The organism is Streptomyces sp. NPDC006691 (assembly GCF_042869955.1).
Lineage (GTDB): Bacteria > Actinomycetota > Actinomycetes > Streptomycetales > Streptomycetaceae > Streptomyces.
The window spans coordinates 109,481-166,036 of record NZ_JBIAGW010000008.1 but is presented as its reverse complement, the minus strand read 5'-3'; the positions used below and the strand labels follow the sequence as shown (position 1 = coordinate 166,036).

The 56,556-nt window shown below is 71.0% G+C and carries 54 protein-coding genes and 2 pseudogenes (1 of these 56 running past the window's edge); 17 read left to right on the top strand and 39 right to left on the bottom strand.

What is annotated here, in order from left to right; translation table 11 throughout:
* From ACFYNP_RS20010 to ACFYNP_RS19995, 4 genes are all read right to left on the bottom strand, one after another.
* Positions 1-223: the start of a GuaB3 family IMP dehydrogenase-related protein gene (locus ACFYNP_RS20010; RefSeq protein ID WP_100578173.1), read on the bottom strand. The gene continues 902 nt to the left of window position 1, outside the view; the window shows 223 of its 1,125 coding nt (coding positions 1-223); it begins with the start codon at positions 221-223; the stop codon falls past the left edge of the window.
* A gap of 107 nt (positions 224-330) precedes the next feature.
* Positions 331-1,836 (bottom strand): IMP dehydrogenase, encoded by a 1,506-nt coding sequence (gene guaB / locus ACFYNP_RS20005; RefSeq protein WP_161247530.1) that lies wholly within the window; start codon positions 1,834-1,836, stop codon positions 331-333.
* Positions 1,837-1,989: 153 nt separating this feature from the next.
* Complete coding sequence (locus ACFYNP_RS20000) at positions 1,990-2,574, bottom strand: sigma-70 family RNA polymerase sigma factor (protein ID WP_100578171.1); 585 nt, start codon at positions 2,572-2,574, stop codon at positions 1,990-1,992.
* A gap of 254 nt (positions 2,575-2,828) precedes the next feature.
* Complete coding sequence (locus ACFYNP_RS19995) at positions 2,829-3,440, bottom strand: response regulator transcription factor (RefSeq protein ID WP_003948568.1); 612 nt, start codon at positions 3,438-3,440, stop codon at positions 2,829-2,831.
* Between the two features lie 427 nt (positions 3,441-3,867).
* On the opposite strand from ACFYNP_RS19995, the gene ACFYNP_RS19990 reads away from it, so the two are divergent.
* Positions 3,868-4,197: a WhiB family transcriptional regulator gene (locus tag ACFYNP_RS19990; protein WP_100578170.1), complete on the top strand. Its 330-nt coding sequence runs from the start codon at positions 3,868-3,870 to the stop codon at positions 4,195-4,197.
* Positions 4,198-4,334: 137 nt separating this feature from the next.
* Here ACFYNP_RS19990 and ACFYNP_RS19985 read toward each other — a convergent pair whose 3' ends face one another.
* A complete protein-coding gene (locus ACFYNP_RS19985) occupies positions 4,335-5,228 on the bottom strand; it encodes a LysR family transcriptional regulator (RefSeq protein ID WP_100578169.1) in 894 nt (297 codons plus the stop codon).
* Between the two features lie 80 nt (positions 5,229-5,308).
* Here ACFYNP_RS19985 and ACFYNP_RS19980 point away from each other — a divergent pair, with 80 nt between their 5' ends.
* Together ACFYNP_RS19980 and ACFYNP_RS19975 are read left to right on the top strand one after the other, a co-directional pair.
* Entirely contained in the window at positions 5,309-5,977 is a 669-nt protein-coding gene (locus ACFYNP_RS19980; RefSeq protein WP_388405720.1) for an MOSC domain-containing protein, read from the top strand.
* A 247-nt stretch (positions 5,978-6,224) separates the two neighbouring features.
* The gene (locus ACFYNP_RS19975) at positions 6,225-6,998 is read left to right on the top strand and encodes an SDR family NAD(P)-dependent oxidoreductase (protein WP_388405717.1); all 774 of its coding nucleotides are present in this window, start codon (positions 6,225-6,227) and stop codon (positions 6,996-6,998) included.
* Positions 6,999-7,101: 103 nt separating this feature from the next.
* Here the strand turns inward: ACFYNP_RS19975 and ACFYNP_RS19970 are convergent, their stop codons facing one another.
* Positions 7,102-8,961 (bottom strand): DUF2264 domain-containing protein, encoded by a 1,860-nt coding sequence (locus tag ACFYNP_RS19970; protein ID WP_388786814.1) that lies wholly within the window; start codon positions 8,959-8,961, stop codon positions 7,102-7,104.
* Between the two features lie 220 nt (positions 8,962-9,181).
* On the opposite strand from ACFYNP_RS19970, the gene ACFYNP_RS19965 reads away from it, so the two are divergent.
* The 5 genes from ACFYNP_RS19965 (at position 9,182) to ACFYNP_RS19945 (ending at position 14,933) form a co-directional block, all read left to right on the top strand.
* The gene (locus ACFYNP_RS19965) at positions 9,182-10,333 is read left to right on the top strand and encodes a substrate-binding domain-containing protein (RefSeq protein WP_388405713.1); all 1,152 of its coding nucleotides are present in this window, start codon (positions 9,182-9,184) and stop codon (positions 10,331-10,333) included.
* A 125-nt stretch (positions 10,334-10,458) separates the two neighbouring features.
* A complete protein-coding gene (locus ACFYNP_RS19960) occupies positions 10,459-11,787 on the top strand; it encodes an ABC transporter substrate-binding protein (RefSeq protein WP_388786811.1) in 1,329 nt (442 codons plus the stop codon).
* Positions 11,788-11,791: 4 nt separating this feature from the next.
* A complete protein-coding gene (locus ACFYNP_RS19955; RefSeq protein ID WP_388786808.1) occupies positions 11,792-12,856 on the top strand; it encodes a carbohydrate ABC transporter permease in 1,065 nt (354 codons plus the stop codon).
* Entirely contained in the window at positions 12,853-13,815 is a 963-nt protein-coding gene (locus ACFYNP_RS19950; RefSeq protein ID WP_388786806.1) for a carbohydrate ABC transporter permease, read from the top strand. The genes ACFYNP_RS19955 and ACFYNP_RS19950 overlap by 4 nt, the downstream gene beginning before the upstream one ends.
* Before the next feature lie 89 nt (positions 13,816-13,904).
* Positions 13,905-14,933: a hydroxyacid dehydrogenase gene (locus tag ACFYNP_RS19945; protein WP_388786803.1), complete on the top strand. Its 1,029-nt coding sequence runs from the start codon at positions 13,905-13,907 to the stop codon at positions 14,931-14,933.
* 117 nt (positions 14,934-15,050) lie between these two features.
* Here the strand turns inward: ACFYNP_RS19945 and groL are convergent, their stop codons facing one another.
* Positions 15,051-16,679: a chaperonin GroEL gene (gene groL, locus ACFYNP_RS19940; RefSeq protein WP_100578160.1), complete on the bottom strand. Its 1,629-nt coding sequence runs from the start codon at positions 16,677-16,679 to the stop codon at positions 15,051-15,053.
* Between the two features lie 136 nt (positions 16,680-16,815).
* On the bottom strand, positions 16,816-17,124 hold the full coding sequence (groES, locus tag ACFYNP_RS19935; RefSeq protein ID WP_053727656.1) for a co-chaperone GroES: 309 nt from the start codon (positions 17,122-17,124) through the stop codon (positions 16,816-16,818).
* Between the two features lie 232 nt (positions 17,125-17,356).
* On the opposite strand from groES, the gene ACFYNP_RS19930 reads away from it, so the two are divergent.
* From ACFYNP_RS19930 to ACFYNP_RS19915, 4 genes are read left to right on the top strand one after another with little or no spacing between them, the layout of a single operon-like run.
* Entirely contained in the window at positions 17,357-18,046 is a 690-nt protein-coding gene (locus ACFYNP_RS19930) for a response regulator transcription factor (RefSeq protein ID WP_388405700.1), read from the top strand.
* Positions 18,036-19,442 (top strand): sensor histidine kinase, encoded by a 1,407-nt coding sequence (locus ACFYNP_RS19925; RefSeq protein ID WP_388786801.1) that lies wholly within the window; start codon positions 18,036-18,038, stop codon positions 19,440-19,442. Before ACFYNP_RS19930 ends, ACFYNP_RS19925 begins: the two co-directional genes overlap by 11 nt.
* 57 nt (positions 19,443-19,499) lie before the next feature.
* Positions 19,500-20,735: an LCP family protein gene (locus tag ACFYNP_RS19920; RefSeq protein ID WP_388786798.1), complete on the top strand. Its 1,236-nt coding sequence runs from the start codon at positions 19,500-19,502 to the stop codon at positions 20,733-20,735.
* On the top strand, positions 20,723-22,144 hold the full coding sequence (locus tag ACFYNP_RS19915) for an FtsW/RodA/SpoVE family cell cycle protein (protein ID WP_388786795.1): 1,422 nt from the start codon (positions 20,723-20,725) through the stop codon (positions 22,142-22,144). The genes ACFYNP_RS19920 and ACFYNP_RS19915 overlap by 13 nt, the downstream gene beginning before the upstream one ends.
* Positions 22,145-22,319: 175 nt before the next feature.
* Here the strand turns inward: ACFYNP_RS19915 and ACFYNP_RS19910 are convergent, their stop codons facing one another.
* Entirely contained in the window at positions 22,320-23,225 is a 906-nt protein-coding gene (locus ACFYNP_RS19910; protein ID WP_388786792.1) for a polysaccharide deacetylase family protein, read from the bottom strand.
* Here ACFYNP_RS19910 and ACFYNP_RS19905 point away from each other — a divergent pair.
* On the top strand, positions 23,224-24,558 hold the full coding sequence (locus ACFYNP_RS19905) for a methyltransferase domain-containing protein (protein WP_388786789.1): 1,335 nt from the start codon (positions 23,224-23,226) through the stop codon (positions 24,556-24,558). The genes ACFYNP_RS19910 and ACFYNP_RS19905 overlap by 2 nt on opposite strands.
* A 301-nt stretch (positions 24,559-24,859) precedes the next feature.
* Here the strand turns inward: ACFYNP_RS19905 and ACFYNP_RS19900 are convergent, their stop codons facing one another.
* From ACFYNP_RS19900 to tsaB, 11 genes are all read right to left on the bottom strand, one after another.
* Positions 24,860-25,225, bottom strand: coding sequence for a hypothetical protein (locus ACFYNP_RS19900; protein ID WP_388786787.1), 366 nt, complete (start codon positions 25,223-25,225; stop codon positions 24,860-24,862).
* Between the two features lie 50 nt (positions 25,226-25,275).
* Positions 25,276-25,890, bottom strand: a complete 615-nt coding sequence (locus ACFYNP_RS19895; protein ID WP_388405681.1) for a hypothetical protein — start codon at positions 25,888-25,890, stop codon at positions 25,276-25,278.
* 302 nt (positions 25,891-26,192) lie between these two features.
* Positions 26,193-26,462 (bottom strand): DUF1905 domain-containing protein, encoded by a 270-nt coding sequence (locus ACFYNP_RS19890; protein WP_388406961.1) that lies wholly within the window; start codon positions 26,460-26,462, stop codon positions 26,193-26,195.
* A 16-nt stretch (positions 26,463-26,478) separates the two neighbouring features.
* Complete coding sequence (locus ACFYNP_RS19885) at positions 26,479-26,955, bottom strand: VOC family protein (protein ID WP_388786784.1); 477 nt, start codon at positions 26,953-26,955, stop codon at positions 26,479-26,481.
* Between the two features lie 222 nt (positions 26,956-27,177).
* Complete coding sequence (locus ACFYNP_RS19880) at positions 27,178-27,534, bottom strand: YciI family protein (protein WP_388405675.1); 357 nt, start codon at positions 27,532-27,534, stop codon at positions 27,178-27,180.
* A 231-nt stretch (positions 27,535-27,765) separates the two neighbouring features.
* Positions 27,766-29,946 carry an RNA polymerase recycling motor ATPase HelR gene (gene helR, locus ACFYNP_RS19875; RefSeq protein ID WP_388786781.1) on the bottom strand — a complete coding sequence of 727 codons (2,181 nt, stop codon included), beginning with the start codon at positions 29,944-29,946 and terminating at the stop codon, positions 27,766-27,768.
* A gap of 189 nt (positions 29,947-30,135) precedes the next feature.
* Entirely contained in the window at positions 30,136-30,987 is an 852-nt protein-coding gene (locus ACFYNP_RS19870; protein WP_388786778.1) for a polysaccharide deacetylase family protein, read from the bottom strand.
* A gap of 109 nt (positions 30,988-31,096) precedes the next feature.
* Positions 31,097-31,360 carry a hypothetical protein gene (locus tag ACFYNP_RS19865; RefSeq protein ID WP_388786776.1) on the bottom strand — a complete coding sequence of 88 codons (264 nt, stop codon included), beginning with the start codon at positions 31,358-31,360 and terminating at the stop codon, positions 31,097-31,099.
* Positions 31,357-32,475, bottom strand: coding sequence for a tRNA (adenosine(37)-N6)-threonylcarbamoyltransferase complex transferase subunit TsaD (gene tsaD / locus ACFYNP_RS19860; protein ID WP_388787020.1), 1,119 nt, complete (start codon positions 32,473-32,475; stop codon positions 31,357-31,359). The genes ACFYNP_RS19865 and tsaD overlap by 4 nt, the downstream gene beginning before the upstream one ends.
* Positions 32,472-32,945, bottom strand: coding sequence for a ribosomal protein S18-alanine N-acetyltransferase (gene rimI, locus ACFYNP_RS19855; RefSeq protein ID WP_382588869.1), 474 nt, complete (start codon positions 32,943-32,945; stop codon positions 32,472-32,474). The genes tsaD and rimI overlap by 4 nt, the downstream gene beginning before the upstream one ends.
* Before the next feature lie 20 nt (positions 32,946-32,965).
* On the bottom strand, positions 32,966-33,619 hold the full coding sequence (gene tsaB / locus ACFYNP_RS19850; RefSeq protein ID WP_100578147.1) for a tRNA (adenosine(37)-N6)-threonylcarbamoyltransferase complex dimerization subunit type 1 TsaB: 654 nt from the start codon (positions 33,617-33,619) through the stop codon (positions 32,966-32,968).
* Positions 33,620-33,764: 145 nt separating this feature from the next.
* Here tsaB and ACFYNP_RS19845 point away from each other — a divergent pair, with 145 nt between their 5' ends.
* Positions 33,765-34,313 carry a hypothetical protein gene (locus tag ACFYNP_RS19845; protein WP_388406956.1) on the top strand — a complete coding sequence of 183 codons (549 nt, stop codon included), beginning with the start codon at positions 33,765-33,767 and terminating at the stop codon, positions 34,311-34,313.
* Between the two features lie 98 nt (positions 34,314-34,411).
* Here ACFYNP_RS19845 and ACFYNP_RS19840 read toward each other — a convergent pair whose 3' ends face one another.
* From ACFYNP_RS19840 to ACFYNP_RS19780, 13 genes and pseudogenes are all read right to left on the bottom strand, one after another.
* Positions 34,412-34,588, bottom strand: a complete 177-nt coding sequence (locus tag ACFYNP_RS19840; RefSeq protein ID WP_388786773.1) for a hypothetical protein — start codon at positions 34,586-34,588, stop codon at positions 34,412-34,414.
* Between the two features lie 153 nt (positions 34,589-34,741).
* Positions 34,742-35,251 (bottom strand): tRNA (adenosine(37)-N6)-threonylcarbamoyltransferase complex ATPase subunit type 1 TsaE, encoded by a 510-nt coding sequence (gene tsaE, locus ACFYNP_RS19835; protein ID WP_388405659.1) that lies wholly within the window; start codon positions 35,249-35,251, stop codon positions 34,742-34,744.
* On the bottom strand, positions 35,220-36,455 hold the full coding sequence (locus tag ACFYNP_RS19830; RefSeq protein ID WP_388405656.1) for an alpha/beta fold hydrolase: 1,236 nt from the start codon (positions 36,453-36,455) through the stop codon (positions 35,220-35,222). Before ACFYNP_RS19830 ends, tsaE begins: the two co-directional genes overlap by 32 nt.
* 41 nt (positions 36,456-36,496) lie before the next feature.
* Entirely contained in the window at positions 36,497-37,654 is a 1,158-nt protein-coding gene (gene alr / locus ACFYNP_RS19825; protein ID WP_388787018.1) for an alanine racemase, read from the bottom strand.
* A gap of 108 nt (positions 37,655-37,762) precedes the next feature.
* On the bottom strand, positions 37,763-38,665 hold the full coding sequence (locus tag ACFYNP_RS19820) for a L,D-transpeptidase family protein (protein WP_388787015.1): 903 nt from the start codon (positions 38,663-38,665) through the stop codon (positions 37,763-37,765).
* Between the two features lie 168 nt (positions 38,666-38,833).
* Positions 38,834-40,267, bottom strand: coding sequence for an NAD(P)H-hydrate dehydratase (locus tag ACFYNP_RS19815; protein WP_388786771.1), 1,434 nt, complete (start codon positions 40,265-40,267; stop codon positions 38,834-38,836).
* Positions 40,268-41,047: 780 nt separating this feature from the next.
* The gene (locus tag ACFYNP_RS19810; protein ID WP_388405650.1) at positions 41,048-41,416 is read right to left on the bottom strand and encodes a holo-ACP synthase; all 369 of its coding nucleotides are present in this window, start codon (positions 41,414-41,416) and stop codon (positions 41,048-41,050) included.
* Positions 41,417-41,538: 122 nt separating this feature from the next.
* The gene (gene glmS, locus ACFYNP_RS19805; RefSeq protein WP_388405647.1) at positions 41,539-43,386 is read right to left on the bottom strand and encodes a glutamine--fructose-6-phosphate transaminase (isomerizing); all 1,848 of its coding nucleotides are present in this window, start codon (positions 43,384-43,386) and stop codon (positions 41,539-41,541) included.
* Positions 43,387-43,848: 462 nt separating this feature from the next.
* The gene (locus ACFYNP_RS19800; protein WP_388786768.1) at positions 43,849-44,280 is read right to left on the bottom strand and encodes a hypothetical protein; all 432 of its coding nucleotides are present in this window, start codon (positions 44,278-44,280) and stop codon (positions 43,849-43,851) included.
* A 109-nt stretch (positions 44,281-44,389) separates the two neighbouring features.
* Positions 44,390-44,848 carry an SMI1/KNR4 family protein gene (locus ACFYNP_RS19795; protein WP_388786765.1) on the bottom strand — a complete coding sequence of 153 codons (459 nt, stop codon included), beginning with the start codon at positions 44,846-44,848 and terminating at the stop codon, positions 44,390-44,392.
* Between the two features lie 560 nt (positions 44,849-45,408).
* Positions 45,409-45,831, bottom strand: a pseudogene (locus tag ACFYNP_RS19790) (NUDIX hydrolase).
* Between the two features lie 95 nt (positions 45,832-45,926).
* Positions 45,927-46,060 (bottom strand): annotated as a pseudogene (locus tag ACFYNP_RS19785) (XRE family transcriptional regulator); the annotation flags it as partial.
* A 5-nt stretch (positions 46,061-46,065) separates the two neighbouring features.
* Positions 46,066-46,452 (bottom strand): hypothetical protein, encoded by a 387-nt coding sequence (locus ACFYNP_RS19780; protein WP_388786762.1) that lies wholly within the window; start codon positions 46,450-46,452, stop codon positions 46,066-46,068.
* A gap of 1,371 nt (positions 46,453-47,823) precedes the next feature.
* Here ACFYNP_RS19780 and coaA point away from each other — a divergent pair.
* Positions 47,824-48,813 (top strand): type I pantothenate kinase, encoded by a 990-nt coding sequence (gene coaA / locus ACFYNP_RS19775; RefSeq protein ID WP_388405644.1) that lies wholly within the window; start codon positions 47,824-47,826, stop codon positions 48,811-48,813.
* A gap of 46 nt (positions 48,814-48,859) precedes the next feature.
* The gene (locus ACFYNP_RS19770) at positions 48,860-49,795 is read left to right on the top strand and encodes a DUF389 domain-containing protein (protein ID WP_388786759.1); all 936 of its coding nucleotides are present in this window, start codon (positions 48,860-48,862) and stop codon (positions 49,793-49,795) included.
* On the opposite strand, the gene glmM is transcribed toward ACFYNP_RS19770, so the two are convergent.
* The 4 genes from glmM to ACFYNP_RS19750 form a co-directional block, all read right to left on the bottom strand.
* A complete protein-coding gene (glmM, locus tag ACFYNP_RS19765) occupies positions 49,792-51,150 on the bottom strand; it encodes a phosphoglucosamine mutase (protein WP_388405639.1) in 1,359 nt (452 codons plus the stop codon). The genes ACFYNP_RS19770 and glmM overlap by 4 nt on opposite strands.
* A 122-nt stretch (positions 51,151-51,272) precedes the next feature.
* Complete coding sequence (gene rpsI, locus ACFYNP_RS19760) at positions 51,273-51,791, bottom strand: 30S ribosomal protein S9 (RefSeq protein WP_120721887.1); 519 nt, start codon at positions 51,789-51,791, stop codon at positions 51,273-51,275.
* A gap of 47 nt (positions 51,792-51,838) precedes the next feature.
* Positions 51,839-52,282, bottom strand: coding sequence for a 50S ribosomal protein L13 (rplM, locus tag ACFYNP_RS19755; protein WP_161245590.1), 444 nt, complete (start codon positions 52,280-52,282; stop codon positions 51,839-51,841).
* 271 nt (positions 52,283-52,553) lie between these two features.
* Entirely contained in the window at positions 52,554-54,176 is a 1,623-nt protein-coding gene (locus tag ACFYNP_RS19750) for an ABC-F family ATP-binding cassette domain-containing protein (RefSeq protein WP_388405635.1), read from the bottom strand.
* A 57-nt stretch (positions 54,177-54,233) separates the two neighbouring features.
* Here ACFYNP_RS19750 and ACFYNP_RS19745 point away from each other — a divergent pair, with 57 nt between their 5' ends.
* Positions 54,234-55,076, top strand: coding sequence for a hypothetical protein (locus ACFYNP_RS19745; RefSeq protein ID WP_388786756.1), 843 nt, complete (start codon positions 54,234-54,236; stop codon positions 55,074-55,076).
* Here the strand turns inward: ACFYNP_RS19745 and truA are convergent.
* Together truA and rplQ are read right to left on the bottom strand one after the other, a co-directional pair.
* Positions 55,047-55,919: a tRNA pseudouridine(38-40) synthase TruA gene (gene truA / locus ACFYNP_RS19740; protein WP_388786753.1), complete on the bottom strand. Its 873-nt coding sequence runs from the start codon at positions 55,917-55,919 to the stop codon at positions 55,047-55,049. The two genes, ACFYNP_RS19745 and truA, sit on opposite strands and share 30 nt — an antisense overlap.
* Before the next feature lie 85 nt (positions 55,920-56,004).
* Positions 56,005-56,493 (bottom strand): 50S ribosomal protein L17, encoded by a 489-nt coding sequence (gene rplQ, locus ACFYNP_RS19735; protein WP_388405627.1) that lies wholly within the window; start codon positions 56,491-56,493, stop codon positions 56,005-56,007.
* Between the last annotated feature and the right edge of the window lie 63 nt (positions 56,494-56,556).

Here is a 56,556-nt window from a genome sequence, read left to right as displayed (position 1 = left end):
CGCCGAGGCCGCCGAGCTCACCGATGCGGATCGCCGTCTGCGGCGACACCACGGAGTCCATGGGGGCGGCCAGGAAGGGCAGCTCGAAACGGTAGGCGTCGATCTGCCAGGCGATCGAGACCTCCTTCGGGTCCCGGGTACGCCGGCTCGGGACGATGGCGATGTCGTCGAACGCGTACGCCCTGCGGCCGCGCTTGCCGCGCCCGATCTCGATCTCAGTCACGTTGTGTGGGCCTTTCCCTCTACGTCTGCATGCTCCAGTATCCCCGACACACGGGCGAGGGGCGGCCCCGGGAACTCCGGGGCCGCCCCTCGCCGGGTGCTGCGGACTTACTTCCTGCTGTAGTTCGGCGCCTCGACGGTCATCTGGATGTCGTGCGGGTGGCTCTCCTTGAGGCCCGCCGAGGTGATCCGGACGAACTTGCCGTTCTCCTGGAGCTCGGGGACGGTACGGCCGCCGACGTAGAACATCGACTGGCGCAGACCGCCGACGAGCTGGTGCACGACCGCGGACAGCGGGCCGCGGTAGGGCACCTGGCCCTCGATGCCCTCCGGGATCAGCTTGTCGTCGGTGGACACGGTCTCCTGGAAGTACCGGTCCTTGGAGAACGAACGCTGGTCGCCGCGGGACTGCATCGCGCCGAGCGAGCCCATGCCGCGGTACGACTTGAACTGCTTGCCGTTGATGAAGAGCAGCTCGCCCGGGGACTCCTCGCAGCCGGCGAGCAGCGAGCCCAGCATCACCGTGTCGGCGCCCGCGACCAGGGCCTTGGCGATGTCGCCCGAGTACTGCAGGCCGCCGTCGCCGATGACCGGGACGCCCGCGGCCTTGGCGGCGAGCGAGGCCTCGTAGATCGCGGTGACCTGCGGGACGCCGATGCCGGCGACGACGCGGGTGGTGCAGATGGAGCCGGGGCCGACGCCGACCTTGATGCCGTCGACGCCCGAGTCGATGAGCGCCTGGGCGCCGTCGCGGGTGGCGATGTTGCCGCCGATGAGGTCGACGCCCGAGGAGTTCGACTTGATCTTGGCGACCATGTCGCCGACCAGGCGGGAGTGGCCGTGCGCGGTGTCCACGACGATGAAGTCGACTCCGGCGGCGATCAGCGCCTGGGCGCGCTCGTAGGCGTCACCCGCGACACCGACGGCCGCGCCGACGAGCAGCCGGCCGTCCTTGTCCTTGGCGGCGTTGGGGTACTTCTCCGCCTTGACGAAGTCCTTGACCGTGATGAGGCCCTTGAGGATGCCGGCGTCGTCGACGAGCGGCAGCTTCTCGATCTTGTGGCGGCGCAGCAGCTCCATGGCGTCCACACCGGAGATGCCGACCTTGCCGGTGACCAGCGGCATCGGCGTCATGACCTCGCGCACCTGGCGGCTGCGGTCCGACTCGAAGGCCATGTCGCGGTTGGTGACGATGCCGAGCAGCTTGCCCGCCGAGTCGGTCACCGGGACGCCGCTGATGCGGAACTTGGCGCACAGCTCGTCGGCCTCGCGCAGCGTCGCGTCCGGGTGCACCGTGATCGGGTCGGTGACCATGCCGGACTCGGAGCGCTTCACCAGGTCGACCTGGTTGGCCTGGTCCTCGATGGAGAGGTTGCGGTGCAGCACGCCCGCGCCGCCCTGCCGCGCCATCGCGATGGCCATGCGCGCCTCGGTGACCTTGTCCATCGCCGCGGACAGCAGCGGGACGTTCACCTTGACGTTCTTGGAGAGGTACGAGGAGGTGTCGATCTGGTCGGGCGCCATGTCGGACGAGCCCGGCAGGAGCAGGACGTCGTCGTATGTCAGCCCGAGCGTCGCGAACTTCTCGGGCACTCCGTCGACGTTTGCAGTCATGACACCTTCCCCAATGGCCTTGATCGGTGCGGATGTCCATGCTAACGGGCTGTGCGGGTGTCTCATTCCACGAGCAAGATCATCGAGATTCTTTGTACGTTCGCACGTGCTGGGCGCGCGATTGGCGGGCCCGGCACGCGCCTGTGCGCCCGCCTATTGCTCGGCGAGGGCGCGCAGCCTGCTCAGCGCGCGGTGCTGGGCGACCCGGACGGCGCCGGGCGACATGCCCAGCATCTGGCCGGTCTCCTCGGCGGTGAGGCCGACGGCGACCCGCAGTACGAGGAGCTCGCGCTGGTTCTCGGGAAGGTTGGCGAGGAGCTTCTTGGCCCACTCGGCGTCGCTGCTGAGCAGCGCGCGCTCCTCCGGGCCGAGCGAGTCGTCCGGCCGCTCGGGCATCTCGTCGGACGGCACGGCCGTCGAACCGGGATGGCGCATCGCGGCCCGCTGGAGGTCGGCGACCTTGTGCGAGGCGATGGCGAAGACGAAGGCCTCGAAGGGGCGCCCGGTGTCGCGGTAGCGCGGCAGCGCCATCAGTACGGCGACGCAGACCTCCTGGGCGAGGTCCTCCACGAAGTGGCGAGCATCACCCGGCAACCGGTTGAGCCGGGTGCGGCAGTAGCGCAGCGCGAGAGGGTGAACATGCGCGAGCAGATCGTGCGTCGCCTGCTCGTCGCCGTCGACGGCACGGTGGACGAGTGCACCGATGACCCCTTGGGCCGAAGCCTCGTCGTCGCGCATCGGTCCATGGTGCCCCGGCGTCGTCCCATCCGTGGCACCGCGTCCGTAGTTGTGCACCGAAGCGTTATGAGCGGGTGCGCCGGAACTCATCCCCTGCACCCCCCTCCCGCTCGACCGACCTGTCCCCGAGGAACTCCACACCTACAAGGATGCGGCATCGCGGCGGAAGCAACACCTACTGCTGCCGTTCGCGGGACGACCGGGCCCGTCCGCCCGGCGGCGGACGGGGCTCCGACCGGCTGTCTCACCTGCCGTCAGCGCACCAGGCCCCAGCGGAAACCGAGCGCCACGGCGTGCGCCCGGTCCGAGGCGCCGAGCTTCTTGAACAGCCGTCGGGCATGCGTCTTGACCGTGTCCTCGGAGAGGAACAGCTCCCGGCCGATCTCGGCGTTGGAGCGGCCGTGGCTCATGCCTTCGAGCACCTGGATCTCCCGCGCCGTGAGCGTGGGCGCCGCGCCCATCTCGGCCGACCGCAGCCTGCGCGGGGCGAGCCGCCAGGTCGGGTCGGCGAGCGCCTGGGTGACGGTCGCGCGCAGTTCGGCACGCGAGGCGTCCTTGTGCAGGTAGCCCCGGGCCCCGGCGGCGACCGCGAGCGCGACCCCGTCGAGATCCTCGGCGACCGTGAGCATGATGATCCGGGCGCCCGGATCGGCGGACAGCAGCCGACGGACGGTCTCCACGCCGCCCAGACCGGGCATGCGTACGTCCATCAGAATCAGGTCCGAGCGGTCGGCACCCCAGCGGCGGAGGACTTCCTCGCCGTTGGCCGCCGTCGTCACACGCTCGACGCCGGGCACGGTCGCAACCGCGCGGCGGAGCGCCTCGCGGGCAAGCGGGGAGTCGTCGCAGACGAGGACTGATGTCATGGCCGCCCTCCGCAGCTGATGCGCGTCACCTTGAGCCTCCAGGCTGGGTACATGTGTCACCTGAGCGATTGACGCTCTCGGACACCTGCCCGAGCGCTTGTCGTTTCAACCGCCTCCGCACTCTCAACGACGGTCACTCGAAAGAGTTACGGGTCGGGCGGGCACGTTCGGCACTCTACGTGAGGAACCGTGCACACAGCAGAGTGCCGCGAGCCGACCGGCCAACTTTTCGGGCTATGCCCCATTTAGCGGCTTTTCTTCCCTTTTGCTGGTGTCTGTGGCTAGATTCCCAATGAGTCATATTTACATCTACTTACACAGGAGATGTACCTTCGTCGGTACGTACGTATCGGATGTGCCCCCGCGCCCACCCGTCCCGTACCGGCCCTCCCATCCGCCTCAGCACGGTTTCAAGGGGACAAGAGCAATGGCAGATTTCTCCCGCCTTCCCGGACCGAACGCCGATCTGTGGGACTGGCAGCTCCTCGCGGCCTGCCGTGGCGTCGACAGTTCGCTCTTCTTCCACCCGGAGGGTGAGCGCGGCGCGGCACGGAGTGCGCGCGAGAGCTCGGCGAAAGAGGTGTGCATGCGCTGCCCGGTGCGTGCGCAGTGCGCGGCCCACGCCTTGGCGGTGCGCGAGCCCTACGGAGTGTGGGGCGGGCTCACCGAGGACGAGCGCGAAGAGCTCATGGGCCGGGCCCGCAACCGCCTGGTGTCCGCCGCCGCCCCGGCCGGCGGCGGCATGGGCCCCGCCTGAGGGGTTCCGGTCCGGACCGGACCAGAAGAAACGTTCCTGCGCCGTTTGGCCCAGGGCGCGGGCAGCGAGCGGCACGGTGCGGCCGCGCCCTGCGACTGTGGCCGCGGCCCCGGGCCGCGGACGTCCCGCGTTCGTGGCTAGTCGCGTGCGGCGGCCCTGGTCAGCTGGTCCAAGGTGGCCGCGACGGCCGGGACCCGGGCCAGGTCGGGCAGGGTGAGCGCGACGATCTCCCGCTCGACGGCGGGCTCGACGCCCACCGTGCGCGCACCCTTGGGCCGCACCGACTCGATGGCGAGCTCCGGCAGCACCGCGACGCCGAGCCCGGCGCCCACCAGGCCGATCACCGCGGGGTAGTCGTCGGTCGCGAAGTCGATGCGCGGGGTGAACCCGGACTCCTCGCAGACCTCCACCAGTTGGCGCCGGCAGCGCGGGCAGCCCGCGATCCAGGGCTCGTCCGCGAGGTCCTTGATGTCGACGGTCCCCGCCTCCGCCAGCGCGTGCCCCTCGGGCACCAGGCCGACCAGGCGGTCGACGAGCAGCGGGCGGACCACGAGGTCGTCCCACTCCGTGGCGTTCGAGCCGTACCGGAAGGCCAGCGCGATGTCGCAGTCGCCCTCGCGGAGCATCTCCACCGAGCGCGGCGGCTCGGCCTCGACGAGCGAGACCCGGGTGCCCGGGTGGGCCGCGCGCAGGGCCGCGAGGGCGGTCGGCACCAGGGTGGAGGAGCCGCTGGGGAAGGACACCAGTCGCACCCGGCCGGCCCGCAGCCCCGCGATCGCGGCGATCTCCTCCTCCGCGGCGGTGAGCCCGGCCAGGATTCCGGAGGCGTGCCGGACCAGCACCTCGCCGGCCTGGGTGAGGCGCATCTCGCGGCCGGTGCGGATGAGCAGGGGCGTGCCGGCGGAGGATTCGAGTGCCTTCATCTGCTGGCTGACGGCGGGCTGGGTGCAGCCCAGCTCGCGGGCCGCGGCCGAGAAGGAGCCGGTGGCGGCGACGGCGCGCAGGATGCGGAGATGACGGGCCTCGATCATTCCTCGATCATAAGCGAATCTTGGACATCGCGGAATAAATTCGATCGCGGCTTTGGGTTTGGCTCGGCTAGCGTTCGCCCATGGAGCTTCTGTCTGTGAACCTCGGCCGCGCGAAGGCCGTCGATTACTCCGACGCCCAGGGCGGCGTCACCGGCATCGACAAACGTCCGGTGAACCGCCCGGTCCGCGTCTTCGCCCCCGGCCCCAGGGGCGTCGGCGCCAGCGGCGTCGAGGGCGACGACGTCTGCGATCTGCGCCATCACGGCGGTGACCACCAGGCCGTCTACGCCTACGCCCGCGAGGACCTGGACGGCTGGGCGAAGGAGCTGGGCCGCGAGCTGCCCAACGGCGTCTTCGGCGAGAACCTCACGACGTACGGCGTGGACGTGAACGACGCCCGGATCGGTGAGCGCTGGCGGATAGGGCGGGACGTGGTCCTCGAAGTCGCCTCCGGCCGCATCCCCTGCCGTACGTTCGCGGCCTGGCTCGACCAGAAGGGCTGGGTGCGGCGCTTCACGCAGGCGGCGGTGCCGGGCGCGTACTTCCGGGTGATCGAACCGGGTGAGATCAAGGTGGGCGACCCCGTCGAGGTGATCGAACGGCCGGATCACGAGGTGTCGGTCGCCTTCTGGTTCCGTGCGTTCACGACCGAGCGGGCCCTGCTGCCGCGCGTCCTGGCCGCCGGCGACGCCCTGGAGCCCGAGGCGCACGAGACCGTGCGGAAGTACCTGGCGAAGCAGGGCTCGTAGCGGCGCCGAGCCGGGACGAGGTGCACGGCCTCCGAGGTTCGCGAGCACGGGCGGGGCGCGGCCTGCGGGGTCCCCGAGCGCGGGCGGGCCCGGCTCGTGCCGTTCGGCGCCGTTCGGCTCGGCGCTCGGGCGGTGCAGAACCTCCGTTATTACGGCGGTTCCTGACGGTCGACGCCGGTACGAGAGCGGGACGGCGGCCCGCCGGGGGCGGTCATCGGGCGTCCGGCGCGGGCGTTACCGTGCGCCTATGACGACTGCACTGATTACGGGAGCGACGGCGGGCATCGGCGCCGCGTTCGCGCGGCGCCTCGCGGCCGATGGACACGATCTGGTGCTGGTGGCCCGGGACGGCAAGCGACTGAGCGAGCAGGCCACCGAACTGCACGACCGGCACGGGATCGAGGCCGAGGTGCTGGCCGCGGACCTGTCCACGGACGAGGGGATCGCGGCCGTCGAGGCGCGGCTCTCGCAGCCCAGGAGGCCGGTGGATCTCCTGGTCAACAACGCCGGGTTCGGCAACAAGGGCCGCTACCTCGAAGTGTCCATGGCGGACGAGCTGACCATGGTGAAGGTGCACATCGAGGCGGTCCTGCGGCTGACCTCGGCCGCGACGGCCGCGATGCGCGAGCGCGGCCGGGGCGGCGTCGTCAACGTGGCCTCGGTCGCGGCGTTCGTACCGCGCGGCACCTATGGCGCGTCCAAGGCGTGGGTCGTGCAGTTCACCCAGGGCGCGGCCCGCGACCTCGCCGGGTCGGGAGTCCGCCTGATGGCGCTGTGCCCCGGGTTCGTGCGGACCGAGTTCCACGAGCGGGCCGGAATGGGCACCGACAACATTCCGGGCTGGATGTGGCTGGACGCCGACAAGCTGGTGGCGGCCGCGCTGACCGACCTCGCGCGCGGCAAGTCCCTCTCCATCCCCGATCCTCGCTACAAGGCGCTGATGGGCGCGGTGAAGCTGGCGCCGCGCGGCCTGCTCGGCGGGATCACCTCCAAGACGGGCCGCAAGTACGGCCCCCAGTAGGCCGGTTACGGGCCCGAGTACGCCACGTCCGGGCCCACGTCGGCCAGAAGTCGCGTACGGGCCCGGGCGGGCGGGGTGCGGGAGGCGGCGCCGTCGCGTCGCCTCAGCCGTCCTCCGTACGGACGGTCGGCGCGGTGGAGTCGAGTACGAGCCGATGCGTGGTGCCGTCCTGCCAGGCGACCCGGACGGTGTGACCGGCGACCTCGATGGCGGCGAGGGCGTGGACCGGGCCAGGATCTGGTTGTGCAGTGAGGGAGGCGAGCGCGACGAAGAGGGACGGTGTGGCGCCGGTCGTTCCGTGCAGCGCCCGCACCTGTGACGCGGGCCCGAACAGGGTTGACCCGGCGGCCAGTTGGCGTACCTCCGGGCCATAGCCGTGCACCGGGTGCAGCTGGGCGGTGCGGCCGGAGGTGACGGCCCAGCCGGTCTGACGCACCGGGGTGCCGGGCGCGGCCCCGACGACCAGGTGGGCGCGGAGTTCGGCGCGGCCGTGCGCGAGGGTGAGCGAGACGATCCGCACGCCGGGCGGCCCGGGCCTCGGCTCCGACAGGGACGCGGCCCAGCCCTCACCGCTGCCGAGCGGCACCGCGGGGCCCCGGGTGGTGCACGCGCCCTGCGACATGAGTCCGAAGTGGTTGTCGGCCACGCCGTGCGCAGTGGGCCCGGTGCCGGTCGAGTAGGCGAACCGGGAGTAGCAGGGGTCCTCGCCGGCCGCGCCGCCCACGTGGTTGTTGCTGCCGTGGTTGTGCAGGCGGACCAGGCCGTCGTCGGCCGTCGACTGGATCAGCAGGTTGGGCGCCCGCAGGGTCGTGACGGCGTCCGCGGTCTCGGCGGGCAGCGGCTCCTCCACGGCCGTCCACACGGGGTGCTCCGGAGGCAGCAGCAGGCCGAGGTATCCCTTGGACGCCCAGTACGGCGAGGCGGGGCCCGAGTAGTGCTGGATCACCGGCGGGTACGGGCCGTGCCAGCCCAGGGTGAGCAGCCCGGCGGTGTCGGTGGCGCCCCGGTTCTCGGGCCGGTCCAGGAAGTACTTCAGGCTGCCCGAGGCCAGGCGCCGGGTGGCGCCCGGGGTGAGCGGGGTGTGTCCGGTGAGCGCGCCGAGCCAGGGCGCGGCCGCCGCGGCGAACCGGTAGGTGAGCGAGCGGCCGTACGGCATCGGCGCCCCGTCGGCGCCGAACAGGCGGGTGTGGGCGTCGAGTTGGGCGTGCAGCCGGGGCCCGTAGCGGTCCAGGAGCGCCCGGTCGCCGCTCAGATGGGCGTGCAGGACGGGATAGAAGTGGAGGGCCCAGGCGTTGTAGTGGTCGAAGGAACGGTTGGGGCCGTCGCTGTACCAGCCGTCGCCGAGGTACCACTGGTCGACGCGGTCCAGGGCGCGTTCGATGGTGGCCGCGGCGCGGTCGGTCTCGATCCCGGCGTCCTGGAGGAATCCGGCGACGGTGAGTCCGAACAGCCACCAGTTGTTGTCGACCGGGGACGGGCCGAGCGCCGGCAGCAGCCAGTCGACGGCGCGCTGGCGGGTGCGGTCGTCGAGCTTGTCCCACAGCCAGGGGCGGGTGAGCCGGAGGCCGAGGGCGACGGAGGCGGATTCGACGACCGCCTGGCGGACGGGGGTGGTCAGCGGCCAGGAGTCGGGGGACGCCTCGCTCAACTCACCGGTGGCGACCGGGTGTTGCGTGCCCGAGGCGAGACCCTCGGCGTAGCGGTCGAGGTGGCCGTACGGATCCTCTCCCCGGGCGCCGGCCACCCGCAGGGCGGCGAGCAGCCAGGTGCGGGCATAGCCCTCCAGGCCGTCGGAGCGCGGCCCCGACCAGCTGGGCCGGTCGCCGGGCAGGTTGATCAGGCCCCGGCCGGGCGAGGCGTACGGCCGGACGGCCAGCAGGAGTTGGTCCGCCGACCGCTCCCAGTGCGCGCGGGTCCAGCCCGTGCGGGGGCTGAGCTCGCGGTTCTCGGGCGCGATGAACATGGTGCGATGCTCCCTCGGTGACGGGGCGGCCGGCGGCGTAGGCATCGGCGGGACGTGCGCGCATCGGCGGGGGATGTGCGCGAATCCCTGGGAATTTAGGACTCGCGTTGATCGAACGTCAATGGATCGGACCGAATGATCGAATCGACCGCCGTTCGATCACGTTGCATTAGGGTCGGGGCCCACCGGGCCACCATCACACCGCGAAGGGGATGCCGCCGTGCGCGAAAGTGCCGCTGAACGTCATGACCGACTGCTGGAGCTGGTCCGCGTCCGGGGATCGGCCCGGGTGTCCGAACTCGCCGGTCACCTCGGGGTCTCGCCGGTGACCGTGCGACGGGACGTGGAGTTCCTGGCCACCGAGGGCCGCCTGGACCGGGTGCACGGTTCGGTGTCCTGGCCGGGCGCCGGGCAGTCGGCGTCGGCCGTCGCCCCCGCCGCCGGTCCGGGCTCCCGCGAGCTCGTCATCGGCATGCTGGCGCCCAACGCCACGTACTACTTCGCCGAGGTCATCCGGGGTGCGCACGAGGCGGCCGCGGCGGCCGGGGCGCGGCTGATCCTGCGCATCTCGGACTACCGGCCGCAGGAGGACGCGGGCCGGGCGGCCGGGCTGCTCGCCGCCGGCGCCGAGGGCCTGCTGATCGCACCGGGCTGGAAGGAGCCGGACGACCCGGTCGAGCACGGCGCCTGGATCGCCGGGCTCCCCGTGCCGACCGTCCTCCTGGAGCGCCGCGGGATCCCCGGCCGGGAGCTGGACGACCTGGACCGGGTCTGCTCCGACCACAGCCACGGCGTGCTCATCGCGGTGCGCCATCTGCTCGGCCTCGGCCACTCCACGCCCCTGCTCGTGGCCCGCGCCGACAGCCCCACCGCGATCGCGGTGCGCGCCGGCTACCGGCACGCGCTCGATGCGCTCGGCCTCAAGTCGCCCCTCGCGCCGATCGGTTCGGTGTCGGCGGAGGCCGACCCCGACGGGTTCGAGCGGGCCGTGCGGGCACTGCGTACCGCGGTGGTGTCCGGGCGGGCCACCGCGGCGCTGGTGCACAACGACGTGGACGCGATCCGGATCGTCCAGCGCCTGGCCGAGCTGGGCGTGCGGGTGCCGGACGATCTGGCGCTCGTGGCGTACGACGACGAGGTGGCGGCGCTCGCCGACATCCCGCTCACCGCGGTCGCCCCGCCCAAGCACGAGGTGGGGCGGTATGCGGCCGAGCTCCTGATCGAGCGGCTGCGCGGCACCGCCGGGAGCCGTCCGGCCGGGAGCGAGGAGCCGCCCCGGCGCCATGTCGACCTGCTGCCGCGGCTTCGCGTGCGGTCCTCGTGCGGGGCGCCCTCCGAGACGCTCCGGAGCCCGATGAGCGTTCAGTCGTGAGGTGCGAGCGTTCAACCCCTCTCTGATCTTTTTTCGATCAATCGAACTTTCGCTCTTGACTTCGGTCAGAACTGGGCCAAGGATCGCGGCCATCGCCTCGTCCCCTTACGTTCAGGAGCCGTTCCGTGAGCCGCAGTTGGACCAGATCGACCTCCGCCCTCGTCGGCACCGCCACCGCTCTCGCCGTGCTCACGGCCTGCGGTGGCGGGGACAGCAAGACGAGCGACGCGGGCAAGGGCACCGCCGACAAGCCCGTCACCATCACGTTCTGGGCCTGGCAGAAGGGCACCAAGGACGTGGTGGACGCCTTCAACGCCTCGCACCACAACATCCGGGTGAAGTTCGAGGAGATCCCCTCCGGCAACGCCGGCGGCTACGCCAAGATCTCCAACGCGGTGAAGGCCGGCAACGCCCCGGACCTCGTCACCGTCGAGTACCCGATGCTCCCCGAGTTCGTCAGCCAGGGCTCGTTCCAGGACATCAGCAAGTACGTCACCGACGACGTGAAGAAGCGGTTCCTGCCGCAGTCCATCCAGCAGACCACGCTCGGCGGCAAGAACTGGGCGATCCCCTTCGACGCGGCGCCCCAGGCGTACTTCTACCGCAAGGACTTCTTCGACAAGAACCACATCCAAGTGCCCAAGACCTGGGACGAGTTCAAGGCGGCCGCCCAGAAGGCCAAGGCCGCCGACCCCAAGGCCCGTATCGGCACCTTCTTCCCGGACGACCCGACCACCTTCGAGGCGATGGCCTGGCAGGCCGGCGCCCAGTGGTTCAAGGCCGACGGCAACACCTGGAAGCTCGACACCTCCGACGCCGCCACCAACAAGGTCGCCGACTACTGGCAGGGCCTCATCGACGACAAGCTGGTGCAGAACTCGGTCTCCTTCAGCCCCGAGTGGACGGCCTCCCTGAAGGACGGCTCCACCGTCGGCTACCTCGGCGCCTCGTGGTCCGCGGGCGTCCTCAAGGGCACCGTGCCCGACCAGAGCGGCAAGTGGGCGGTGGCCCCGGTGCCGACCTGGGACGGCAAGCCCGCCAGCGGCATGCTCGGCGGCTCCACCTGGGCCGTGCCCAAGGGCAGCGGCAAGACGCAGGCAGCCCTCGAATTCGCCCAGTGGATGTCGACCACCGAAGCCGGCGTCGACGCCCGCATCAAGTCCGGCACCTCCAGCGCCTTCCCGGCCGACATCGCGCTGCGCCCCGCCGCCAAGAAGGCCTTCGACACGAGCTTCTACAGCGGCCAGGACATCTACCAGCTGTTCGACGCGGCCGGCAGCTCGATCAACGCCAACTGGGGCTGGGGCCCCAGCATGGGCACCACCAACACCACCCTGAAGGACCAGCTCGGCAAGGTCGCGGGCGGTTCCGTGAAGATCACGGACGCGATCAAGTCCGCCCATGACGCCACCGTCACCGAGCTGAAGAAGCGCGGCCTGAAGGTCGAGGGCTGACCGGATGACGACGAAGGGGCGTCCCACGGGACACACCGGAGCGGGCGTCGGGCCCCCGCGCGTGCCACCGCCGGGCGAGGGGGGCGGTCACGGCCCGGCCCCGACGGGGAGCGACGGCCCGGCGGGCATCCGCGCCGGGACCGCCGAGTCCGGCCCGGCCCGCAGGGCGCCCCGCGGGGCCCGCAGCCGTACCAACGCGGCCGCGGGAGTGCTGCTCACCCCGTTCTTCGTCCTGTTCACCGCCGTCACGGTGGTGCCCATCGGGTACGCGGTCTGGCTGAGCCTGTTCACCGAGAAGCAGTCCGGGCTCGGCTTCGGCGGGGCCACGACGGTGTTCAGCGGACTCGACAACTACACGGCGGCGCTGGGCGACCGGGCCTTCCGCGAGGGCTTCTGGGTGCTCGCCGGCTACTGCGTCGTCTACATCCCGCTGATGGTCGGCGGCGCCCTCGCGCTCGCGCTGCTGCTCGACTCGACGCTGGCCCGCGCCCGGCGCTTCTTCCAGCTCGCGCTGTTCCTGCCGCACGCCGTGCCGGGCATCATCGCCGCGCTGGTCTGGGTCTACCTCTACACCCCGGGTCTCAGCCCGGTCGTGAAGGCCATGAACTCCGGCGGCATCGGCTTCGACTTCTTCTCCTCCAGCGGCACGCTCCCCTCCGTCGTCAACATCGCGCTGTGGGAATGGCTCGGCTACAACATGGTCATCTTCTACGCGGCCCTCCAGGCCATCGACCGCTCGGTCCTGGAGGCGGCCACCATGGACGGCGCCGGCGAGTGGCGTACCGCCTTCGGCATCAAACTCCCGTTGATCCGGGCCTCGTTGATGATGGTGTCGCTGTTCACCGTCATCGGCTCGCTCCAGCTGTTCACCGAACCGCTGATCCTCAACCAGGGCGGCAGCTCCACGGTCACCACCACCTGGACGCCCAACATGTACGCCTACACCGCCGCGTTCAGCCGCAACGACTACGGCCTCGCCGCCGCTTCGGCCGTGCTTCTCGCGCTCGCCGCGGCCCTGCTCTCCTTCGTCGTCACCCGCCTCACCAACCGGAAGGGGGCCACGGCATGACCTCCCCCACGGCAACCGAAGCGAACGCCGCCCCGAGGACCGCCGGGCGCACCGGGCGCACCAGGGGTATCGGGGGCACCGGGGGCGCCACCCCGCCCCGCACCACGACGCGGCAGCCGTCATCCAGCCGCTGGCTGTCGCGCACCGCGGTCAACGGCGCGCTGCTGCTCTCCGTCCTCTACACGCTCTTCCCCCTGGTGTGGCTGCTCACGGCCGCCACCAAGGACACCGGAAGCCTGCTGTCCGGCGACGCCTTCTCCTTCAAGGGCTTCGACCTCGCCAACAACCTGTCCCAGCTCGCCTCGTACAACGACGGCGTCTACTTCCGCTGGTACCTCAACTCCCTTCTGTACGCGGGCGGCGGCGCGGCCGTCTGCGCCCTGGTGTCCGTCGCCGCCGGGTACGCCTTCGACAAGTACGCCTTCCGCGGCAAGGAGAAGCTGTTCGGCGTCGTACTGCTCGGCGTGCTCGTGCCGACCACCGCGCTCGCGCTGCCCATGTACCTCCTGGCCAGCAAGGTCGGCCTCGTCAACACGTACTGGTCGGTGCTCATCCCCGTTCTGGTCAATCCGTTCGGGGTGTATCTGGCGCGGGTGTTCAGCGCGAGCTACATCCCCGACGAGGCCCTGGAGGCCGCCCGTATCGACGGGGCCGGCGAGCTGCGCACCTTCTGGTCCATCGGTCTGCGCATGGTGATGCCGGGCTTCGTGACCGTCTTCCTCTTCCAGTTCACCGCCATCTGGAACAACTTCTTCCTCCCCCTGGTCATGCTCAGCGACCAGAAGCTCTTCCCGCTGAGCCTCGGCCTGTACGCCTGGAACAGCAACACCCACGCCGAGCCGGGCTACTACCCTCTCGTCGTCACCGGCTCCCTCCTCGCCGTCATCCCCCTGATCGTCGCCTTCGTCTCCCTCCAGCGGCACTGGAAGGCCGGACTCACCGCGGGCAGCGTCAAATGACCGGCCCGGACGCCCCGTTACCCCCGGACGCTCAGTTACCCCCGGCCGCCACCCCTGGCCGGCGCCTCGTGAGGAGCCCGAGTCCCACCATGCACCACACCACTGACAACCGGCCCGCCCTGCTGCTCGCGATGGGCCCCGGCATCGCCGACCGGCTCCTCACCGGGCACCACCGCACCCGGCTCGCCGCCCTCACCCGCACCGACCCGTACCTGGTCGCGCACCAGCTCGCCGCGCCCACCGGACCGGTCGCCGCGGCCCTCGCCGAAGCCGAGGTCCTGCTCACCTGCTGGGGCGCTCCCCCGCTGACCGCCGACGTCCTGGACGCGGCCCCGAAGCTGCGTGCGGTGATCCACGCGGCGGGCTCGGTCAAGCACCACATCACCGACGCCTGCTGGGAGCGCGGCATCGCGGTGACCTCGGCCGCCGCCGCCAACGCACTGCCGGTCGCCGAGTACACGCTGGCCGCGATCCTGTTCGCCGGCAAGGAGGTGCTGCGCTCGGCCCAGCGCTACGCCGAGCTGCGCACCGCCCCCGAGTGGCTGAGCCGGACCGAGCACACCGGCAACTACCGGCGCACGGTGGGCATCGTCGGCGCGTCCCGCATCGGCCGGCGCGTGATCGAACTCCTGCGCCCCTTCGACTTCGAGGTCCTGCTCTACGACCCGTACGTGAGCGGAACCGAAGCGGTGGCCCTGGGCGTTGAACGGGTGTCCCTGGACTCGCTGTGCTCCCGCAGCAGCGTCGTCTCCGTCCATGCGCCCCAACTGCCCGAGACACACAACATGATCGGCGCACACCAGCTGGCCCTGATGCCGGCGGGCGCCACCCTGGTCAACACCGCGCGCGGCTCCCTGGTGGACGAGCCCGCGCTGCTCGCCGAGCTCCTCTCCGGCCGGCTGCACGCGGTCCTGGACGTGACGGACCCCGAACTGCCGCCCCGCGAATCCCCGTTGTACGACCTCCCCAACGTCCTGCTGACCCCGCACATCGCCGGCTCCCTGGGCAACGAGCTGCACCGGATGGCGGATCAGGCCCTGGACGAGCTGGAGCGCTTCACGACCGGGGTGCCATTCGCGGACCCGGTGCATCCGCTGTCGCTGGGGCGCTCCGCGTAGACCGGCCCGGGCGCAACGGCCGGGCCGGCGGTCCCGGTGTACGGAAACGGCGAAGGCCCGGCACCCCCCGAAGGGGATGCCGGGCCTCGATTACGCGCGGCTACCGCTGACTTGACGTCAGTGGGAGTGGCCGTGACCGTGGCCGTGACCGGCCTCGGCCTCTTCCTCGGCCGGCTTCTCGACGACCAGGGTCTCGGTCGTGAGCAGCAGGGACGCGATGGAGGCGGCGTTCTCCAGGGCGGAGCGGGTGACCTTGACCGGGTCGATGACGCCGGCCTTGACCAGGTCGCCGTACTCACCGGTGGCGGCGTTGAAGCCGAAGCCCTTGTCGAGCTCGCTCACCTTGGAGGTGATGACGTAGCCCTCAAGGCCGGCGTTCTCGGCGATCCAGCGCAGCGGCTCGACGACGGCGCGGCGGACGACCGCGACACCGGTGGCCTCGTCGCCGGTCTTGTCGAGGTTGCCCTCAAGGACCTTGGCGGCGTGCACCAGGGCGGAGCCACCACCGGAGACGATGCCCTCCTCGACCGCGGCGCGGGTCGCGGAGATGGCGTCCTCCAGACGGTGCTTGCGCTCCTTGAGCTCGACCTCGGTGGCGGCACCGACCTTGATCACGCAGACGCCGCCGGCGAGCTTCGCGAGGCGCTCCTGGAGCTTCTCGCGGTCCCAGTCCGAGTCCGTGGCCTCGATCTCGGCCTTGATCTGGTTGACGCGGCCCTCGACGTCGGCGCTGTTGCCGCCGCCGTCGACGATCGTGGTGTCGTCCTTGGTGATGGTGACGCGGCGCGCGGTGCCGAGCACCTCAAGACCGGCCTGGTCGAGCTTGAGGCCGACCTCTTCGGCGATGACGGTCGCACCGGTGAGGGTGGCGATGTCCTGGAGCATGGCCTTGCGGCGGTCGCCGAAGCCCGGGGCCTTGACGGCCACGGCGTTGAACGTGCCGCGGATCTTGTTGACGACCAGGGTGGAGAGCGCCTCGCCCTCGACGTCCTCGGCGATGATCAGGAGCGGCTTGGAGGCGCCGGCCTGGATGACCTTCTCCAGGAGCGGCAGCAGGTCCTGGATCGAGGAGATCTTGCCCTGGTTGATCAGGATGTACGGGTCGTCGAGAACGGCCTCCATACGCTCCTGGTCGGTGACCATGTAGTGCGAGAGGTAGCCCTTGTCGAAGGCCATGCCCTCGGTGAACTCAAGCTCCACACCGAAGGTGTTGGACTCCTCGACGGTGATGACACCGTCCTTGCCGACCTTGTCCATGGCCTCGGCGATGAGCTCGCCGATCTGCTTGTCCTGGGCGGACAGCGCGGCGACGGCGGCGATGTCGGTCTTGTCCTCGATCGGACGGGCGGTCGCGAGGAGCTCCTCCGAGACGGCCTTGACCGCGGCGTCGATGCCCTTCTTCAGGGCGGCCGGGGAGGCACCGGCGGCGACGTTGCGCAGACCCTCGCGGACCAGCGCCTGGGCCAGGACGGTCGCGGTGGTGGTGCCGTCACCCGCGATGTCGTTGGTCTTGGTCGCCACCTCCTTGACGAGCTGGGCGCCCAGGTTCTCGTACGGGTCGTCCAGCTCGACCTCGCGCGCGATGGTGACACCGTCGTTGGTGATGGTGGGGGCGCCGAACTTCTTGTCGATGACGACGTTGCGGCCCTTGGGGCCGATCGTCACCTTGACGGTGTCGGCAAGCTTGTTGACGCCGCGCTCAAGGGCGCGACGGGCGTCCTCGTCGAACTTCAGGATCTTCGCCATGGGAGCGGTTCAGCCCTCTCGAAAACTCGGGTTAATGACACTGCGCCCCTCGCCGCCCGGCAATCAGCGGGGTGACCAGGGGCGCAGCTCTCAAAGCGTTCGCTTCGAAGTCGAAGTACTCACGTACTCCGGTGAATCACTTCTCGATGATCGCGAGCACGTCGCGGGCCGAGAGGACGAGGTACTCCTCGCCGTTGTACTTCACCTCGGTGCCGCCGTACTTGCTGTACAGCACGATGTCGCCGGTGCTGACGTCGAGCGGCAGGCGCTCGCCGTTCTCGAAGCGGCCCGGACCCACGGCCAGGACGACGCCCTCCTGGGGCTTCTCCTTGGCGGTGTCCGGAATGACCAGGCCGGAGGCCGTGGTCTGCTCGGCGTCGAGCGGCTGGACCACAATGCGGTCCTCAAGCGGCTTGATGGCAACCTTGGAGCTGGCGGTCGTCACGATCCGGTCTCCCCCTTCGGAGATCTCACGGGGTTAACTGTCTGGGGTGGCGACCAGGTGGATCCGTCGTCGCGGGTGCCGGACCTGCCCGTCGCTACTTGGCACTCTCTGGTGGGGAGTGCCAGAAGCGAGACTAGGACGGCGATTAGCACTCGGTCAAGCGGAGTGCCAATCTGCCACTGTCGCGGCGGAGCGCCGCAGGCCCTCCGGGGCGTGTGTGACCCTGGACGGCATGCGCATTCTGGTCGTCGAGGACGAAACCGGGCTCGCCGACTCGCTGCGTCGGGGCATCTCCGCCGAGGGGCACTGGGTCGACCTCGCGCACGACGGCCACCGGGGCCTCGACCTCGCACTCACCGGCGGATACGACGTGGTCGTGCTCGATCTGATGCTGCCGGGGCTCAGCGGCTACGAGATCTGCCGCCGGATGCGCGGGCTCGGCGACCTCACCCCGGTCCTGATGCTGACCGCCAAGGACGGCGAGTACGACGAGGCCGACGGGCTCGACTCGGGGGCCGACGACTATCTGACCAAGCCCTTCTCGTTCGTGGTGCTCCTCGCCCGGCTGCGGGCGCTCGGCCGGCGGGCCGGTACCGAACGCCCCGGCCCGCTCCAGGCCGGGGACCTCACCCTGGACACCGGCGCCCGGCGCTGCCGGCGCGGCGAGCGGGAGATCGAGCTGACCGCCCGTGAACTGGCCGTCCTCGCCTGCCTGATGGCCGAACCGGGCCGGGCCGTGTCCAAGCAGCACGTCCTGGACGAGGTCTGGGACAGCGGCGCGGGCGCGGACGGCGGGATCGATCCGAACATCGTCGAGGTCTATGTGTCTTCGCTCAGGAAGAAGATCGATTCTCCGTTCGGCCGTCGATCGATCCTGACCGTGCACGGCGTCGGCTACCGGATGGCGCCCGATGGCGGCTGAGCCCCGCCGGGCCGGCCGCGGACGGCTCCCGATCGGGTCCCGCCGCCACCGGCCGACGCGGCTGCTGCCGAGGACCGTCCGCGGGAAGGTCGCCGCGGCCGCCGCCCTCGCGATGGCGCTGCTGCTCGCGGCGGGCGGAATCTGGCTCTACATCGTGCTGCGCTCCAACCTGCTCGACAACACCAAGGGCCGCACCGAACTGGCCGCCCGCAAGGTCGCGGCCCAGGTGGACACCGGGACCGCGCGCGAGCTGCTGCCCCCGCCGGACGGCGGCGTCGACCTGGTCATGGTCCTGGACGAGCGGGGCCGGGTGACCGCGGCGACCCAGGAGACCGGCGCCGCACCGGAGTTGGCCGGATTCCGCCCGCCCGAGGACCAGGACTCGGCGTCCCGGACCCTGAACGAGGGCGGCCGCCACGAGGTCGCCGTCGTCGTCCGCGCCCAGCTGCCCGGCGGCCCCGCGAGCTATGTGTACGGGACGACCGTGCTGAGCGACGTCGACGACGCGACCGGCGCCATCGGCTGGGCCCTGCTCGCCAGCGCCCCGCCGCTGATCGCGCTGGCCGCCGCCATCGCCTGGGCCGGCACCGGCCTCGCGCTGCGGCCGGTGACCTCGATCCGCACCGAGCTCGCCGAGGTCAGCTCAAGCGAGCTGGACCGGCGCGTCCCCGACCCCGGCGGCGCCGACGAGATCGCGCTGCTCGCCCGGACCGTGAACGCCACCCTCGACCGGCTCGAACAGGCCCACGTCCGCCAGCGCGAGTTCGTCGCCGACGCCTCGCACGAGCTGCGCAACCCCATCGCCGCGGTCCGTACCCGGCTCGAAGTCGCCCTCGCCGCACCGGACTCGGCGTCCATGCGGGCCGCGCTCGACGACACCGAGCGGCTCCAGCGGATCGCCGCCGACCTGCTGCTCCTGGCCCGCCTCGACGCCCATCCGCAGCCGCCGGCCGAACCCGTCGACCTCGCCCTGCTCGCCGCCGAGGACACCGCCCGCCGCCGCGCGGCCCGCGTCCCGGTCGAACTCGCCGCGGACGCGCCGGTGCCGGTGCGCGGCGACCCCGCGCAACTGGAGCGAATGCTGGCCAACCTCGTCGACAACGCCGTGCGGCACGCGCGTACCGAAGTACGGGTGGCGGCCCGGCGGGACGGGGACGACGCGCTCCTGGAGGTCACCGACGACGGGCCCGGCGTCCCGGCCGCCGACCGGTCCCGGATCTTCGAGCGCTTCGTACGCCTGGACGCGGCCCGGACCCGGGAGAGCGGCGGCACCGGGCTCGGGCTGGCGATCGCCCGCGAGATCGCCCGGGCGCACGGCGGCGAACTGACGGCCGGGGCGGGGCCGGGGGCGAGGTTCACGGTCCGGCTGCCGGGCCGGCCGCACCCGCGTTCCTGAAGGCGTCTTCAGAATCCTCAGGTTTCCTTCAGCGGGCAGCCCCGAGGATCGGTCGGCGTGAGCCACCGCCGAATGAGCCGTCGAACGAGCCGCAGCCGAACCAGCAACCGCCGCCGGAAGCGTTCGAGCCCGGTACGCGTGGTGCGGGCGCTCGTCGCCTGCGCCGCCGTGCTGGTCCTGTGCGCGCTGGCCGGCGGCTGGTACCTGTACCGCGATCTGTCCGGCAGCATCGGCACCTCGCGGGCGCTCGGCGACGACGCGCCCAAGTCGGTGGGCGGCGACACCAACATCCTGTTGATGGGCCTGGACAGCCGCAAGGACCAGAACGGCGACGACCTGCCGCCCGAGGTCCTCGACAAGCTGCACGCGGGCAGTTCCGACATCGGCGGCTACAACACCAACACGCTGATCCTGCTGCACGTGCCGGGCGACGGCAGCCGGGCGAAGGCGTTCTCGGTCCCGCGGGACGATCTGGTCGACATCCCGGGCCACGGCCAGGACAAGATCAAGAAGGCGTACGGCCTGGAGAAGGCCCGGACCGAGGAGAAGCTGGCGGCCCAAGGCGTCCACGACAAGGGGGAGTTGGAGAAGGCGGGCCGCGAGGCGGGGCGCCGGGCCGAGATCGAGACCGTGCGCGACTTCCTGGGCGTACCCATCGACCACTTCGCCGAGGTCAACCTCGCCGGGTTCTACCACCTGGCCGACGCCCTGGACGGGGTGACGGTCTGCCTGAAGCACGCGGTGAAGGACAAGTACTCGGGCGCCGACTTCCCGGCCGGGAAGCAGACCCTGAACGGTCAGCAGTCGCTCGCCTTCGTGCGGCAGCGGCACGGGCTCCTCGGCGGTGACCTGGACCGCACCCGCCGTCAGCAGGCCTTCCTCGCCTCGGCGACGCAGAAGCTGTCCTCGGCCGGCACGTTCACCGACCCGGTCCGGCTGCTGCACCTGCTGAACACCGCCAAGCAGGACCTCGTCACCGACAAGGACTGGGATCTGCTGTCCTTCGTCAAGCAGGCCAGGAACCTGTCGGGCGGCAACGTGGAGTTCACGACGCTGCCGATCGAGAAGTTCGCGACGCACCGGGGCGAGGACGTCAACATCGTCGACCCGGCGAAGATCAAGCGGATCGTCGCGGACGCCCTCCACCCGGTGCGCTCGACCCCGCCCACCGCCCCCCAGGACTCACCGGCGCCGAGCCCGGGCAAGGACTCCCCGGCACCGAGCCCGAGCCATGCGTCCTCGGACCCGTCGACTCCGGTCATCGACGGCGGCGGCATCCCGTGCGTGGACTGACCCGGGGCGGGAGCGGGCCCGTCGCGGCCCGCCGCCGCCGCGCCGAGGCGCTGCTCCTGGCGCTCGTCGTCGCGGTGGCCACGTTCGGCCACGCTGCGGCCGCGATGACCATGACGGGTGAACTCCCGCGCGCCACCTACGAGTTCGCCGCGTGCATGACCCTGATCGCACTGGCCGGACATTTCACGGTGCGCCGGTACGCGGCCTACGCCGACCCGCTGATCCTGCCGCTGGCCCTGCTCCTGTCGGGCCTCGGTCTGGTGCTGCTGTACCGGCTCGACCCGACGTACGCGCACAAGTTCCATTCGGAGGCCACCGCGTCGGGGCAGCTCATCTGGACGGTGATCGGGTTCGCGGTCGCGCTCGCCGCGCTCGCCGTGCTGCGCGACCACCGCCGTCTCCAGCGGTACATCTACCTCTGCATGGCGGCGGCCCTCGTCCTCCTGATGGCCCCCGCCTTCTTCCCCGGCGACACCTACGGCGCCAAGCGCTGGATCTTCATCGGCTCGTTCTCGCTCCAGCCCGGAGAGTTCGTGAAGATCATGATCGCGGTGTTCTTCGCCGGTTATCTGGTCGTGCACAAGGACTCGCTCGCGCTGACCGGCCGCAAGGTGTTCGGGGTCCGGCTGCCGCCGGGCCGCCAGCTCGCGCCGATCCTGACGATCTGGGTGCTGAGCCTGCTCGTCCTGGTCTTCGAGCGCGACCTGGGAACTTCGCTGATCTTCTTCGGCCTGTTCGTGGTGATGCTGTACGTCGCCACGGAGCGGGCGGGGTGGATCCTGACCGGCCTGGTGATGGCGGCGATCGGGGCGTTCGTCGTCGGCTCGACCGAGCCGCACGTCAAGGGCCGGATCGTGGCCTGGCTGCACCCCTTCGACATCTATCTGCCGCCGGACCGCCGCCCGGCCGGCCTGATCTCGGACCAGGCGGCCCAGGCCCTGTTCAGCTTCGGCAGCGGCGGCATGACCGGCACCGGCCTCGGCCGCGGCCACCCCGAGCTCGTCGGGTTCGCCGGGCGCAGCGACTTCATCCTGACCACGGTCGGCGAGGAGATGGGCCTGGCCGGGGTGATGGCGGTCCTCGTCCTGTACGCCCTGCTCGTGCAGCGCGGCCTGCGGGCGGCACTCGGCGCGCACGACGGCTTCGGCAAGCTGCTCGCGACGGGGCTCGCGGCGGCGCTGGCGCTCCAGGTGTTCGTGGTGGCGGGCGGAGTGACCGGCCTCATCCCGCTCACCGGCAAGGCGCTGCCGTTCCTGGCGAAGGGGGGTTCGTCGCTGGTCGCGAACTGGGTGATGATCGCGGTGCTGATCCGGATCAGCGACAGCGGGGAGCGCGCCCGCGAGGCCGAACGGGCCTCCCCCCAGCCCGAGTCGAACCCGCCGACCCCCTCGGCCCGGCTGCGCCCCTGAGGGGCGCGAGGACCCGCGCGACCAGCCCCGCACGGTCCGCGGTCGAGGATCCCCACGCGTGAGGGCGGGTCGTGCTCCCGCCTGTGGGGTTTCGACCGCGGCTCGGTCCCGGCTGGTCGCGCGGTCCCCCGCGCCCCGGTAGGTGACCCGGCACCGAACGGCGACCCGGCACCGGCTACACGTAGTCCTCCAGGCGGGCCACGGCGTACCCCTTGTCCGTGATCACCTTCATCACCTGGCGGACCATGTCGGGCATGGTCCCGTTCCAGTCCTCGCGCCCGCGGAAGTGCGTGAGGATGATGTCCCCGGGGTGCAGGTCCTTGTCCCACTCGCGCCATTCCATGTGGTCCGTGAAGGCCTCCTCCGCCCACAGCGGCGCGGCCTGGACGCCACAGGACTGGGCGGCCTTGAGGGTGTCCTCGTTGTAGTTCCCGTACGGCGGCCGGAACAGCCGGGGCCGCTTGCCCGCCCACTGGCCGATCTTGTCCTGCTGGTCGCAGATCTCATGCCGCTGCTCCTCGTAGGAGAGCGCGGGCATGTACCGGTGGTTGAGCGTGTGGTTGTTGAGCGTGACGCCCAGACCCTGCATCTTCTTGAAGTACTCGTGGTCGTTCTTGACCAGGTAGTCGCTGAGGAACGCGCTGTACGGGATGCGCAGTTCCTGCATCATCTTCAGGAAGGTGGGGTCCTTCTCGGCACCGTCGTCGATCGTCAGGAAGACGATCTTGTCCTTGGTGGGGACGGTGGTGAAGACGGGCGGCAGCGAATCGCCGCCGTCCGTCTCGAACCCCGGCCGATTGGTGATCTTCGGCTTGACGGCGGGCGCCTCGGGCGGGAGCAGCGGCGGCTTGGCGAGCCCCCACTTCTTGACGGCCGCGAGCCGGGCGGTCTCGGCCTGCTTGAGCTGCTCGGAGTAGCCCGCGAGCGCTCCGGCGGGCCCCTTCTTGGCGGCCTGGGCGCCGGGGTGGCCGGCCTCGCCGCCCTCGGAGGCACAGCCGGAGGCGAGCAGCGCGGCGCCGAGCCCGAGCGCGAGACACGCGACTTTCGTCCTGGACTTTCCCTTTTGTCGTACTAGTTGCATGGCGCCGCATCCTGTCAGGCGCGGGGCCCGCCGCCCGTACGACACCGCCGCCACGGGCCCACCATCGCCCACCTGGCCCACAGCGGGGCGGCGACCGGGCGACAATGACGGGGTGAACGACCTCGACACCTTCTCCCTCCTGCTGACCGAAGAGGGCCGGGCCCTGCTCGCATCGCTGCGGGAGTACGACCCGTCCCAGGAGCTGGCGGTGGCCACCCGGCTGCGCCGCGAGCACGACGCGGACCTGGTGTCGGCGGCACTCGGCCAGGCACGGCTGCGGCAGCGGGCGGTGGCCAAGTTCGGCGCGGCCGACGCGCACCGGATGTTCTTCACGCCCAACGGCGTCGAGCAGTCGACCCGTGCCTCGGTCGCCACCCACCGCGCGAAGGCCTTCGCCGCGCGCGGCGTACGCGGCGTGGCGGACCTGTGCTGCGGCATCGGCGGCGACGCGCTGGCGCTCGCGCGGGCCGGGATTCCGGTCCTCGCCGTCGACCGCGACCCGCTGACGGCGGCGGTGGCCCGCGCCAACGCCGAGGCGCTGGGCCTCGCGGACCTGATCGAGGTGCGCTGCGCGGATGTGACCGAGATCGACACGGCACCGTACGACGCGGTGTTCGTGGACCCCGCGCGACGGGGAGGGCGGGGCCGCATCTTCGACCCCGAGGCCTACTCGCCGCCCCTGTCGTGGGCGGTCTCGGCCGCCCTGGCCGCCCCCTTCGCGGCGCTGAAGGTCGCCCCCGGCATCCCGCACGAGGCGCTGCCGCCGCAGGCGGAGGCGGAGTGGATCTCGGACGGGGGTGACGTGAAGGAGGCCGTGCTGTGGTTCGGCACCGGCGTCACCCCCGGCGCGGTCCGCGCCACGCTGCTGCCCGCGTCCGCCGAGCTGCGGACGGCCGAGCCGCTCGCCGCGCCGCCGGTGGGGCCGGTGGGGCGCTACCTGTACGAGCCGGACGGTGCGGTCATCCGGGCGCATCTGGTCGCCGAGATCGTGGAGCGGTGCGGGGGGCGGCTGATCGACGAGACGATCGCGTATGTGACGAGTGACGAGGTGTACGTGTCTCCGTACACCTCGGCGTACGAGATCACCGATGAACTCCCGTTCAACCTGAAGAAGTTGAAGGCGTTGCTGCGGGAGCGGGGGGTGGGGGTGCTCACGGTGAAGAAGCGGGGGTCGGCGGTGGAGCCGGAGGAGATCCGGCGCCGCGTGAAGCCGGCCGGGCCGAACTCGGCGACGGTCTTCCTGACCCGGGTGGCAGGCGCCCCGACCATGCTGGTCGGCCACCCGCTCTCCCCCGTCGCCGGGGCTCCGCCCCAGGCCCCGCTCGCGCCTTGAGGCCGCTCGTCCTCCATCTCCCCCAAGGCCATCTCCCCCAAGGCTTAAGGGCCAGGGGGACCCCCATGACGGGCTGCAGGTGCCCCAGTACCGAGGCCTTTAGGGGCGCGGGGAACCGCGCGACCCGCCGCGCACGGTCCGCAGCCGATGGACTCTCCCCCGGAGGGTCTGGGGAAGGGGCGGGGTGGGGAAACCACACACGAGCGACCCCGCACGGCGCGAGGCCGAAATCGGGTGCGGGGCCGAAATCGGGTGCGGGGCCGCGGGGAACCCCGCGAGGAAACCCGCACCCAGGCCTCCCTCACGCCAGGTCGGTCAGCTCGTCCGCGTAGACCTGGGAGAGGGGCTGAGGCCCCACGTACTGCTGGCAGTTGCACTGACCGGACTCGAACCGCAGCGGCTTCTTGCTCTCGTCCCACGCCACCGGCACCTCGACCCGCTCATGGCACTTGCCGGCCTTGTCGTGCTTGGCGAGGTGATGCGTGCATCCGCACACCGGCTCCGGCGGCTTGTGAGCCGCCTCCACCGCGAGGCGCTCCTGCTTCGCCGCCTCCAGCCGCTGCATCCTCCGCTCGTGCCGCGTCCTCAGCGCCGTCCGGGCGTTGTCTATCGCCCAGCCGAAGCCGCCCATCCAGAAAATGATCAGAATCCACCAGTACCAGGCCATGGCGACCGTCCTTCCCCCGAGATGTGACACCGCATCGCGCTGCGGCCACCTCAGGATAGGCGGGTCAGGGACCGCTGGACCCAGCGCCGGTGCGCGGCCGCCTTCACCACGCCGACGAGGCCGGTCAGCCAGCAGATCAGGCCGAGGCCCATGCCGTACACGACGAGCGCGTACGTGTCGCGGCCCGGCACGGCCGTCGCCGGCAGCACCAGGCAGACGGCGAGCCCACCCGCGCACAGCAGCACCGAGGGCACCAGCCAGGCCAGGCTGAGGCCGGGCTTGCGCAGATTGCGGTCGAGTATCGGGTCACGGTCCAACTCGCCCCACTGACGCAGGAGTTCCCGGATACGCCGGTCCTTGCGCAGGCCGAACCCGACGGCGATCCCGGTCGGGATCATCACGCCCAGACCGAGCAGCAGGAACACGCCCCCGACGATGGCGGTGAGGACATCGGTCAGCGAGGTGAGCGCGGTGCCGACCATGGACCAGCCCAGCGCGAAGAGCGCCGCCCACAGCCAGAGCAGCCCGAGCCGGGCCGCCCCCAAATGACCCTTGACCAGCACGTCGAGGGCCTGCGCACGGTCCGCGAGCAGCGCGTTGCGGTCGGGCCAGACACGTATCTCGGCCGGGGGCGGCGAGGGAGGGAGCGACGATCGGGGCGTCATGCGGCAGAGATTATCGGGGGTGTCCCTGCTTCCGGCGCCCACCCTGGTCCCCGCGCACGGCACTTGGCCGGTTTCGTGAGGCGGGAGCCGTCGTCGCTCCGGCCCCTGAGACTCCAACTGCCTTGGCCATTGGCCGAGTTCGAGGAAGTAAGCCGTCACGCGGTCCGGCCCGCCGCCGGCCGCCCGGCACGGCCACCCCGGCGATCTTCGTGCGGACCCCGCTCACGGTGCACTCTCCGCGCGAGCCCCATGTCCGCGCACCGGACAGGACGGGCGGCAGGTGTGAGGGGCCGGGCGGGTACTCAGCCGTCGAGACGCTCCGTCAGGCGCACGGTCACGGTGTCCCCCGCCTCCTTGCCGATCGCCTTGCGCACCTCCGCCTTCACGGGCAGCTTGTGCGTGCCGTCGCCCAGCGCCATGAACGAGCTGCGGAACGGATGGCCATCGACGGTGCCGCTCACCTTCACCAGCCCCCGGGTGCCGAAGTACGCGGCGGATCCGGGCCAGACGACATACGTCCAGCCGCCTTCGTGCGGGCTCTTCACCAGTTCGGCGGTGAACTCCCGGTCCATTCGTCGGGCCATGGTGTCACGCGTCCCGCAGGGCCTGGATATCGAGCTTCTTCATGCCCATGACCGCGGCCATGACCCGCTCGGACTTCTCCGCGTCCTGGCCGAGCAGTTCGGGCAGCTCGGTCGGCACGATCTGCCAGGACAGGCCGTACTTGTCCTTCAGCCAGCCGCACGGTCCCTCTTCGCCGCCCTCGGCAAGGTGTGTCCAGAACCGGTCGATCTCCTCCTGGTCCGAGCAGCCCACCGACAGCGAGATCGCCTCGCTGAAGGTGAACTGCGGGCCGCCGTTCAGGGCGGTGAACTTCTGGCCCGCCAGCTCGAACTCGACCGTCATCACCGAGCCGGTCTCGCCGGGCGAGGCGGCCGCGTAGTGGGTGACGGACCCGACGCGCGAGTCGCCGCCGAAGATGGACACGTAGTGGTTGGCCGCTTCCTCGGCCTGGCTGTCGAACCAGAGGAAGGGGGTGATCTTCTGCGTGATCTGCGCGGACATCGTCGGCCTCCTTGCCGTGCCGGGCCCCGTGCGGGCGGCATCGACAGGTAGACCGGGGTCCCGCGCGAAACTCATCGCGGTTACAGGACAGCACCGGGCCAGGTGCCCGGCAACATTTCCGGTGGCCGGGGCCGGGGCCCCGGCCGGCGTCCCCCGAGACTCTCGGCGGGACCTCGGCGGGACCCCGGCGGGGCCTCGGCGGGGGACTCAGCAGCGAGGGCCTCAGCCCTCGACGACCTCGCGCACCTCGGAGGTGACGTCCCAGCCGTCCTCGTGGACCTTCACGAAGCGGGTGGCCCACTCGATCGCCTCGGCCTTGTCCTTGGCCTGGATCATCGCGTAGCCGCCGACGACCTCCTTGGACTCCGTGAAGGGGCCGTCGGTGACCGTCAGCTCGCCGTTGTTCCAGCGCACCCGGGTGCCCTCGGCGGACGGGGTGAGCCCGGCGGTGTCGAGCAGCACCCCGGCCCTGGTCATCTCCTCGATGAGGTGGCCCATCCGCTCCATGAGCTCGGGGGTGACACCGCTCGCGGGGGTGTTGTTCTCGTCGATGCGGACCATCGTCAGGTAGCGCGGCATGGCCGTTCTCCGTTCTGTTCTGCGTGCTGTTCCACGCGGATTCCGCAGGCGTGGACTCCGTGCGGTGCGGGGGCTCTTCCCCGCCTCTCACCCTTGCGTCGAACGGGAGACGGCCGGATCGACACCGCCGGGAGAATCCGCCGAACTTTTTTCGGGAGCCTCGTTCCGGTCCGGTCCCGCACGGGCTCGCACGACCTCGTACGGGCGCCTCGCACCGCCCTCCCCCGGGCCTCAGCTCGTGAGGACGACGAGCCGCTGGGTCGCCCGGGTCATCGCGACATAGCGGTCGACGGCCCCCGCCACGCCCTCGCCGAACCGCTCCGGGTCGACGAGTACGACCAGATCGAATTCGAGCCCCTTGGACAGCTCCGGCGTCAGCGACCGTACGCGCGAGGTGCCCCGGAACCCGGGGGCGCCGATCACGCACGCGATCCCGTCGTCGTGCCCGTCGAGCCAGGTGTGCAGGACCGTGTCGAGTTCGGCGGAGGAGCCGTGGACGACGGGGACGCCGGCGCTGCGGATGGACGTGGGTACGTTGGCGTCGGGCAGCGCGGCCCGGATGACCGGCTCGGCCTCCGCCATCACCTCTTCCGGGGTGCGGTAGTTGATGCTGAGCGAGGCCACCTCGACCCGGTCGAGCCCGATCCGCTCCAGGCGTTCGCGCCACGACTCGGTGAACCCGTGCCGTGCCTGGGCGCGGTCACCGACGATGGTGAAGCTCCGGGACGGGCAGCGCAGCAGCAGCATCTGCCACTCCGCGTCCGTCAGTTCCTGCGCCTCGTCGACGACGATGTGCGCGAACGGGCCCGCCAGCAGGTCCGGCTCGGCGGTGGGCAGGGCGCTGTCGTCGATCAGGGTGTCCTGGAGGTCCTTGCCGCGCAGCATCCGCAGCGCGCCCTCGCTCTCGTCCCCGGCCGACTGGAAGTTGGACGCCGAGATGATCTCGTCGATGACCCCGGACATCCGCTCCCGCTCGGCGGCGACCACCGCCTCGTGCCGCCGCCTGCGCCGCTCCGCCTCCGGGTCGCCGAGCCGCTGCCGGGCCGCGTCCAGGAGCGGCAGGTCGGACACCGTCCAGGCCTGCGCGTCCGGGCGCCGCAGTCGGCGCACGTCGTCGGGGCCCAGCCAGGGCGCGCACATCCGCAGGTAGGCCGGGACCGACCACAGGTCCCCGACCACGTCGGCCGCTTCGAGCAGCGGCCACGCGCTGTTGAGTGCCTCCGCGAGGTCCCGGTCCCGGAGCAGTGCCGTGCGGAACTCCGCGGGCGGGACGTCGTCGCCGTCGTACTGGTCGAGCAGGATCGTGACCAGTGCCTCCCGGACCAGTTCGCGCCCCTCGTTGTGCGGGGTGCCGGGTCCGGGGGCCGCGAAGGCCTCGGCCCAGTCGTCGGCGGTGAGCCGGACGTCGGCCCAGGGCGTGGTGACGGTCATGGCGGCGGTGGGCGGCTCCTCGTAGAAGGCGACGGCCTTCTCGATGGCCGCCACCATGTCGGCGGACGCCTTGAGGCGGGCCACTTCCGGGTCGCCCTCCTCCTTGGCGTCGGCCCCCTCGGTGACGAGGTCGCGCAGGACGCAGGTCTGCACGCCCTCCTCGCCGAGGCTGGGCAGCACATCGGCGACGTAGTCCAGGTAGGGGCGGTGCGGCCCGACGAAGAGGACGCCGCCGCGCCGGTGGCCCAGGCGCGGGTCGGAGTAGAGCAGGTAGGCCGAGCGGTGCAGGGCGACCACGGTCTTGCCGGTGCCGGGGCCGCCGTCGACGACGAGCGCGCCGCGCGAACCGGCCCGGATGATGGCGTCCTGGTCGGCCTGGATGGTGGACAGGACGTCGCGCATCCGGGCCGAGCGGTTGGTACCGAGGCTGGCGATGAACGCGGACTGGTCGTCGAGGGCCGCGTGTCCTTCGAGGCCGTCGGCGCTGAAGACCTCGTCCCAGTAGTCGCTGATCCGGCCCGCCGTCCAGCGGTAGCGGCGGCGGCTCGTGAGGCCCATCGGGCCGGCATGGGTGGCCGCGAAGAACGGCTCGGCCGCGGGCGAGCGCCAGTCGACCAGGAGCCTGCGGCCCTCGCTGTCGGTGAGCCCGAGCCGGCCGATGTACAGGGGCTCGGCATCGTCGGCGGCGACGATGCGCCCGAGGCACAGGTCGAGGCCGAAGCGGCGCAGGGTGCGCAGCCGGCCGGTCAGCTGGTGGACCTCGATGTCCCGGTCCATGGCGGCCCGGCCGATGCCGCCGGGCGACCGGCGCAGCTCGTCGAGCCGGCCGGAGAGTTCGGTGATCGTTTGGTCGAGGGTGCGGGCGATGGCGGCGAAGTGCCGCTCGTCGCCCCCGATCAGCGCCGGATCGGCCTTGGCGGCAAGGCGGTCGGGAAGGTCGAACGCGCTGGAGGATCCAGGAACCGACAACTGCACACGCACTTCGTGAATCTCCCAATTCCGCAGGTACTGGCCCGAGGCCAGTGATTCTGCGGCACGATGGGGGCCTTGCCGCAAGCCCCCCAGTGCGCTATATCTTGATAGTGGCGAGGAGAGTACGAACTCCTCGCCTTCTCTGTTTTCGGCGCCTTCCCTCTTTCGGCGCCTTCCCGCTTTCGGTCGCGCGTCTTCCTAGACGTAGTCCTCCAGGCGGGCCACCGTGAAGCCCTGCTCCTGTATGTGGCGGAGCATGTTCGCGGTCATCTCCGTCATGGACGTGCCCTTGAGTTCCTTGGGGCCGCGGAAGTGCGCGAGGATGATGTCGCCGGGGTGCAGCTTCTTGTCGCCGCGCTGGTACTGCATGTTGGATATCTGCATCGACTCGCGCCACAACACCATCGCCTGGACGTCGCAGGACTTGGCGGCCACGCGGGTGTTCTCGTTCCAGTTGCCGTACGGAGGCCGGAAGAGCCGGGGCGCCTTGCCGTACTCCTTGCCCAGTTTCTTCTCCTGGGTGCATATCTCGTTCTTCTGCGCGGCCTCGCCGAGCGTGCGCAGATTGGGGTGCGAGAGCGTGTGGTTCTCTATGGAGTTCCCGAGCTCTTGCAGCGGCTTGAAGTAGCCGTAATCACTGCGAATGATGTCGTCGGTCAGGAACATCGTGAACGGGATCTTCAGGTCCCGCATCATCTCGACGAACTGGGGATCCTTCTCCGCCCCGTCGTCGAAGGTCACGAAGACGATCTTTTCCTTGGTGGGAATGTCGCTCACCACCGGCACCTCGCCGGGCTTGCCGTGCACCGGCTTCTCGGCGGGCGGCGCGGGCGGTGCGGCGAACGGCTTGAGACCCCACTTGCGGTACGCGGCCTCGGTGGCGGCCGCGCCATCGCCCGGGGACGCCTTCGAGGGCGTACCGCTCGCCTTGCCGGACGGGGCGGACGCGGAGGGGGCGCTGCCCGGTCCGCCGCCGGACGAGCACCCCGCGACCATCAGCAGACCGAAGAGGGCCGCACCGACCGCCTTCTTGCGCACGAGCCAACCCATGTCCAAATACCGCCCGTTTCTGTCATCAGCTACTCCTAGCTTGATGCCATAAACGGTCACAGGGTTGCCTGAAGCGATCAGACGGCGGTCCGATACCGGCCAGGAGGGCTCAGGCGTCCGGCGTCCCGACCGACTCGAAGCGCCAGCGGTGCACCGGCCGGGCCACCAACTCCCCCTCAGGATCCGGGAGTTCGGGCAGCTCGGCCTCGTAGGGCGCGTCCCACCAGGTGATGACCAGGACCCGGTCGCCGGGCGCGCGGAGGATCTCGCGGCGCAGCGGCGAACCGGCCACCGGATGCTCACGGACCCAGTCCAGCAGCTCGGCACCCCGGCCCTCGGCGGCCCGGGCCTCCCACATCAGGGCGACGGTCATGAGTACAGGTTCTTCTTGCTGACCTCGTGCACATGGTCATGATCGTGACCGTGCACAGGGGCGTGCGCCACGCCCGGTACGTGCGGCTCGGTCACCGGCAGCGAGGAGTCCGCCGAGAGCTCCAGGTCCGAGGCGGGCCGGTTCCTGGCCACCATCTCCGCGCCGAGGGCCGCGACCATCGCGCCGTTGTCCGTGCACAGTCCGGGCCGCGGCACCCGCAGCCGGATCCCGGCCCGCTCGCAGCGCTCCTGGGCGAGCGCGCGCAGCCGCGAGTTGGCGGCCACGCCGCCGCCGATCATCAGGTGGTCGACGCCCTCGTCCTTGCAGGCCCGTACCGCCTTGCGGGTCAGCACGTCCGCCACGGCCTCCTGGAAGGACGCGGCCACGTCCCGCACCGGAACCTCCTCGCCCGCGTTGCGCTTGGCTTCGATCCAACGGGCCACGGCGGTCTTCAGGCCGGAGAAGGAGAAGTCGTACGCCGGGTCGCGCGGGCCGGTCAGGCCGCGCGGGAAGGCGATCGCCTTCGGGTCGCCCTCCTTGGCGAGGCGGTCGATGACCGGGCCGCCGGGAAAGCCCAGGTTGAGCACCCGGGCGATCTTGTCGAAGGCCTCGCCCGCGGCGTCGTCGATGGTGGCGCCCATCGGGCGGACGTCGGCGGTGATGTCGGGCGCGAGCAGCAGCGAGGAGTGGCCGCCGGACACCAGCAGCGCCATCGTCGGCTCGGGCAGCGGCCCGTGCTCCAGCTGGTCGACGCAGATGTGCGAGGCGAGGTGGTTGACCCCGTACAGCGGCTTGTTCAGGGCGTACGCATACGCCTTGGCGGCCGAGACGCCGACGAGCAGCGCGCCCGCGAGCCCGGGCCCGGCGGTGACCGCGATGCCGTCGAGGTCCCGCGCGGAGATCCCGGCGGTCTTCAGGGCGCGCTCGATGGTCGGGACCATCGCTTCGAGGTGGGCGCGCGAGGCGATCTCGGGGACCACGCCACCGAACCGGGCGTGGGTGTCCACGCTGGAGGCCACGGCGTCGGCGAGCAGGGTCGTACCGCGCACGATGCCGACGCCGGTCTCGTCGCAGGAGGTCTCGATGCCCAGTACGAGCGGTTCGTCAGCCATCAGTCAGTCTCTTCTGTTCCTTGGACGTATTCCTGGACGGTCAGTCGCATCACGAGCGCGTCCACGTTGCCCGGCTGGTAGTAGCCGCGGCGGAAGCCGATGGGCTCGAAGCCGAAGCGCTCGTAGAGCTTCTGGGCCCGGGTGTTGTCCACGCGCACTTCGAGCAGGACCTCGTCGCACTCGAAGGCGGTGGCGTGCTTGAGCAGATCGGTCAGGAGGCGGGCGCCGAGCCCGGTGCCCCACTGGTCGCGGGCGGCGGCGATGGTCTGGACGTCCGCGAGGTCGCCCGCGGCGGCGAGCCCGGCGTACCCGACCAGCCGCCCCCGCGCGTCCTCGGCGACCACATAGCGGCGGGTGGCGCCCGGCCCGCGCGCGTGGGCGAGCTCGGACCAGAACATCCCCGCCGACCAGGCGTCCTCGGGGAACAGCTCGTGTTCGAGGTCGAGCACGGGCGCGATGTCCCACCAGCGCATCTCGCGCAGCACGGCCTCCGTCACTTGGGTGTGACCACCTTGTAGTTCTTGGGCACCTGCGCGTCCGGGCGGCGCAGGTACAGCGGTGTCGGCGGCAGGAACTCCGAGCCCGCGGCGAGCTTCTCGGCGGCCAGCGCGGCGAGCGCGCCCGCCGACTGGTGCTCGGGACCGCGCGCCTCGGGGAACGCCTCCGGGTACAGCACCGCGCCCTGGCCGACGACCGGCAGCCCGCTCAGCTCCTCGGCGATGTCGCCGGGCCGGTCGACGGAGGGCTCGCCCGCGCGGGTGCGGAAGTCGTCGTAGCGGGCCCAGTAGACCTCCTTGCGGCGGGCGTCCGTGGCGACCACGAAGGGGCCCTCGATGCCGGAGGCGTAGGCGAGTCCGTCCAGGGTGCACAGGCCGTGCACGGGCACGCCGAGCACCGAGCCGAACGTCGCGGCGGTGACGAGGCCGACGCGGAGGCCGGTGTAGGGGCCGGGGCCGACGCCGACGACCAGGTCCGTCACGGCGTCGAGGGCCAGGCCGGCCTCGGCGAGTACCCGGTCGACGGCGGGCAGCAGCAGTTCCCCGTGCCGGCGGGCGTCGACCTGGCGCGCCTCGGCGACGACGGAGGTCCCGTCGTGCAGGGCGACGGTGACGGCAGGGGTGGCGGTATCAACGGCGAGCAGGAGCACGCGAACAGCCTACGACCAAGCCGACGGGGGCACGGCGTCCCGCCCGAGCCGTCACCTGCTGCTACCGTCAGCCGCAGGTATGACCGTAGGCATGCATGTACGTACGAAAGGGGAAGCCCAGGTGGCACGGAGCAGCACGGGATTCGTGGCCGGGATCACCGCCGCCGCTCTCGCGGTGGTCGGCTTCCTCGCCTACCAGGCCTCGGCGAGCGCGCCTCCGGCCGCGGATCTCGCGGCCCCGGGCACCAGCGCCTCCCCGTCGGCGAAGCCGTCGAACCTGCCCCCCGCGGGCTCCCCCGCCAGCAAGCCGGACCTCACGGTGCCGGAGAACTCGGGCACCGGGGTCCGGGTCGTCTACGCGCTCGGCGCGAAGCGGGTGTGGCTGGTGGGCGTGGCCAAGACGCCGAAGACCTTCGCGGTCGTGCCGTCCGCGATCAACCCGAAGCCGGGCACGTACGTGGTGCTCTCGCGGACCGGCAACAAGATCACCGGCTCGGACGGGGTCGCCATCGACCACGTCGTGCGGTTCGCCAGCAACGAGAACGTGGCGATCGGCTTCAGCTCTGCGGTCGACGGCTCGATGACGATCCCGAAGACGGGCAAGAAGGCCGGCGGCATCCGCATGACGCGGGCGGACGGTGACGCGATGTGGACGTTCGCGACCCGCAACTCCAAGGTCGTCGTCGTTCCGTAGCCGGGCGGCCCGGAAGCCGTCGCGATCGCCGTCCCGCGGCGGCCCGACGCGCGCGGGCGCGGGCGCGGCACCGACCATCACCCGATAGGACGACGCGGCTACGCGGCGTCCTGGTGTGCTTCACCTTCGTCGGCCTTCGGCGCGCTCTCGCGCGGCGGCGTCGACACGGCGCTGGCCGCCGCGCAGGAGGCGAGCAGATCGTGTATCGACACCCCGAGCTGCACCGTGACGCCCCGCGGGGCCGACGGCTTCGCTTCGCGTTCCGGCACGGTCATGGCGGCCTCCTGGGGCTGCGGAAGAAGGCGCGGTTAGGCAGACCTAACCAGGTCTCTTCCTCCATGTGACCATGCCTGGTGCGACCAACGCAACATTTTGCCGACGTCTTGTCGGAACGTACGGCTCGCTCGGGCCGCGCCCCGGCCCGGCCCTCAGAGCGCCTCGACTCCCGCGTCGCTCCAGCGCGACCCGATTCCGGTGATCGTCACCGTCCTGCGGTCGTCGTCGGTCTCGCCCACGACGCGGTCGATGAGCACCTGCAACCGGTCGTCGGACAGGTCCTCGACCTTGCCCTCGCCCCATTCGACGACCACCACGGACTCGGGCAGCGACACGTCGAGGTCGAGGTCCTCCATCTCGTCGAGGCCGCCGCCGAGCCGGTAGGCGTCCACGTGCACCAGCGCCGGGCCGCCGGTGAGCGAGGGGTGCACCCGGGCGATGACGAAGGTGGGGGACGTCACGGCGCCGCGCACACCGAGGCCCTCGCCGAGGCCGCGGGTGAGGGTCGTCTTTCCGGCGCCGAGCTCCCCGGTGAGCATCACGAGGTCGCCGGGACGGAGCAGTTTGGCGATGCGGCGCCCCAACTCCTGCATTTCGGAAGGGGAGTTGAGGGTGAGGCTGGTGCCGGCGTCAGCGGCCGGGCTGGTGTGCGGTGCTTCCATACGTCCCAACGTTAGCGGCCTGCGGCACCGCGCCGACCCGGGCCAGCAGGTCGGCCAGGCGGTCGGTGACCGTCTCGGGGTGCTCCAGCATCACCAGGTGGCCGCCGTCCGGCACGATGACCAGCTCCGCGTCGGGCAGCAGATCGGCGATGGCCTCGCTGTGCGAGCTGGGCGTGACCAGGTCGCGGTCGCCGGCCAGGACCAGGACGGGGACCTCCGCGAAGATCGCGAGGGCCGCCGTCTTGTCGTGCTCGGAGAAGGCCGGATAGAACTCGGCGACCACGTCGATGGGGGTGCTCTCGATCATCCGCTCGGCGAACCGGGCCACCGCCGGGTCGACGTCCTTCGAGGAGAACGAGTAACGCTTGATCATCCCCGCGAACAGGTCGGCCGTCGCCCGCCGCCCCCGCTCCACCAGCTCCGCCTGCGAGCCGAGCGCCTTGAGCACGCCCGGAAGGACCCGGCGCACCGCGTTGACCCCGGCCACCGGCAGCCCGTAGTTGACCTCGCCCAGCTTGCCCGAGGACGTGCCGACGAAGGCGACGCCGACCACCCGGTCCCGGATCAGCTCGGGGTACTGCTCGGCCAGGGCCATGATCGTCATGCCGCCCATGGAGTGGCCGACCAGGACCAGCGGACCCTCGGGCGCGGCCGCGTCGATGACGGCCTTCAGGTCCCGGCCCAGCTGGTCGATGTCGACGGGCAGGCCCTCGCGCTGGGCCGTGCCGCGGTCCGAGCGGCCGTGGCTGCGCTGGTCCCAGTGGACCGTGCGCAGCACCCCGCGCAGGGCCGCGCGCTGGAAGTGCCAGGAGTCCTGGTTGAGGCAGTAGCCGTGCGAGAACACCACGGTGACCGGGGCCGGCACCTTGCGCCCGAAGAGCCTGCGCTTGCGCGGTCCGTTGGCGCCCGCCTCGGGCTCGACCTCGTCGGTCTCGTAGTACAGGACGGTCCCGTCGTCGGCGGCCGCCTTGCCCGGCATGCCCCGCAGCGCCCCGTACGGCCCGGACGCGTCCAGGGCCAGGCGGGCCTTCCTGCGCATGCCGCGCCCGACGGTGAGCCGCTCTATGGCGACGCCCGCCGCCGCACCCGCCGCGACCACGCCTATCGCGGCGCCCGCGATGGACGCCAGGCGCCAGTTGCCGACCGCCGACCGGGCGTCCTGCACCGCGGATACGACGGCGTCCCCCGTGCTGGTCTCGCTCACCGTGCCGCTCCGCTCTTATTCGTCGTCGCCGGAACACTCGTTCACGTCTGCGGACCCTCGGCCGCGGCCCGCTCGTTCACATAGACGCGCGGTACCCGCGAACCGATGCGCGTCACGATCTCGTACGCGATCGTGTCGGCCGCCCGCGCCCAGTCCTCGGCCGTCGGCTCCCCGCCGTCGCCCGGACCGAACAGCACGGCCCGCGCGCCCGGCTCGACCGTGTCCCCCTCAAGGTCGACCACGAACTGATCCATCGCAATGCGGCCCGCCGCGGTACGCACTTTCCCGCCCACCAGAACCGGACCGCGCCCCGAGGCGTGCCGCGGGATGCCGTCGGCGTAGCCGAGCGGGACCAGGGCGAGGGTGGTCTCGTCCGCCGTGACGTAGTGATGCCCGTAACTGACGCCGTGACCCGCCGGAACCTGCTTGCTGAGCGCGACCGAGGCCGACAGCGTCATGACCGGCCGCAGGCCGAGCTCGCGCGAGGTGCCGAGCTCGGGTGACGGCGAGACGCCGTACATGGCGATGCCGGTGCGTACGAGGTCGTAGTGGGACTCGGGGAGGGTGAGCGTGGCCGGGGAGTTGGCGATGTGCCGCACCTCGGGGGTGACGCCCGCCTTCTCGGCGTACGCGGTCATCTCCTGGAACACCGAGAGCTGGGCCGTGATCGAGGGGTGCCCGGGTTCGTCGGCGCAGGCCAGGTGCGACCACAGGCCGGTGACGTTCACCTCGGGGGCGGCGAGTGCCGCGTGCACCAGCTCCGGCCAGTCGGCGGGCTGGCAGCCGTTGCGGCCGAGGCCGGTGTCGGCCTTGAGCTGGATCCTGGCCGTCCGTCCGGCCGCGCGGGCCGCGTCGGCCACCTCCCGCAGGGCCCACATGCCGCTCACCGAGACATCGATGTCCGCCTCGATCGCCTCGCGCCAGGGGCCGCCCGGCGTCCACAGCCAGCACAGCATCGGGGCCCCGATGCCGGCCGCGCGCAGGGTGAGCGCCTCGTGCGGGGTGGCGGTGCCGAGCCAGCCGGCGCCCGCCTCCAGTGCCGCCCTCGCGCACGCCAACGCGCCGTGCCCGTACGCGTCCGACTTCACCACGGCCATGAGCTGCGCGCCGGGCGACTGAGCGCGCAGCGTCCGCACGTTGGCGCGCAGCGCGCCGAGGTCGATCTCGGCGCGGGCGCGTCCGGCGGGGTTCTGAGTCATCGCGGTCATCGCCCCAAGTCTCTCAGAGCGCACGGGCGGCCGGATTGTGCCGCGGGCCACACCCGGTGTCAGGTGCCGTCCCCGGGTGTCTGGTGCCGTCCCCCGGTGTCAGGTGCCGTCGCGGTGCCCCCACACGTAGACGAGGTCCTTGTTGCGCAGCACGTCCCAGAGCCTGCGCGCGTCGGTCAGGCTGAGGTTGACGCAGCCCTGGCTGCCGACCGAGGTGTACACGCTGTGGTAGATCGCGTGGAAGGCCTGGCCGCCGTCGAAGAACTGGGCATAGGGCATGGCCTGGTGGTAGATCGACGACACGTGGTTCTTGTGCCGCCAGTAGATCTTGTGCCAGCCGCCCCGGGTGGGCAGTGAGGCCCGTCCGCTGCGGATCGGCACCGGGCCGAACGTCACCTTGCTGCCGGTCTGCACCCACATCAGCTGGCGCGTCAGGTCGACGCACGCCACCCGCTGCTTCCTGACCGGGCACTTGTGGGCGGCGTTGGGGTTCTTGCGGGCGGACAGGAACTGCATCCGCGACCAGGTGACCGGTCCCGCGAAGCCGATGGTGGGCGAAATCCCCTGCTGCTGCTGGAACTTGCGGATCGCCGCGCAGTCGGCGGCGGACTGCCGGCCGTCCACCTTGAGCCGCAGCCAGCGCTCGACCTGCCGCTGGTAGGGCCCGGTCTTGGTGGTGCAGCTGCCGGGCTTGGCGGTGACCTCGCTCTGCGGCACGTACTCGATGAGCCGGTACGCGTCCTCCGGCGCCGCGGCCGGCTCGGCCCGGTCCTCGGTGGCCCCGGGCTCGTACACGAGCGGCGGCAGCACCTGGTCCGGGGTGTCGAGCGGCGTCTCGGGTGCCGCTGACGCCACCCCGGGCACCAGGGTCTCGGCGGAGGCGCCGCTGTCCGGTGCGGGCGGGGCGGGCGGCGCGGGGGCGGCGGGCCGGGGCGGCGGGGGTGGTGCGTCGCCGCTGCCGGGCGCGGCCGCGCCGAGCGCGAGCGCGGCCGCGAGCACCAGCCCGCAAGCTCCCCACCTCTGGCGTTTATGACGCTTTTGTCCTTGGCTCATGCCCCCAGCGAACCCCGGACCCCGGGCAAGTCACGGAAGCCGCGCGGCGCATGTCACCCGGGAGCGGGCGGGGTGGGCCCGGACCCCTGCTCGGCGTCGGCCCCCGAGGGGCCCGGGCTACCGCTCGGCCGAGGCGCCCGCGATGTCGCGCCAGGCCTCCGGGAGCGCCTCGGCCACCGCGTACGCCGAGGTCGGGGCGCCCTGGGCGGCGTGCCGGCCGGCCAGGCCGTGCAGGTAGGCGGCCGCCGACGCCGCGTCCCGTGCGGGCAGGCCGGTCGCGAGCAGCGAGCCCGCCAGGCCGGACAGGACGTCACCGCTGCCCGCCGTGGCCAGCCACGGGGTGCCGGTCGCGTTGACCCGGACCGGGCCCTCGGCATCCGCGATCAGCGTGGTCGAGCCCTTGAGGAGCACCGTCGCGCCGAACCGCGCGGCGAGTTCGCGCACCGAGGCGAGCCGCTCGGCCTCGACCTGCGCGCGCGGGACCCCGAGCAGGGCCGCCGCCTCGCCCGCGTGCGGGGTGAGCAGCGTGGCGGCCGGGCGGGCCCGTACGGCGTCGGGGTCCAGGCCGCGCAGGCCGTCCGCGTCCACCAGGACCGGCACGTCGGAGGCGAGCACCTCGGCCACGCCCGGCCCCTCGCCGAGGCCCGGGCCGACCACCCAGGCCTGGACCCGGCCGGCCTGGTCGGGCGAGCCGTCCGACACGAGGGTCTCGGGGAAGCGGGCGATCACGGCGTCCCCGCCGGGGCCGACGTACCGCACGGCCCCGGCGCCGCCGCGCAGCGCGCCCGCGACCGCGAGGACGGCCGCGCCCGGGTACCGGCCGGAGCCCGCGACGACCCCGACGACGCCCCTTCGGTACTTGTCGCTCTCGGCGGCCGGGGCGGGCAACAGGTCGGCCACGTCGGTGTGTTGGAGCGCCTCGACGGCCGGTACGGAGGGCAGGTCGAGGCCGATCGGGACGAGGTGCACCACGCCCGCGTACTCCTGGGCGGGGTCGATGAGCAGGCCCGGCTTGTACGCGCCGAACGTGACGGTGACGTCCGCGCGCAGCGCCTCGCCCGCGACCTCGCCGGTGTCCGCGTCCACGCCGCTCGGCAGGTCGACGGCGACGACCAGCGCGTTCGAGCCCCGGGCGGCGCGGGCCAGGGGCACGGCGTCGGGGCGGAGCCCGCCGTGGCCGCCGATGCCGGTGATGCCGTCCAGTACGAGATCGGCGACGGCCAGTACCTCGAAGGGGTCGTCGGCTACGCGGCCGCCGGCGCGGGTGAACGCGGCGAGGCCCTCCGGGTGGGCGCGGTCGGGGGCGAGCAGCACCGCGCCGACTTTGGCGCCCCTGCGGGCCAGGCGGGCACCGGCGTACAGCGCGTCGCCGCCGTTGTCGCCGCTGCCGACGAGGAGGACGACGCGGGCGCCGTACACGCGGCCGAGCAGCCCCGCGCAAGTCGCGGCGAGTCCTGCGGCGGCGCGCTGCATCAGCGCGCCCGGGGGGACCTTGGCCATGAGCTCGCGCTCGGCGGTGCGGACGGTGGTGACGTCATACCCAGTACGCATGCGCCCACTCTCCCCCGAGACGCCCGCCCCCGGCCACCGGGGCCTCCCCCTGGGGGTTTGCCCGCCCTCCCGCCCGTTGCCCGGGGTTGGTTGGTTCCGGGCCTCCTGGGGCTCCGCCCCAGACCCCGGGCATCTTTGCCCACCCACCCGCCCGTGCGGCCGGGCTGAATGGTCCGGGCCCCTGGGGCTGCGCCCCAGACCCCCTTTTGAGGGGCTGCGCCCCTCGAACCCCCACAGGGGGCTCCGCCCCCTGCACCCCGTTCGCGCCTAAAGGGCGCTCGTCCTCAAACTCCCCCAAGGCCTTAAGGGCCAGGGGGGACCCCCATGACGGGCTGAAATGCCCGATGCGGGCCAGCGCCGAGGCCCTTAGGGGCGCGGGGAACTGCGCGAGAAGCGGGCACGGTCCGCAGACCGAAACGGGGTTGAGGGGCGCGGGGAACTGCGCAAGAAGCGGACACGGCCCGCACCCGAAAGAGGGTTGGGGGCGCGGGGAACTGCGCAAGAAGCGGACACGGCCCGCACCCGAAAGAGGGTTGGGGGCGCGGGGAACTGCGCGAGCAACCACGCACGGTCTGCAAGCCGAGCCAGGGGCCCCGGGGCGCAGCCCCGGAAAGTCGTCCGCACCCCCTCCCCACCCCCGGAGGGTTGCGGGAAGGGGCGGGGAGGGGCAACAACCCCGGCCCGCGGCGGAGCCCCAGCGCACCCTCCCGCCGCCGCGGAGCGACCCGGCAGCCGCGAAGGTCAGCCCTCCGCGGGCACCGGCGGTGGTGATCGCGAAGGTCAGCCCTCGGCGATCACCACCGCCGACGCCACCCCCGCATCATGGCTGAGCGAAACATGCCACTGCCGAACCCCGAGCTCAGCCGCCCGCGCCGCGACGGAGCCCCGGACGCGGAGCCGGGGCTGACCGCTCCCCTCCACGTACACCTCCGCATCCGTCCACAGCAGCCCTCCCGGCGCCCCCAGCGCCTTCGCGAGGGCCTCCTTCGCGGCGAAGCGGGCGGCGAGCGAGGCGTCACCGCGGCGCTCGCCGCTGGGGAGCATCAACTCGCTTTCCACGAACAGCCGTTGGAGCATCCCGGGCGTCCGCGCGATGGACGCCCCGAACCGTTCGATCTCGGCCACGTCGATGCCGACCCCGATGATCACTTGACCCCGCCCTCCCTCACTCGCTCACTCGCTCTCACTCACTCACTCACTCACTCACTCACTCACTCACTCACTCACGATCAGTCATGCACGCACGATCAGTCATGCACGCACGCACGCGCTCACTCCACCGTCACGGACTTGGCCAGATTCCGCGGCTGGTCGACCTCGTTGCCCCGGGCCGTCGCCAGCTCGCACGCGAAGACCTGGAGCGGCACGGTGGCCACCAGCGGCTGGAGCAGCGTGGGCGTGGCCGGGATGCGGACGAGGTGGTCGGCGTACGGCACCACCGCCTCGTCGCCCTCCTCGGCGATCACGATCGTGCGCGCCCCGCGGGCCCGGATCTCCTGGATGTTGGACACGATCTTGTCGTGCAGCACGGACCGCCCGCGCGGGGACGGCACGACGACCACGACCGGCAGGTCCTGCTCGATCAGGGCGATCGGCCCGTGCTTCAGCTCCCCCGCCGCGAACCCCTCGGCGTGCATGTACGCCAGCTCCTTGAGCTTGAGCGCGCCTTCGAGGGCGACGGGGTAGCCGACGTGCCGGCCGAGGAAGAGCACCGTGTTCTTGTGAGCGAGCGAGCGCGCCAACTCCCGTACGGGCTCCATGGTTTCGAGGACGCGGTCGACCTCGCGGGAGATCTCGGCGAGGTCGTGCACGACGGCCCGGATCTCGTCGCCCCACTTGGTGCCGCGCACCTGGCCGAGGTACAGCGCGACGAGATAGCAGGCCACCAGCTGGGTCAGGAACGCCTTCGTCGAGGCGACGGCGACCTCGGGGCCGGCGTGCGTGTAGAGGACCGCGTCCGACTCGCGCGGGATCGTCGAGCCGTTGGTGTTGCAGATCGCGAGCACCTTCGCGCCCTGCTCGCGGGCGTGCCGCAGCGCCATCAGGGTGTCCATGGTCTCGCCGGACTGCGAGATGGCGATGACGAGGGTGCGCTGGTCAAGGATCGGGTCCCGGTAGCGGAACTCGCTGGCCAGCTCCGTCTCGCAGGGGATGCGCGTCCAGTGCTCGATCGCCAGCTTCGCGATCATGCCCGCGTGATACGCGGTGCCGCAGGCCACGACGACGACCTTGTCGATCTCGCGCAGCACCTTGTGCGGGATGCGCAGCTCGTCCAGGGTCAGCGAGCCGGCCCCGTCGATCCGCCCGAGCAGCGTGTCCGCGACGGCCTTGGGCTGCTCGGCGATCTCCTTGAGCATGAAGTAGTCGTAGCCGCCCTTCTCGGCGGCCGAGGCGTCCCAGTCGACGTGGTACGCCCGGGTCTCGGCCGGCGCCCCGTCGAAGTCGGTGACGGTGACCCCGTCCCGGCGCAGCTCGACGACCTGGTCCTGGCCCAGTTCGATCGCGGAGCGGGTGTGCGCGATGAACGCGGCGACGTCGGAGGCGAGGAAGGACTCCCCCTCGCCGACGCCCACCACGAGCGGCGAGTTGCGCCGCGCGCCCACCACGACGTCCGGCTCGTCGGCGTGCACGGCCACCAGCGTGAACGCGCCCTCCAGGCGCCGGCACACCTGGCGCATGGCCTCGGCCAGGTCCTCGGCGGAGGAGTAGCACTCGGCCAGGAGGTGCGAGACGACCTCGGTGTCCGTCTCCGAGGCCAGCTCGTGGCCGCGTTCGGCCAGCTCGGCGCGGAGCGCGGCGAAGTTCTCGATGATCCCGTTGTGCACGACCGCGACCCGCCCCGCGTTGTCCAGGTGCGGGTGCGCGTTCTCATCGGTCGGCCCGCCGTGCGTGGCCCACCGGGTGTGCCCGATGCCGGTGGCCCCGGCGGGCAGCGGCGCCTCCACGAGCGCCTTCTCCAGATTGACCAGCTTGCCGGCCTTCTTCGCCGCGGCGAGCCCGCCGTCCGCGAGGACCGCGACGCCCGCCGAGTCGTACCCGCGGTACTCCAGCCGCTTCAGCCCGGCGACCACGACGTCGAGCGCCGACTGTCCGCCCACATAACCCACGATTCCGCACATAAAAACCCCTTCGTGGCCGCCCGACCGGCGACTCAAGGTGTCACTTACCGCCCCTGGCACCCGCTGGGGAGTCCGGGGGAGTTCAGCTCCCACCGCCCCCCGCAACGGGCGCTTCGAGACCACGGGTGCCCGAGTCCGGCCTCGGGTGCGGCTGGCTGCGCTCGCGCCTGACGTCCGGGTCCTCGTGACCGAGCCACCTTGCCACGAGAACCGACGACTCCAGCGCTTCGTGCGCTGTCTGACCGCGGGTGTGGCGCACCTGCTCATCCATCGCCGGGCATGCGGACCACCCGCGTCCCCGCAGGCGGGCGCGGCCCCGCCGATCCTTCACACGGTGCGGCGCGTGAAGGATCGGCGGGGCCGCGCACGGAACAGGCGCGCAACGCCGTAGAACACGGGCAGGGAGGGCTGGGCCGACGCGCCCCTCCACGCTCTGCCCGCCCGCGTCCCGCACGGCCCCCGTCACTCCAGCCGCAGTCCGGACTCCGCCTCGTGCCCCTGGTACGCCTTCGGGATCCAGAGCTTCTCGCCGCCGATCTCCACCTGCGCGTACGCACCCGAGAAGGGCCCGACCCGGGTCTCCTTGGGCAACCGCGCCATGACCCGTGTCGACCTGGTCGGCCTGAACCGCCCGCAGCCGAGCACGACCACGGCCCGATCGGTCCGCACGATCACGCGCCGGCTCATGAACGCCATCACCACGAGCCCAGCGAGGCCCCCGCCGACCAGGCCGCCCACACCCACCAGATATTGCCCGGCGATCATCACGACGAAGCAGAGCGCCGCCCCCGCCGGCGGATACAGACCGCCCGACGCGAGATACACCCGCCGCACGGCTTCCCCCGGCTCCAGGAAACCCTGGACACCCCTGATCGCCTTTTCTGCCGCTCTCACAAAAATCCCTCCCCTGTTGAAATAAATGTTGCGCGGTAACGCACCCGCGCCGGTGGATTCGGCGGGGGGCTGCTGGTGGCCCTGCTGAACGCGTAGACGCGCTGCTGAACTATCTCCCTACGCGAAGTCCCTCACATGCCAGGAATTCAAGGAAGCCGATGGCCGCAAATTGCACTTGACCATCCTCGTGGTCCCAGAGATCGACCTGGTTTGCGCAGCGGCCTTCGATGACCGAGAAGCCCCACCAGTCACCTGTACCAACCGGGGCCACAGCGATAAAGTCGCCATGCTTGAACTCGGATGCATTCACCCTTCTCAGGTCATCCTCTTGATCATCAGAAGCAGCAACTGGCAGAAGGTCGAGGAAGAGGAAAATTCCTCCTCCGTGACGCTTCATGAACTCCCTGCACTCGCCAGGGAGCTGCACCCCGAGAGCTTCCTCTACCTCCAGCAGTTCGACTTCGGAAGTCGCTCGCGACTCGAAGACGTCAAAGCCTTCAGGACTGCTCAGACCGGCGCGTTTCGCACGGGCAGCAGACAGGTGGGCTTCAAACTCTTCAGACTCCACGATCTCACCTAACCGATCATCCGGGCCAGTTGTCGAACCAATGTTCCGGGCTGTACGCCCCCCAGCCTTACTCCTGCGACCTATACCACCAGTGGAGCTGGGTATCTTCTCTCCGCATCTCCTTCGTGACACCTTGGTTATGCGGATTCCGATGCAGGTCCGTTCCGACCCCGCGGTGGACATTTTGATCTAGCACATGGATCGGAGCCCCGGGCATCTGATCGGCATGGCGAATTTCGATTCGGTCACCAAGCCGATTTGGGCGCAGCCCAAGCGAGCCGCGAATGATGTCGGAACGAGTCCAAGCTCCCGAATTCCCAATTGGAACATCAGCCGGGCCCGCACCTGTTCCAGCAACGCAATTGCATTGCACCCCGGGCGGGGTGGTGCCGCAGTTGTGAACCAGGACCGGCATGGCCCCCGCCAGCACACAGTACGTGTGCTACGCGAAGCCTTTGACCTGCCTTTTCGCAGGTCAAGTGCGGTCTGCTGGTACGGTGAGGTGCGTGGGTGTCCGTGGTTGTGCGGGGTTGTCGCCGTCGCTACTGCCGTCAGATGATTCAGCCCAGGTACGGCTTCTCGCGCTGCTCCAGGAAGTGCTGGAGCCTGAGTCGTTGGGTGTGGTGCATCGGAATCTGCTCGATCTCATCCGGCGGCACGAACCGAGCTCGGTCGACTCGTCGGAAATCTCCAGCCGGCCGCCGGTGATGCGGGCGGTGAAGCAGACGTCGAACTGTCGTCGGACCTCGCCGTCGGTGTAGGCGATGATGTGTTTCGGGTCGGTGTAGGTGCCGACCAGGCCAGTGATCTCGACGTCGAGGCCGGTCTCCTCTTTGACCTCGCGGACGGCTATGCCTGGGAGGGAGTCGGTGAGGTCCATGCCGCCTCCGGGCAGGGCCCATAGGTCGTTGTCGCGGCGGGCGGCGCTGGAGGAGGATGCGCCCGTGGCCGTCGGTGACGACGGCGGTGGCGGCGACGGCCATGCTGTTCGGCTTGGGCGCGTTGGGGTCGTCGTAGTACTCGGTAGTGGACGACGGCAACGCCCGTACGAGAGGAAGGCTGACCGTGCCCCGCCGCCGAAGCTCTCGGCGTAGGTGCCGAACATGCCGCCTGTCCCGTGTCGGCGAAGATGCCATACGGGGCTGCGTAGGCGTTGACGCCCCAGTCGTATGCGTTGACGAATTGCTGGTCGTCAGCCCGGTAAAGGGAGTCGCTTGTCATTGACTGGATTCGGTGAACTCGTCTAGCCGCTCATAGATTTCATCTACCGCGGCCGCCTCAAATTCCCCCACCATCCAATCATTTGCTGCCATGTGATTGAGGAACTCGGCGGGGAGCTTCACATGATACTGCCTCACATAGTACGCCAGGCTGCTCGGCCACACCCAGGCCCCGTCTGTCCGAATCGAGTACTGGCAGATTCTCTTGGCACTCACATTCAGTAGATCATCAACCCACTGGCTTGCGGCGACAATAACCTCCCCTTGCTCTAGATAGCGCGCTGCCAACGCCTCCCAGGGGTGCTCGGCAGGGTTCGCCGCAGTGGAGACTTCCTCAGCAGATCCATAGAATCCTGCACGTCTCACGATTCCCTCTCCTGCCATCTGCCCCCTCCTGGAAGGAAGCTCGCCCATTCGCCATGGAAGTGGGATCGACCAAGCACTGCACCCTCACGGCCAATGCTGACCCTACCGTTGGGGCGTACGTACAAATAGCCGGTGGGTGCCAGGACCTCCACGCCGAGTTCTTGGCAAGATCCTGCGCGAAGGTTCCTCAAGACGCACCAGTCTGGCAGGAGCAGAGCCTAATTGGCCCGCCGGCGTAGTTCGGGTCACTCATTGTCACGCATTATCACGCCTGCGAGCACCCGGTGTTAATTAGACCGGATCCGCCTTTCGCAGCATTGAAGCTGGGGGCGACCCCATCCGGGGAACCATGGATCCAAACGTCGTGATATCCCTCAGCCACTCGACTTTCGGCATAAACCCGTTCAGCTGGTCTTCTGCGGAAAGAAGGTTGGTTGGGCAATTGTGAACCAGGACCGGCGTAGCCCCCGCCAGCACGTAGTACGCAGGAACGTCATCGACAGTAAGATCATGCGTTCGCTGCCGCTTCGTGTAATGCGCGACCGCACCAATCTGTACGTGTGTGCCGGAACTCGTGCGGAGCCACTGCCCCGGCCGGAGAGATCGTTGTCGATGTCGCCGATGGCCAGGATCTGCGCTCCGTGGGCAAGTCCGACTTGACCTTCGCCGCCAAGGGGTGATGTTGGGCCACGCGCTGTCGGCCGCCTTCTGGGCGGGTTTTTTGACCACTGCCAGCCCCCCGTTCAAGTATTCGGCGCGGTCGTGTCGCAGCCCGGGCCCGGAGACATGGTGTAGCCGGTCGGCTCGCTGGGCCTGCGCAGTCGACGCCGCCGGCAACACCTCCGAGAGCTCCAGCTACCGGTTCGACGTCTCCCCGCGTGATGCGGTGGACGGACCGGGCGACGTCACAGGAGACGCCAAACCGGACCTCTTCGTCATCGACGGCGACGGCGACGGCGACGGCAACCTCCGGATGTACCCCGGGCTGGGAGTTGATCTGCACGCCGGCTACCGCTGCTGGTCAGGGCCCAGATGTCGGGGATTCCGTCACCGTTGACGTTGAGGTCCGGCGTGCCGACGACGACGGGCGGGCCGGCCTTGGTCCAGGAGGAGCCGTACGAGGAGTCGGAGCCTCCAGCGAAGCGCCGGAGCTGCCGAGCGAGGCGGGGCTGGTACCGCCATGTCCGTCCGGCTTGCCGCGGCGCAAACTCAGCTTTCCGTCCGCCGGGGAGCGGTGGACGCCCGGCTCCGTGGTCATCACCGGCGGCTGGTCGACGGTGAAGGCCTTCGGCTGAGCGGCACCACCCCGGGGAAGGGTGGGGCAGGTCACTCCCGCCAAGTGACCCACCCCACCCCCCACGCACGTCATACAGCCGCAACAATGGAGTCGTGATCACTTCGCCGCCACGGAGCGCCCACCGCAAGCCGGAGGCGACTCCCTATGTGGACCTGACGCGCGCCGAGTGGAGCGCCCTGCGCGACAAGACGCCGCTGCCGCTGACCGCCGAGGAGGTCGAGCGGCTGCGCGGGCTCGGCGACGTCATCGACCTCGACGAGGTGCGCGACATCTACCTGCCGCTGTCCCGGCTGCTGAACCTGTACGTGGAGGCCACCGCCCAGCTGCGCGGCACCCTCAACACGTTCCTGGGCGACGCGGGCAACGGGCACGGCACCCAGCGCGGCACCCCCTTCGTCATAGGGGTCGCGGGGTCGGTGGCGGTCGGCAAGTCGACGGTGGCCCGACTGCTCCAGGCGCTGCTCGCCCGCTGGCCCGAGCACCCCCGGGTCGAGCTGGTCACCACCGACGGCTTCCTGTATCCGATGGCCGAGCTCCAGCGCCGCGGCCTGATGTCGCGCAAGGGGTTCCCCGAGTCGTACGACCGCCGGGCCCTGACCCGGTTCGTCGCGGACATCAAGGCGGGCAAGGACGAGGTCACCGCGCCCGTCTACTCGCACCTCATCTACGACATCGTGCCGGACGAGCAACTCGTGGTGCGCCGCCCCGACATCCTCATCGTGGAGGGCCTCAACGTCCTCCAGCCGGCCCTGCCCGGCCAGGACGGCCGCACCCGGGTGGGCCTCGCCGACTACTTCGACTTCAGCGTGTACGTGGACGCGCGGACCGAGGACATCGAGACCTGGTACCTCAACCGGTTCCGCAAGCTGCGCGAGACCGCCTTCCAGAACCCGTTCTCGTACTTCCGCAAGTACACCCAGGTCTCCGAGGAGGAGGCCCTGGACTACGCCCGTACGACCTGGCGGACCATCAACCGGCCCAACCTGGTGGAGAATGTGGCCCCCACCCGCGGCCGGGCCACCCTCGTCGTGCGCAAGGGGCCGGACCACAAGATCCAGAAGATCTCCCTGCGCAAACTGTGACCGCGGGCCGCAGGCCGCGGCCACCAGCCCCACCCGGCGAGGAAACGTGCTGCACCTGCGACTGATCGTGCCCGCCGACCGCACCGACGAGGCCGTACGCGTCGTCGAGTCGACGGTCGGCACCGCCCATCTTGTGGTCCTGCCCGGCGCGGCCCGTGACCCTGCGGGCGATCTGGTGCTGTGCGATGTGGCACGCGAAGCCGGGGACGAACTGATCGCCGGGCTGCGCGCGATCGGTCTCGGCCGGGACGGCGCGATCGCCGTCGACCAGATCGGTCTCTCCATCTCGCGGCGCGCCGACGCGGCCGAGGCGGAGGCACCCGGCGAGGGCGCGGACGCGGTGCTGTGGGAGTCGCTGACGGACGCGACGCACGAGGAGTCGACCCTGTCGGTCACCTACGTCGCGTTCCTGGCCGTCGCCACCATGCTGGCCGCGTGCGGCGTGATGCTGGACAACGCGATCCTGATCGTGGGCGCGATGGCGGTCGGCCCCGAGTTCGGGCCGCTGGCGGGGATCTCCACGGCACTGGTGCGGCGCGCACCCGGGCTGGTGTGGCGCTCACTCGTCGCCCTGCTCGTCGGCTTCGCGGCGGCCATGGTGGTGACCGCGGGATTCGGCTGGCTGATGGACCAACTCGGGCTGTTTTCAAAGGAGTTGCTGGAGGGTCCACGCCCCAATACGGCCTTCATCTGGAAGCCGGACTGGATGTCGTTCGTGGTCGCCTTCCTGGCCGGCATCGCGGGGACGCTCTCGCTGACCTCTGCCAAGTCGGGCGCGCTGATCGGCGTCGCGATCTCGGTGACGACGGTTCCCGCCGCGGCCAACGCCGCGATGGCCTTCAGCTACGCGGAGTACGGCCAGACGTGGGGCTCGACCTGGCAACTGCTCGCCAACCTCGGCGGCATCGTGCTGGCCGGCACGCTCACGCTGCTCGCCCAGAAGGTCTTCTGGGCGAGGCAGCGCAAGCGTCGACTCGCTTAACCCAGCGCCGACTTGACGACGTCGGCCAGACGGCCGGCCACCGAGCGGGCCTGCTCGATGTCGGCGGCCTCGACCATCACGCGGACCAGCGGCTCGGTGCCCGAGGGGCGCAGCAGCACCCGCCCGGTGGCACCCAGCTCGCGCTCGGCCTCGGCGACGGCCGTGCCGAGCTCGGCGGAGGTGGCGACGCGGGACTTGTCGACGTCGGGGACGTTGACCAGGACCTGCGGCAGGCGCGTCATGACCCCGGCGAGGTCGGCGAGGGTGCGGCCGGTCGCGGCGACGCGGGCGGCCAGCATCAGACCGGTCAGCGTGCCGTCACCCGTGGTCGCGTGGTCCAGGATGATCACGTGGCCGGACTGCTCGCCGCCCAGCGCGTAGCCGTGCTCCTTCATCGACTCCAGGACGTAACGGTCGCCGACCCCGGTCTGGACGAGCTCGATGCCCTCGCCCTCCATGGCGATCTTGAAGCCCAGGTTCGACATCACGGTGCCGACGACGGTGTTGCGGCGCAGCGTGCCCGCCTCGCGCATGGCGAGCGCGAGCACCGCGAGGATCTGGTCGCCGTCGACCTCGTTGCCCGTGGCGTCCACGGCCAGGCAGCGGTCGGCGTCGCCGTCGTGCGCGATGCCGAGGTCGGCGCCGTGCTCCACGACGGCCGCCTTCAGGAGGTCGAGGTGGGTGGAGCCGCAGCCGTCGTTGATGTTGAGCCCGTCCGGCTCGGCCCCGATGGTGATGACCTCGGCGCCGGCCCGCGCGAACGCCTCCGGCGAGACCCGGGCGGCGGCGCCGTGCGCCTCGTCCAGGACGACCTTCAGGCCGTCGAGACGGTTCGGCAGCACGCCGATGAGGTGGGCGACGTACCGGTCGAAGCCCTCGCCGTACGAGCGGACGCGTCCCACACCCGCGCCGGTCGGCCGCTCCCACGGCTCGCCCGTGCGGTGCTGCTCGTAGATCGACTCGATGCGGTCCTCCAGCTCGTCGGCGAGCTTGTGGCCGCCGCGCGCGAAGAACTTGACACCGTTGTCCGGCATGGCGTTGTGGCTGGCCGAGAGCATCACACCGAGGTCGGCGCCCAGCACACCGGTGAGGTACGCCACCGCGGGGGTGGGCAGCACACCGACCCGCAGGACGTCCACGCCCGCGCTCGCGAGGCCCGCGACGACCGCGGCTTCGAGGAACTCTCCCGACGCGCGGGGATCGCGCCCGACCACGGCGGTCGGCCGATGCCCCTCGAAGGTCCCCGCTTCGGCGAGCACATGTGCCGCCGCGACCGACAGACCGAGCGCGAGCTCAGCCGTCAGATCCGAGTTGGCGACACCGCGCACGCCGTCCGTGCCGAAGAGTCGTCCCACGTCTGTCCTCCGAAAAGCCGAAAATGCGGGGTAGATAACTGCGGGGGTGGAGATAGACGAACGCCCCGGCAGCACGGAAGGTGCTGCCGGGGCGAACGAGAGCCGTAGTGGCAGGCGCGGATTTAGCGCTTGCTGTACTGCGGAGCCTTGCGGGCCTTCTTGAGACCGGCCTTCTTGCGCTCGACCGCACGGTCGTCGCGGGAGAGGAAGCCGGCCTTCTTGAGGGCGGCGCGGTTGTTGTCCACGTCGGCCTCGTTCAGCGCACGGGCCACGCCGAGGCGCAGGGCGCCGGCCTGGCCGGACACGCCGCCACCCGAGATGCGGGCGATGACGTCGTAGCGGTTGTCGAGTTCGAGCACCTTGAAGGGCTCGTTGACTTCCTGCTGGTGGACCTTGTTCGGGAAGTAGTCCTCAAGCGTACGCCCGTTGATCTTCCACTTGCCGGTGCCCGGAACGATCCGGACGCGGGCGATGGCGTTCTTGCGACGGCCCAGGCCGGCGGCCGGCTGCGGGTCGCCGAAGCGGGACGCCATCGACTCGGTGGTGTACTCGCCCTCGACGGGGACCTCGGACTCGAAGGTGGTGACCTCCGCGTAGGTCTCTTCGCCCTCGACGGGGGTCTCGACAGTGGTCTCGGCCACGATGCTCCTCAGATTCTTTTCTGTCTTAGGGGGTGTGGTGGCCGGAACTACTGCGCGACCTGGGTGATCTCGAACGGCACCGGCTGCTGGGCAGCGTGGGGGTGCTGGTCGCCCGAGTAGACCTTCAGCTTCGAGAGCATCTGACGGCCCAGGGTGTTCTTGGGGATCATGCCCTTGATGGCCTTCTCGACGGCCTTCTCCGGGTTGTTCGCCAGGAGGTCGTCGTAGCGCACCGAGCGGAGACCGCCCGGGTAGCCGGAGTGGCGGTACGCCATCTTCTGGGTCTTCTTGTTGCCGGACAGGTGAACCTTGTCGGCGTTGATGATGATGACGAAGTCACCCATGTCCATGTGGGGCGCATACACGGGCTTGTGCTTGCCCCGGAGGAGGTTCGCAGCGGTGGTCGCCAGACGACCCAGGACGATGTCCTGAGCGTCAATGACGTGCCACTGGCGAGTGATGTCGCCGGGCTTGGGGCTGTACGTACGCACTTCGTAGCCTTCGCTTCTTAGTGGATGGGGAGCAGACACATTGCACCCTGAAGCGATCATGCAGCTGGGACTCACAGTGCCGGGACGATGCCCGTATGCGAGCCACTGGTAACTGCTCCAGGAAACTTGCGCAACGGCTGTCGCGTGAGAACGACCAAGCCAATACGCATAACGAAACACGAGGATACCCGGGCGCCCCCGGACGGGTCAAAACCGCCCGGGGCACACCGGTCCACACCCGCGTCCAACCCGCCCTGACCTGCGCAAACGCCTAGCGCGCCCGCTCCACCCGGCGCTCGTCCCACACCGGCTCCGGCGTCTCGCGCACCACGCCGTCCGAGCCGAAGACCAGATAGCGGTCGAAGGACTTCGAGAACCAGCGGTCGTGGGTGACCGCGAGCACCGTCCCGTCGTACGACTCCAGACCGTCCTGCAGCGCCTCCGCCGACTCCAGGTCCAGGTTGTCGGTCGGCTCGTCGAGCAGCAGCGCGGTGGTGCCGGCCAGCTCCAGGAGCAGGATCTGGAAGCGGGCCTGCTGGCCGCCCGAGAGCTTCTCGAACGGCTGGTCCCCCTGCCGCTCCAGCTCGTAGCGCCGCAGCACCGACATCGCGGCCCCGCGGTCCTTGGCGTGCTCGCTCCACAGGATGTCGACGAGGGTGCGCCCGAGCAGCTCGGGGTGGGCGTGGGTCTGGGCGAAGTGTCCGGGCACGACCCGCGCCCCCAGCTTCCAGTCCCCGGTGTGCGCCACCGACGGATCCCCCGCGAGCAGCCGCAGGAAGTGCGACTTGCCGGAGCCGTTGGAGCCGAGCACCGCGACCCGCTCGCCGTAGAACACTTCCAGCGAGAACGGCTTCATCAGACCGGTCAGCTCAAGGTTCTCGCAGGTCAGCGCGCGTACGCCGGTACGGCCGCCGCGCAGCCGCATGGTGATCTCCTGCTCGCGCGGCGGCTCCGGCGGCGGGCCCGCGTCCTCGAACCGCTTGAAGCGCGTCTGCATCGCGTGGTACCGGGACGCCATGTCGGGGCTGATCGCGGCCTGGTTGCGCAGCCGGAGCACCAGCGCCTTCAGCCGGGCGTGCTCCTCGTCCCAGCGCCGCTTGAGCTCCTCGAAGCGGGCGAACCGCTCGCGGCGGGCCTCGTGGTACGTACCGAATCCGGCGCCGTGCACCCACACGTCCGTCCCGGCCGGGCTCGGCTCCAGGCTCACGATCCGCTCGGCGGCCCGGGAGAGCAGCTCCCGGTCGTGCGAGACGAACAGGACCGTCTTACGGGTCTCGCGCAGCCGCTCCTCCAGCCAGCGCTTGCCCGGCACGTCCAGGTAGTTGTCCGGCTCGTCCAGGAGCAGCACCTCGTCGGGCCCGCGGAGCAGCGCTTCGAGCACCAGCCGCTTCTGTTCGCCGCCGCTGAGCGTGCGCACCTCGCGGAACTGCGCCTTGTCGTACGGCACGCCGAGCGCGGCCATGGTGCACATGTCCCAGACCGTCTCGGCCTCGTACCCGCGCGCCTCGGCCCAGTCACTGAGCGCCTGCGCGTACTTCATCTGCGCGGCCTCGTCATCGACCGTCATGATCAGGTGCTCGGCCGCGTCGACCTCCGCGGCGGCCTCCCTGATCCGGGGCTGCGCCACCGAGACCAGCAGGTCACGCACGGTCCGCTCGTCGCGCACCGAGCCGACGAACTGCGGCATCACCCCGAGCCCGCCGCTCACCGACACCGAGCCGCCGTGCGGCTGGAGCTCGCCGGAGATCATGCGGAGCAGCGTCGTCTTACCGGCTCCGTTGGCGCCCACCAGGGCCACCACCGAGCCCTCCGCCACCCGGAACGAAGCGTCGCCGAGCAGCACCCGCCCGTCCGGCAGGTAGTACTCCAGGTGTGCAGCCTCTAGATGTCCCATGCTGCGGATTGTCGCCCAGCTCCTACCCCCCTGAACAATCGAATTAGGATGCGCGGCATGAGCTTTGGGCAAGGGGGACCCGGGTGGGGCCCGGGGGATCAGCAGACGCCGGACTGGGCGGCGCTGGCCGACGCGTCGGCCGCGCGCAACCGGCGCAGGAAGTGGCTGTTCATAGGCGGCGGCGCGCTCGCCACGGCGGCGGTCGTCGCGGTGGTGGCCACCGTCATCGTCACCGCGGGGTCCAACGACGACGGGAAGTCCGCGAGCGACCTGCCCTCACCGCCGGCGCTGCCCAGCAACAGCGCCCAGCCGGGGCCCTCGTTCTCGCACGTGGCCCCGCCACCCCCGCCCAACCCGTACGACTACGTCGCGAGCGCGAAGAAGGACAAGGCCCCGCTGAGCGCCGACACCCTCTTCCCCGGCAAGAGCCTCACCCTGGGCAGCGGCGCCTACACCAAGGGCCCCACCGACAAGGTCACCGACTGCGCCTCGGTCACCCAGGGTTCGCTCGGCCCGATCCTCAACAACAACGGCTGCCGCCAGGTCATCCGGGCCACGTTCACCAAGGACGGCGTCGCGGTCACCGTCGGCGTCGCCGTGTTCGACACGGACGGCCAGGCCACGAAGGCCAAGCAGCAGGCGAACGGCGGCATCGCCTCGCTCTCCGGCTCGGGCGTGAACACCTTCTGCCGGGGCGGATCGGTCTGCCGCAACACGACCAACTCCTATGGCCGCTATGCCTACTTCACGATCGGCGGCTTCGCCAACGGGAAGAGCGTGACGAAGGGCGACGCGGCCGTCTTCACCGCGGGCGACGAGCTCGCGAAGTTCACCTTCGACCAGATCGTCGCCCGCGGCCGCAACCAGGCGTCAGCAGCAGCCGCCCGTCCCGCCGGCTGAACTCCCGGGCAGCGTGCGCAGGTTGCGCGCCTCCTTGCTGCGCGCGGCGAGCAACTCGTCGGCGGGGTAACCGACTTCCTCCAGGGTGAGCCCGTGCGGCTTCACGACGTGGACGGAGGAGTCGCGCACCGCCGCCGCGAGCACCTCGCCGGGCCACTCCGGGCCCCGGTGGCCGTCGCCGACGTGCAGCAGCGCGCCCACCAGGGAGCGCACCATGTTGTGGCAGAAGGCATCGGCACGCACGGCCGCGGTGATGATCCCGTCGTCACCGCGCGCCCAGGACAGCTCCTGGAGGGTGCGGATGGTGGTGGCGCCCTCGCGCTTCTTGCAGTACGCCGCGAAGTCGTGCTCGCCGAGCAGCGCGGCCGAGGCCGCGTTCATCGCCTCGACGTCCAACTCCCAGTCGTGCCACAGGACATGACCGCGCAGCAGCGGGTCGACGCCGCCCACGTTGTCCGTCACCCGGTAGGCGTACCGCCGCCAGATCGCCGAGAAGCGCGCGTTGAACCCGCTCGGCGCCTCGGCCACCCGCCAGATCCGCACATCGTGCGGAAGCCGCCCCGCGAGGCGCCGCAGCAGCTTCTCGTGGTGCTCGGCCCACACCTGCTCGGGCAGGTCCACGTGCGCGACCTGGCCGCGCGCGTGCACCCCGGCGTCGGTGCGCCCGGCGACCGTCAGGTCGTACGTGACGTCCGACCGGGTCACCGTGCGCAGCGCGTCCTCGATCTCGCCCTGCACGGTCCTGCGCCCGAGCGGCTGCCGGGCCCAGCCGGAGAAGTCCTTGCCGTCGTACGACAGATCAAGACGCACCCGGACGAGGCCGGGCTCCACCTCATCACTCACGTAACAGATCCTCTCAAAGCATCCACACAGCGGAACGGGCCCGCCCCCCGAAGGGAACGGGCCCGTTCACCAGCCTTCAGAACGCTTACGCGTCCTTCGCCTCGTCGGCCGGCTTGGCGTCCTCGACGGTCTCGGCCTCGGTGGCCTTCGCGTCGGACTCCTTGACGGCGCGCACGGTGGCGGCCTCGGCCTCGGCAACGGTCGCCTTCTTGGCGATCTCGCCCTCGACCAGCTCGATCACGGCCATCGGAGCGTTGTCACCACGACGGTTGCCGATCTTGGTGATACGGGTGTAACCACCCGGACGCTCCTCGTAGCGGGGCGCGATCTCGGTGAAGAGGGTGTGGACGATGCCCTTGTCGGTGATCGTCTGAAGCACCAGGCGACGGTTGTGGATGTCGCCCTTCTTCGCCTTGGTGATCAGGCGCTCGGCGACGGGACGCAGGCGACGGGCCTTGGCCTCGGTCGTCGTGATCCGGCCGTGCTCGAAGAGCGACTTCGCCAGGTTGGCGAGGAGCAGCTTCTCGTGCGCGGCGCTGCCGCCGAGACGAGCACCCTTTGCGGGACGCGGCATGGTGTTTCTCCTAGTGATCTGCACCGGCCGTACGAGGTACCGATGTCAGTGTCCGAGCAGGCG

Bases quoted from the DNA above. Each gene is read 5' to 3' on its own strand.
- guaB (WP_161247530.1), bottom strand. From the start codon at position 1,836: ATGACTGCAAACGTCGACGGAGTGCCCGAGAAGTTCGCGACGCTCGGG.
- ACFYNP_RS20000 (WP_100578171.1), bottom strand. From the start codon at position 2,574: ATGCGCGACGACGAGGCTTCGGCCCAAGGGGTCATCGGTGCACTCGTC.
- ACFYNP_RS19995 (WP_003948568.1), bottom strand. From the start codon at position 3,440: ATGACATCAGTCCTCGTCTGCGACGACTCCCCGCTTGCCCGCGAGGCG.
- ACFYNP_RS19990 (WP_100578170.1), top strand. From the start codon at position 3,868: ATGGCAGATTTCTCCCGCCTTCCCGGACCGAACGCCGATCTGTGGGAC.
- ACFYNP_RS19985 (WP_100578169.1), bottom strand. From the start codon at position 5,228: ATGATCGAGGCCCGTCATCTCCGCATCCTGCGCGCCGTCGCCGCCACC.
- ACFYNP_RS19980 (WP_388405720.1), top strand. From the start codon at position 5,309: ATGGAGCTTCTGTCTGTGAACCTCGGCCGCGCGAAGGCCGTCGATTAC.
- ACFYNP_RS19975 (WP_388405717.1), top strand. From the start codon at position 6,225: ATGACGACTGCACTGATTACGGGAGCGACGGCGGGCATCGGCGCCGCG.
- ACFYNP_RS19970 (WP_388786814.1), bottom strand. From the start codon at position 8,961: ATGTTCATCGCGCCCGAGAACCGCGAGCTCAGCCCCCGCACGGGCTGG.
- ACFYNP_RS19955 (WP_388786808.1), top strand. From the start codon at position 11,792: ATGACGACGAAGGGGCGTCCCACGGGACACACCGGAGCGGGCGTCGGG.
- ACFYNP_RS19950 (WP_388786806.1), top strand. From the start codon at position 12,853: ATGACCTCCCCCACGGCAACCGAAGCGAACGCCGCCCCGAGGACCGCC.
- ACFYNP_RS19945 (WP_388786803.1), top strand. From the start codon at position 13,905: ATGCACCACACCACTGACAACCGGCCCGCCCTGCTGCTCGCGATGGGC.
- groL (WP_100578160.1), bottom strand. From the start codon at position 16,679: ATGGCGAAGATCCTGAAGTTCGACGAGGACGCCCGTCGCGCCCTTGAG.
- ACFYNP_RS19930 (WP_388405700.1), top strand. From the start codon at position 17,357: ATGCGCATTCTGGTCGTCGAGGACGAAACCGGGCTCGCCGACTCGCTG.
- ACFYNP_RS19925 (WP_388786801.1), top strand. From the start codon at position 18,036: ATGGCGGCTGAGCCCCGCCGGGCCGGCCGCGGACGGCTCCCGATCGGG.
- ACFYNP_RS19905 (WP_388786789.1), top strand. From the start codon at position 23,224: ATGGCGCCGCATCCTGTCAGGCGCGGGGCCCGCCGCCCGTACGACACC.
- ACFYNP_RS19910 (WP_388786792.1), bottom strand. From the start codon at position 23,225: ATGCAACTAGTACGACAAAAGGGAAAGTCCAGGACGAAAGTCGCGTGT.
- ACFYNP_RS19900 (WP_388786787.1), bottom strand. From the start codon at position 25,225: ATGGCCTGGTACTGGTGGATTCTGATCATTTTCTGGATGGGCGGCTTC.
- ACFYNP_RS19895 (WP_388405681.1), bottom strand. From the start codon at position 25,890: ATGACGCCCCGATCGTCGCTCCCTCCCTCGCCGCCCCCGGCCGAGATA.
- ACFYNP_RS19890 (WP_388406961.1), bottom strand. From the start codon at position 26,462: ATGGACCGGGAGTTCACCGCCGAACTGGTGAAGAGCCCGCACGAAGGC.
- ACFYNP_RS19885 (WP_388786784.1), bottom strand. From the start codon at position 26,955: ATGTCCGCGCAGATCACGCAGAAGATCACCCCCTTCCTCTGGTTCGAC.
- ACFYNP_RS19880 (WP_388405675.1), bottom strand. From the start codon at position 27,534: ATGCCGCGCTACCTGACGATGGTCCGCATCGACGAGAACAACACCCCC.
- ACFYNP_RS19870 (WP_388786778.1), bottom strand. From the start codon at position 30,987: ATGGGTTGGCTCGTGCGCAAGAAGGCGGTCGGTGCGGCCCTCTTCGGT.
- ACFYNP_RS19865 (WP_388786776.1), bottom strand. From the start codon at position 31,360: ATGACCGTCGCCCTGATGTGGGAGGCCCGGGCCGCCGAGGGCCGGGGT.
- rimI (WP_382588869.1), bottom strand. From the start codon at position 32,945: ATGCGCTGGTGGGACATCGCGCCCGTGCTCGACCTCGAACACGAGCTG.
- ACFYNP_RS19840 (WP_388786773.1), bottom strand. From the start codon at position 34,588: ATGACCGTGCCGGAACGCGAAGCGAAGCCGTCGGCCCCGCGGGGCGTC.
- tsaE (WP_388405659.1), bottom strand. From the start codon at position 35,251: ATGGAAGCACCGCACACCAGCCCGGCCGCTGACGCCGGCACCAGCCTC.
- alr (WP_388787018.1), bottom strand. From the start codon at position 37,654: ATGACTCAGAACCCCGCCGGACGCGCCCGCGCCGAGATCGACCTCGGC.
- ACFYNP_RS19815 (WP_388786771.1), bottom strand. From the start codon at position 40,267: ATGCGTACTGGGTATGACGTCACCACCGTCCGCACCGCCGAGCGCGAG.
- glmS (WP_388405647.1), bottom strand. From the start codon at position 43,386: ATGTGCGGAATCGTGGGTTATGTGGGCGGACAGTCGGCGCTCGACGTC.
- ACFYNP_RS19780 (WP_388786762.1), bottom strand. From the start codon at position 46,452: ATGGCAGGAGAGGGAATCGTGAGACGTGCAGGATTCTATGGATCTGCT.
- ACFYNP_RS19750 (WP_388405635.1), bottom strand. From the start codon at position 54,176: ATGGGACATCTAGAGGCTGCACACCTGGAGTACTACCTGCCGGACGGG.
- ACFYNP_RS19745 (WP_388786756.1), top strand. From the start codon at position 54,234: ATGAGCTTTGGGCAAGGGGGACCCGGGTGGGGCCCGGGGGATCAGCAG.
- rplQ (WP_388405627.1), bottom strand. From the start codon at position 56,493: ATGCCGCGTCCCGCAAAGGGTGCTCGTCTCGGCGGCAGCGCCGCGCAC.